This window comes from Asticcacaulis tiandongensis (assembly GCF_006475605.1).
Taxonomy (GTDB): domain Bacteria; phylum Pseudomonadota; class Alphaproteobacteria; order Caulobacterales; family Caulobacteraceae; genus Asticcacaulis; species Asticcacaulis tiandongensis.
On the sequence record NZ_ML636837.1, the window covers coordinates 500,584 to 556,696 of the forward strand.

Consider the following 56,113-nt stretch of genomic DNA (forward strand, 5'->3'; position numbering starts at 1 on the left):
ACCTGAGCATGTGTCCGAAGAGGTCAAGCAGGACCGTCTGGCGCGGTTCATGGCCGTGGCGTCGCGTATTTCGGCAAAGAAGCTGGAGCAGAAGGTCGGTCAGGTGGTTGATGTGCTGGTCGATGAGGTGCGCAGCGATGGTGTGGGTGTGGCCCGCACCAAGGGCGATGCGCCGGAAATCGACGGACATATATACCTCAAGGGCTTTAATGGTCTGAAGGCCGGTGAGTTTCAGAAGGCGCGGGTCACGCGGGCCGATGCCTATGATCTGTGGGGCGAGCCGGAGAATATGGTGCGTTTGAACCGTGTGCCGACGGCGCGTCCGGGCGGGCGGGTACACCGGATTATTTCACGAAGCTAAGGGCGTACTGAAAAGTAGGAACCGGTTTTCGGAACAGATGCGCGATAAAACGGCGCTTAAGCAGCGAAGCGGTAGCGCAATAAAGAACGTACATCCCGAAACGAAGTTCGGTGAAGCCAACCGCTGTGGTTTGCCCCCTCCGCCTCGACTGCGCTCGGCACCTCCCCCGTACGCTGCGCTACAGGGGAGGATGTTAGGGGGCGATCCAGAAGCCGAAGCGGGTCAGGGGTTTGGAAATGTCCTTCAGCGGCCAGTTATGGGTTTCGGCCAGCGCCGTGAGTTCGCGGCGGGGGAGCAGTACCCAGCAGCGCTGGGACAGATGCCAGCCCGGCTGGGCGTGATGCTTCGGGATGAACCAGATGTCGCGTGTATCAATTTCGATGCTGGCAAGCTGATCCAGCGGCATTTCGGCACCATTGGGCGCTATAAACAGTTTGCGCTCAGGGTCATAGCTGAACAGGGGCTTATGGATGAGCGACAGGGCAATCAGGCCCGCCAGAAGTAACCACACCAGCCAGGCTGCAACGCCTTCGCCGCGCCAGATAGCTGACGCCGCCCAGAAGGGGGCGAGCAGCAGAAGGGCTACGGTATAGACGTTCAGCACGGTACCGCTCCAGTTCAGGCGGATAAGGCGGTCGGTATCGGCGTCTGGGGTTGTCATTACGCTGTTCTGAAGATTTAAAAATTTGAGCCTAAAGCGCATCCCGAAAAGTGTGAAGCACTTTTCGGACAAGATGCGCGACAAAGCATAAATTATGCATCCCGAAACGAAGTTCGGCGAAGCCAAAAGTGTGAAGCACTTTTCGGACAAGATGCGCGACAAAGCAAAGATTGCATCCCGGAACGCCGTTCGGCGAATAGTGGAGAGACCGTTTTTCCAAGTATGAAATGATTTTTAATTTTCAGCCGTATGGTCAGAAGCGTCTGCTTATTATCTTATGTATGATGAAAATCAATGGTTTAACCTTACCGTGTAACCATAAAATAAACCAAATATGCTTTATCGTTCAATATGATATGCGCGTGAAGCAGTGTGATCACGTTAAGCATATTAAGGATTTAATTACCAAACGGGTATACACCGCATGCTTGTGTGGCGCGGCTTTCCAATTTTCGCGGCGGGGACATGAAGTCAGTTTTGACGACAGGCCGATGCAAGTGAAGAGCGTGTTCTCTTTCGGATTTATGCAGGATTTGGCTACAGTAAAATGACTTTTGATTATCGTAGTATGAGTGGGTTTTGTAAGCGTCTGGCTCTGGCGGGTGCCGGATGTCTGCTGGCTATACCGCTGGCGACTCAGGCGCAGGAGGGGAATAATTTCCGCCTGACCGGACAGATATCGGCGCTTAGTGACGGGGTTTTTCGTGGCGTGAGCCAGACCGAGGGTGTGGCGCAGTTTACGGCGGGTGCGCAAGTGGCGCATACCAGCGGAGTCTATGCCGGTACGCTGTATAAGACCATGCGCGACCGGGCGACGGGTCTGGATGGCCAGTATCAGGTGTTTGTCGGCTATCGCACGAGCCTTGCCGGAACCGACATCAACGGCCGCGTCAATTTCAAGAACTATCTGGGTCTGGCCAAAGGTACGGACGATGATCTGGTGGAATATGAGGTCACGCTGGGGCGCAAGTTGTCGGAGCGTTTTTCGGGTCGCCTGAACATGGCCTATACGCCCGATCATTACGGCAATCGCGCCAAGGCGGCGAGCTTTGCCGAGATCGGACTGAGCTTTAAGGCGACGCCGAAACTGACGCTTCAGGCGGCAAATGGTTTCCGCCATATCGAAAACAGCACCGACTATGCCAGCTATCTGGCTAGTGCACAGTATGCCGTCACCCCAAGCTTTAATGCGGCCCTGAGCTTCACGACCACAAGTGAGCGTGAACGCGGCGGTAAATTCGACGACACGGTATTCCTCACCCTTCAGAAGCGTTTCTGAGCAGGAGCTCTTTCATGACTATCAAAACACGAATTCTGGCTCTGGTGGCAGCGTTTGCGCTGATGGCCGCAGCGATCACCGGTCTGGGTCTTGTGACTATCGGTGACTATAACAAGATTGTCGATGACTATGGCCACGCTTATGAAAACGCCTATAAGGGTGAACGCCTGAACCGGATTGTCACGGCCGTAGTGATGGATTCCCGTGGCGTCTATATGGCTCAGGATACGACGGCAGCGACCGCTTTTGCCGACCGCATGGACGCAAGCCTTGATGAGATGCTGACGCTGCTGGCGGACTGGAAAAAGGAAGTTCGTCCGGGTGAGTTGCCGGAACTGGCCAAGGTAGAGGCACGTGCGCTGGAGTTTAACACCTTCCGTCGTGAAGTTGCTGATCTTGGCCGTGATGTGTCGCCGCTTGAGGCCAGCCTTAAGGGGAACAACGACGACAACCGCAACAACCGTCAGGCCTTCCAGGGTGAAATTGATACCATGGTCGACATCATTCGTAACGAACTTGAGACGACTCAGGCTTCGGTTGAGGACTATAGCTCAACGCGCAGCGTTTTGTTCCTCGGGCTGGCGCTTTCGGGCATTGTGCTTCTGGTGGTTCTGGCGCTGTGGATAGCTATCAAGACAATTTCGCGTCCATTGCAGAATGTCAGCCACATTGTGACGAAGCTGTCCGAAGGGGCGCTGGATACGGTTATTCCGGAAGGCAAGGGCAAGGATGAAGTGTCAGTGCTGCAACGCGCCATCCGTGTCTTGCGTGACCGGGCCAAGGAGGCTGAGGTTCTGCGGGCTGATGCGGCGCGTCAGAAAGAACAGTCTGAAGCCGAACGCAAGGCTATGATGTTGTCGATGGCCAATGACTTCGAGGCGGCTGTCGGCGGGATCGTGGACAGCGTGTCCACGGCGGCGACCAATATGCAGGCCACCGCCCAGCAGCTGAGCGCTTCGGCGCAGGAAACCTCGGCGCAGTCACTGACGGTATCGGCAGCGGCAGAGCAGGCCTCGGCCAATGTCGGATCTGTGGCCAGCGCTGCGGAGGAGCTGGGGGCTTCGGTGAACGAGATCAGCCGTCAGGTTGAGCGTTCAAGCGAAATGTCTCAGGCAGCGGTCAACGAGGCCGGTTCAGCCATGACGGTTGTGAGCGAACTGAGTGAGGCGGCGGAAAAGATCGAGGGCATTATTTCGATCATCTCTGATATTGCCAGCCAGACTAACCTGCTGGCGCTCAATGCAACCATTGAATCGGCACGGGCCGGTGAGGCCGGTAAGGGCTTTGCGGTTGTGGCCGCCGAGGTCAAGCAACTGGCCGGTCAGACATCAAAAGCGACGGCTGAGATCGGTGACCAGATCAAGGCTATTCAGTCAACGACCGAAAAGACGGTCGCTGCCATCAGCGGGATTACCGGTGCTATCCGCGATATCGATCAGGTAGCGGCGGCTATTTCAACGGCTGTCAGCCAGCAAGGGGCAGCCACCAGCGAGATCGTGGTGGCGGTGACGGAAGCCTCTGCGGGCACGGGTGAAGTTACGGCCAATATTACCGGCGTGGCGCAGGCGGCTGAAGAAACCGGTCAGGGGGCTACCTATGTGCTTGAGGCCGCTTCGGGTCTGGCGCAGCAGTCGGAACATCTGAAGGCGGAAATGCAAAATTTCCTGGGAACCATACGCGCCGCGTAAGATGCGGCTTCGTACGAAAGAAGCAAAGAAAACGGGAGACGGTCTGACCATCTCCCGTTTTTTGTTCTTTATCAGGCGGCGTCGGAGTGTGCGGTTTCGCTTAAGAGAGCGAACAGGGCGTCAGCTGTTTCGACCTTACGCAGGGATTCGCGCAAATCCTTTTGACGCAGCAGGCGCGACACCTTGGCCAGTGCGCGCAGGTGCTCGGTGCCGGCATCTTCGGGGGCAAAAAGGGCGAACAGCAGGTCGACCGGCATGTCGTCTATGGCGTCATATTCAACCGGCGTTTCAAGGCGCACGAAGACGCCGCGCATCCGGTCAAGCCCTTTGAGGGCGGCGTGGGGCACAGCAACCCCAAGACCGACGCCGGTAGAGCCGAGCTTTTCACGGTCAACCAGCCCCTGAAGAATGGTGTCAGACTCTATTTCCAGCACGCGCTCGGCCAGATCGGCGACGATCTGAAGGGCGTGACGTTTGGAATTGGCACCAATCGGGCCAATGACCGCATTACGCTCAAGCAACTGACTTAGAAACATAAAGGCTATCCACTCAGACTTACGGCAGGCTTTTGCAGCCGTATCAAAAAAGCAATGCAGACAGAGAGGTGCGCCCTGTTGCGCCCGCCCTTAGCGGGGCGGTGACCGTAAGTCAACCGTCCAGTTAGAGCGCGTCGCCCTCAGGGGGGACGCGCTCAGACTTTTAGTATGCTTGCAGGGTGTGGCATTTACGCGGCGGGACGCGCGCGGGTGCGCTCAGGGTCGATCCAGCCAATATTACCATCGGGGCGACGATAAATGACCGACAAACCCCCATGGGCCGCATTGCGGAACATGATCACCGGATAGTTGGACAGATCAAGCTCGTCCACGGCCTGTGAGACGCTCAAGGTGCGGATCGGGGCCTCGGTTTCGGCAATGATCAGCGGTTGCGGCGGGCTGTCGTGATCGAGGCCATCATCAATCTCTTCGGGTTCGTCCTCATAGTCTGCGCCCTGAATGACGGTGAGCGGCACCATTTCCTGCTTTTGCGGGGCATTGGTGGGGTAATGGCTCTTGAGACGGCGTTTATACCGGCGGATACGGGTTTCCATGCGGGTCAGCATGGCATCAAGGGCTGAATGAGCGTCACCGCCGAAATTATGCGCTACGAGCGTTTGACCCGAGGCCAGCCTGACCCAGCAGTCTATACGGAACAGATGGCCTTCCTTGGAGAGGGTAACGTCGGCATTGGCACCGCCGCGCTCGAAATATTTGTCAATGCGTTGGGTAAGTTCCTCCTCGATACGCTCCTTAAGGGCACTACCGACTTCGACTTGTTTGCCACTGACTTGTATCTGCATAATTCACATGCTCCGTTCTTGGGACGTCTGTCAGGTTTCGAACCGGACGCTGACGTCCAGAGTCTGCGCGCCGGAGGGTGGCGCGTCCCTTCAGACTAGACCTTTCCGGAGAAGTGTTAAGTCACTTAAATGTGTAGATTAATAAACAAGGTGCAAATAAGCCTTTGATAAGCTTATTTTATCAGTCTCTTACGCTCGACCGATGAGGGAATGCGCAGGGCTTCGCGGTATTTTGCCACAGTACGGCGGGCTATATCCACACCGGCTTCCTTGAGGATTTCCACGATCCGGTCATCCGACAGGATTTCGCCCGACATCTTTTCGCCGTCGATTAAGGTCTTAATCTTGTGACGCACGGACTCGGCAGAATGGGCGGCAGTGCCGTCCGAGGAAGATATGGATGAGGTGAAGAAGAATTTCAGCTCAAACACGCCGCGCGGCGTCGAGACATATTTATTGGTGGTCACCCGCGAGACGGTTGATTCATGCATGCCAATGGCATCGGCCACGGTTTTCAGGTTCAATGGGCGCAGGCTTTCGACGCCGTGCACAAAAAAGCCGTCCTGCTGACGCACGATTTCCGCTGACACCTTAAGGATGGTGCGGGCGCGCTGATCGAGGCTCTTGATCAGCCAGTTGGCTTGATTCAAACATTCGCTGAGATAGGTTTTTTCGTTATCCGAGCGGGCCGAACCTGAGACGCGGGCATGGTATTTCTGATCGACCAGTACGCGGGGCAGGGTGTCGGTATTCAGGTCCACCCGCCAGCCACCGGTAGCGTCCTGACGGACAAAGACATCGGGCACGACGGTTTGCGATGGTTCTGCGCCGAAGGCGGCCCCCGGACGCGGGGTCAGAGCCTTCAATTCACTGATCATGTCGCTCAGGTCTTCGTCATCGACGCCGCAGAGCTTTTTCAGGCCATTGAGATCACGGCGGGCCAGAAGTTCCAGATTATCAATCAGGGCTTCCATAGCCGGATCGAAGCGGTTGCGCTCAATCAGTTGTAGCTTAAGGCATTCGGGCACCGAACGGGCAAAGACGCCGGTCGGTTCAAAGCCCTGACAGGTGGTGAGCACCGTTTCAATCAGGTCTGTGCTACAGCCCATGCGTTCGCTGATCTCGGTGAGGTCGGCGCGTAAGTAACCGCCATCATCGACCTCATCAATCAGGATCTGGGCAATGGCCATTTCAGGGGGGGTAAAACCGGCGATCAGGGCCTGGTCGGTCAGGTGTTCGCTTAAGGATTTTTCGCGGTTGTGGCGGCTTTCAAGGCCTTCGTCGTCGCCGTCGAAGCTGCCGCCCTTACCGGCGCGGCTCCAGTCGATCATCGGGCCGTCGCCCGCATCGGCGCTGTGGTTTTCGGCTTCACGCAAGGTGGGGGCGTCATCGCCGTAAAGATCGGTATTAGAGGCGTCGAGATCGGTATTGGCGCGTAAAGAATCCTGATCGGACAGTTCCAGTTCGCGGTGATCGGAAGGGGTGTCAGACTCGCGACTGTCCGTGTCGCCTGAATCGTTATCTGTTAAGGGGTCGCCGTCTTCGCGTTGTAATAAGGGGTTGCGTTCCAGTTCGGCTTCGACCACGGCCTCAAGCTCAAGGTTAGACAATTGCAGAAGCTTGATAGCCTGCTGCAACTGGGGCGTAATAACCAGCCCCTGCCCTTGTCTAAGTTCTAATCTTTGCCCCAGTGACATACGCGAAGCCTAAACCTTAACCCCTTATATTGCGTTAAGGCGGTTCGTGTGGCTTGGGAAGGTCTATTCGTCGAAGGTGTTGCCGAGATAAACGCGGCGAACTTCGGGGTCGTTACGCACGTCATCGGCAGAGCCTTCAAACAGCACCGTGCCGGAATGGATGATATAGGCGCGGTCGATGATATCGAGGGTTTCGCGGACATTGTGATCGGTGATCAGAATGCCGATGCCCTGCTGCTTGAGGTAGGAGACGACATCGCGGATATCGGCAATGGCCAGAGGATCGATACCGGCGAAAGGCTCATCGAGCAGGATAAAGGAGGGCTTGCCGGCCAGCGCACGGGCAATTTCCACACGACGGCGCTCACCGCCTGACAGGGCGGTGGCCGGTGAGGTGCGGATATGGGTGATGCGCAGTTCTTCGAGCAGGCGGGTGACTTCGGCGGCCACCTGCGCCTTATCTTTGGTGTGCAGTTCGAGCACGGCCAGAAGGTTTTGTTCGACGGTCATGCCGCGAAAGATCGAGGCTTCCTGCGGCAGGTAGCCCAGTCCCATGCGCGCGCGCTGATACATCGGCTGATGGGTGATGTCGTAACCGTCAAAGGTGATCTTGCCGTAATCGGCTTCGACCAGACCGGTGATCATATAGAAACAGGTGGTCTTACCGGCACCATTGGGGCCGAGAAGGCCTACGACCTCACCACGGTGCAGGGACAGGCTGACTTCCTTGACGACAACCCGTTCTTTGTAGGCCTTGCCAATGCCGGTGACGAGCAGACCGTCCGACGCATTATCGGCGGGGGCTTGAGGCTCGGGACGGGAGGCGGTCACGGGGGCGTTCACGGTCGGATAAGTCCTGTGGCTTCAGTCTTAGGGACGGGCAGGCGTGGGGGCGGTGGTGCCATCAGGGTAGAAGACGCCTCTGACGCGTCCGCCCTGACCCGAAGGGGCACCATCGATGGTACTTTTCTTTATGCCGACGACATAGGTCAGGCGTTGGCCGGTCAGGACGTTCTGACCCTGCTTGAGGATCACATCGCCGGTGACGACCATGGTGTCATTGGACTGGGTATAGACGGCCTTATCACCGCGCATCACCTGATCATCGACGACGTAATAGATCCTGCCGGTGGCTTCGATGCGCGACAGCTGATCCCAGTTGCCTGAGGCGGATTGCGTGTAGGTAATCCTGACATTGTCGGCCTGAAGGCTGGCGGTGTCCTGAAGCAACTGAACGCGGCCGGTCAGGACGACACTATGGTCGGTGTTGTCGGCCTGCATATTATCGGCACTGTACATGATCGGGCCGCCATTACTGCTGGTGCCGGCCAGTTGCGCCACGGCAAAAGGTGCGGTGAGACCGGTCACCGCCATCAAAAGAGCGGTAAGGAGTGCCTTCTTATTCATTCTGCCAGACCTTGTGTTGCGCACCGATGTCAGTTTCCGTTCCTGAGGGTTCCGGTGACCTTTTGTTCACCCTTACCATTAAAATGTACCCGATTGCCATTGTCTTCTATGCGGAAGCTCTGGGCCTTGATGTCGCCATTGGCCCATTCGCCTTCGACATAGCTGTTGCCGACAACTGTGGAATTTTTAAGATCAATCCGCGCATCCTGCGTTTTCAGGACAAATTCCTGAGAGGAGTTAACCACCACGTCTTTTTTGAAGGTGATGGTGCGGTTATCATTATTGTAGATGCCGGTCGCGGCCTCAAGTTGCGAGGTGCTGGCGTTTTCCGAGCGGATATCGACGCGTGGCGCGGTGAGGGTAATCACCGGCGTATTGCCGCGCCGTATCGCCTCGACGCCGCGCAGGGTGTAGCGGCTGCCGTCGTCACCGCGATCGGTATAGAGCGGATTCAACATGCGGATGTCGGTGGTATTGGCCCCGTAGACATTGAGAGAATTCAGCACGCTCTGGACGATGACCCAGACCACAAGCAACAAAACGATGCCGATAATCAGTCCGGGCAGCAGAACGCGCAGACGATGAATGCGCCGCGCCCGCTTTTTCCACGCCCGTGCCTGAACCTGACGGCGATGGATGTCGGCGTCGATGGATTCAGGTGTGGCGACCGGATGGATATCGTCTAAAAGCTGGGCCATTGAAGGTGCCGGTAAACTTCCCGCTTAATTCCATGAATGGGCAAAGATATCGCAATCTTCCCAGCCTGCCAAATCGAGTTTGACGCGCTGCGGCAGAAAATCGAAACAGGCCTGCGCCAGGGCATTGCGGCCTTCGCGTTCCAGCATAGTATCGAGCTTTGTTTTCAGGGCGTGCAGATGCAGCACATCGGAGGCAGCATAGGCCAGTTGTTCCGGCGACAGGGTGGCAGCACCCCAGTCGGAGCTTTGTTGTGCCTTGGAGATATCGACGCTTAAAAGTTCGCGCACCAGATCCTTGAGGCCGTGGCGGTCGGTATAGGTACGCGCCAGTTTCGAGGCGATCTTGGTGCAATAGACCGGCGCGGTGGTGACGCCTAAGTGCAGCTCAAACATGCCGATATCGAAGCGGCCAAAGTGAAACAGTTTTAAGACCTCAGGGTCGGCCAGCAGGCGTTTCAGGTTCGGGCAGTCATAGGCCGGACGGTTCAGGCGCACGACATGGGCGTCGCCGTCACCGGCGGACAACTGAACCACGCAGAGATCATCACGACGAAAGCGCAGGCCCATGGTTTCGGAATCGATGGCCACGCTGGCTCCCAGATCGAGACCGTCAGGGAGGTCACCTTCGTGATAATGAATAGCCACGCACTTTATCCTTGATCAACTTAAGTTCCAGAACACAGGGCCTAAGCCAAATGGCCTTAGAGGTCAATTCAGATAAGACTTACCAGCCGCAGTTCTGACCCTTGTTTTCCTGCGTCAGCCAGTCATTGAGCGGGGCGAAATAGGCGGCTATGGCCGCGGCATCAGTTTCGCGGGTGCCGGTAAAGGCCTCAAGGGCGTCCGGCCAGGGCTGTGACGCGCCCATCTCCATCATGGCGTTGAATTTCTGCCCGACATCGCGGCGGCCATAGATGGAGCAGCGGTGCAGCGGCCCTTGCCAGCCCATCTGGTCGCAGGCGGCCTTATGGAACTGAAACTGATAGATGTGGGCCAGGAAATAGCGGGTATAGGGCACATTGGCGGGGACGTGATATTTGGCACCGGGGTCGAAGGCGTCACGCGGGCGCACGCCCGGCGGGGTCAGGCCCTGATAGTCATTCACCAGCTGCCACCAGCGCTCATTGTAGCGGTTCGGTGTGATCTGGCCGGAATAGACCTCCCAGCGCCAGCGATCGACGACGACGCTGAAGGGCAGGAAGGCGATCTTTCCGAGCGCCATTTTCAGCAGATAGGGGATGTCTTCGGAGGCGTCAGGCACCTTATCGAGCAGGCCGATCTGATTGAGATAGACGGGGGTGACGGAGCTTAAGCCGATAAAGTCGCCAATAGCTTCGTGGAAGCCGTCATTGGCGCCGTTCTTGAACAGGAACGGCTGATCCTTATAGGCGCGCTGATAGTAGTTATGTCCCAGTTCGTGGTGGATGGTGTAGAAGTCTTCGGCATTGACCTGTGTGCACATTTTGACGCGCACATCGTCGCGGTTATCGAGGTCCCACGCCGAGGCATGGCAGACGACTTCGCGGTCACGCGGGCGGGTGATCATCGACCTTTGCCAGAAGCTTTCGGGCAGAGGGGCGAGGCCTAGGGATGTATAGAAGGCCTCACCGGTGCGCATCATCTTTTCCGGCGTGTATTTCTTTTGGGTCAGCAGGCGGTCGAGGCTGTAGGCGGATTTGGGCAGGGATTTCGGGGCGACTATGTCATAGATATTGGCCCAGTCCTGCGCCCACATATTGCCGAGCAGATCCGCACGGATCGGGCCATGCTTGGGTTGCACCGCATCGCCGTAATGGGCGTTCAGTTGACGGCGCACATAGCAGTGCAGGTTTTTATAGAACGGATTGACCTGTGCCCACAGGCGGTCGGTTTCCGAGGCAAAGGCGTCGGGCGACATGTCATAACCGGAACGCCACAAGGCCCCTGTGTCGGCAAAGCCGAGCCCCTGTGCGCCTTCGTTGGTCAGGCCAACAAGGCGGGCATAGTCGGCCTTCATGGGCACAGACACGGTGCGCCAGCCTTCGAACATGGCACGCAACAGGGCCGGATCACGTGAGGTGGCGAGAATCTGCGAGGCCTCATCAAGGGTGTAGGTCTTGCCCTTATGGGTGAACCTGCCGGTGGCATAGGTGGAATCAAGGCGGGTGGAGATGTCGGCGATTTCGGCGGCGGCACCGGCACGGTCGGCGGCAGGCACGACGAGGGATAATTTCAGCAGGTTCAGCTTGCGGCGGGTTTCGGGATCGGTATTTACGTCATTAAAGCGTGCCGCGCCGGTGGCCAGTCGGACACTTTCTTCGGTGAAGGCGGCGGTGGCCTTTGATTCCAGCCACATGGTGTCATGGGTAATATAGGTGTTGCGCACCCACGCGACGCGGGCGGCATATTCGCTTAGGTCGCCGAGCTTGGCTTCGGCGGCCTCAACGTAGGCTTTGGCGTCAGCCGCGGTGGGGGCGGTCTCAGAGACAGGTCTTTCAGGGGGTGGGGTGACGGTGGCGGTGGTGGCGCAACCGGTGATTAAGGCGATACAGGCACAGGACAGCAGCAGACGCTTGATCATCACACCCTCCCTCTTATGACAAGGCAGAGGGTGCCTTCATTTAGGCTTTGGCGTCAAGGCATAGAAAAAGCCGCCCCGTGATGGAGCGGCTTCGTTCTTTATGATCTGAGGCGTATGCCCCCGCCGTCGCGGACTTACGCCGCGACACCTCCCCCGATAAATCAGGGGAGGATGTATTCGTTTAGGCCAGTGACGGTTCGATGCCCTTACAGGCTTCGATCAGGCCCTGAACGCTGGCGACCGACTTGGCGAACATTTCTTTTTCGGCGTCGTTGGTCGAGAATTCGATGACCTTTTCCACGCCGTCTTTACCGATTACCGCCGGTACGCCGACATAGAGGTCGCTCAGGCCATATTCACCGCTGAGGAAGGCAGCAACCGGCAGAACGCGCTTCTTGTCCTTCAGGTAGGACTTGGCCATGGCGATGCCGGATTCGGCAGGGGCGTAGAAGGCCGAACCGGTCTTCAGCAGGGCAACGATTTCGCCGCCACCGCCACGGGTGCGCTTAACGATGGCGTCAAGCTCTTCCTGAGAAAGGAAGCCCTGAGCCACCAGTTCCGGCAGAGGCAGGCCGCCAACGGTCGAGTGACGTACCATCGGCACCATGTCATCGCCGTGGCCGCCGAGCGTCCACGCATGGATGTCTTCAACCGAAATGCCGGTCTTTTCAGCGAGGAAGTAGGCGAAGCGTGCGGAGTCAAGGACGCCTGCCATGCCGACAACCTTGTTGGTTGGAAGACCGGAGAACTTTTGCAGCGCCCAGACCATGGCGTCGAGCGGGTTGGTGATGCAGATAACAAAGGCGTTAGGGGCGTGGGCCTTGATGCCTTCGCCGACGGCTTTCATGACCTTGAGGTTGATGCCCAGAAGGTCATCGCGGCTCATGCCCGGCTTGCGCGGCACGCCGGCGGTCACGATGCAGACGTCGGCACCGGCGATGTCGGCATAGTCGTTGGCACCCTTAAGGGCAACGTCCGAACCGAAAACGGCTGAGGCTTCGGCGATATCCAGCGCCTTGCCCTGAGGTACACCTTCGGTGATGTCGAACAGTACGACGTCACCCAGTTCTTCGCGGGCGGCGATGTGGGCCAGAGTCCCGCCGATCATACCTGCACCGATCAATGCAATTTTTGCACGTGCCATGAGCTATCCCTTTTTTCGTGAGTTTACATCCCCGCGCGGCGAGGCTGTTTAAAGATTAACGGGTGCCCATAATCCTGTTGATGAAACCGCGCAAGACCTTGCGCCGCAACATGGCGATAATGTGATAGGTTTTTTGTTTCCCTTGCGCGTTATGCTCACCCTCATGGCAAGGTTTTGCCCCTCACCCTAACCCTCTCCCCCGTGGGGAGAGGGGATTTCAGGGCGGCTCCTGCCTATTGGGCGGTCATGGTGACGGCGGTGCGGCCACCGGAGGAATCGGTCAGTATACCTTTCCAGCGCCGATCCGTTTCTTTTTGCAGATCAAGCTGATAGGTCTTGCCAGCCCCTTTGTAATCAATGCGCAGGGTATCGGTGCCGGTCACAATGCGCTCCACAAGGCCCGAGCGGTTATAGGCGGCCGTGTTTTCCAGCGAGCGCCAGGCCCCCTCAGGGCTTGCGCCGCCGCGCAGTTGCAGGGCCACCAGCCCCTGACCGGTGGCATTGGTGACCACCCACCCACCTTCGAGTGCACCGGCGCGGGCATTGCGGCTGACGTGGCCGGACAGGACGCGGTTATCATACTGATGTTCGCTGGCTGATTTTTCACCTTCGTAGTCACGGCTGTAGACATCGACGGTCACAGCCCCTTCGGGCACCGATGGCGTGGTGGTGTTGGGAACCGTCGGGGCGTTGCCGCGTATCGACTGATAGGGAACAGGATTTGACGGCAGGGTTTGCGCCAGAAGCGGGGTTGAGGCCAGAAGCATAAGGGTCGGGGCCACGAGGGCGGCAGCGGGCAACCGGACTGATGTGCGCATAATTCTGAAAATCCTGAAATCCTGTGGCGACCGTGGGGAATGATACTTGTGACGCCAAATGTCCTAATTGCCTGCTAATTTTGGCAAAGCTTGGGCCATATGAGGCTATCCGCGGCAAAAAACCGCGCCCGCTTGTTGACAGGTTTGTCTTAAGGACTAAAAGACAGCACAAAACAGATGAAGGCTAACGCTTTCATCACACAAAATCTCTATGCACCGAGTATGCCCTTTGCTCTGAAAAAAAGGGCGATGAACACAAGGCCAGAGTACTTATGTCAAAGCCGCCTACCGCGTCCGCACCGCCCAGAGCCCTGCATCGGCCCCTGTCGCCGCATTTGCAAATCTGGCGTTATCACATCACCATGTTCACCTCGATCCTGCACCGCATCACCGGTGTGGCGACGATTGCCGGGCTTTTGCTCGGGGCCGGATGGCTGGTGGCGCTCGGGGCCACGGCGTCGGGCATTTGCCCCGAAGCCTATACGGTCTATCTGACCTTTGCCGCTTCGCCGTTCGGACTTCTGGTCTGGGTGGGGGTGACACTGGCGGGGTTCCTGCACCTGACCGGCGGCCTGCGTCACCTGATCTGGGACATGGGGCTGGGCTTTGACCTTAAGACATCGAACCTGATGGCCTGGTCGGGACTTCTGACCGCTGTGCTGGCGACCATCGCCGTGTGGTTTTATCTGTTTGCGACGGGCAAGGTGGTGCTATGAGCGACTCTTATCTGACCGAGCGGTCTGCGAAAGACTGGAAAAAGTCTGTAAAGCACGGGGCTGGCGAATGGCTGGCCGAGCGCGGTACGTCTGTGGCGCTTATTCCGCTGGTATTGTGGGCGGTGTTCAGCGGTATCGGGCTGGCTAATCAGGGCTATGAGGCGTCGCTGGCTTTTGTACGGGTTCCCCTCAATGCCGGACTGATTGCGCTGTTGTTCCTCATCAGCGGCTGGCACATGTTCATGGGCCTGAAAGTGATCATTGACGACTATATCGGCAAGCCCGGCACACGCGGCCTGCTCAATCTCGTCAATCTGTTGTTCTGTCTGGCGGTGGTGGTTGCCGTGCTGGGCGGGCTTTACTTCGTTTTCAAGGCGTAACCTGACATGACCAAAGCCTATACAGTTATCGAACACGAATATGATGTCGTGGTGGTGGGTGCCGGTGGTTCGGGTCTGCGCGCCGCGCTTGGGGCCGGTCAGGCGGGTCTGAAGACCGCCTGTGTCACCAAGGTTTTCCCGACACGCTCGCACACGGTTGCCGCGCAAGGTGGTGTGGCCGCTTCGCTTGGGAATATGGGTGAAGACAAGTGGGAATGGCACATGTACGACACCGTCAAGGGGTCGGACTGGCTGGGGGATCAGGACGCCATTGAATATCTTGTGCGTAACGCCCCTGAGGCGGTTTACGAGCTGGAACACTGGGGTGTGCCCTTCTCGCGTACCGAAGACGGCAAGATCTATCAGCGTCCGTTCGGCGGTATGACCAAGAACTTCGGCGAAGGCCCTGTGCAGCGTACCTGCGCCGCGGCTGACCGTACCGGTCACGCCATGCTGCATACGCTTTATGGCCAGTCCCTGCGCGAAGATGTTGAGTTCTTCATTGAATATTTCGCCCTTGATCTGATCATGGATGACGGCGTGTGTCGTGGGGTGACCTGCCTGAAGCTCGATGACGGTACGATCCACGTGTTCCGGGCGCATCTGGTTATTCTGGCGACCGGCGGTTATGGCCGCGCCTACTTCTCGGCGACTTCGGCGCACACTTGTACGGGTGACGGTAACGCCATGGTGCTGCGGGCCGGTCTGCCGCTTCAGGACCTTGAGTTCATTCAGTTCCACCCGACCGGCATCTATGGCTCGGGCTGTCTGATTACTGAGGGGGCGCGTGGTGAAGGCGGTTACCTGACCAACTCCGAGGGTGAGCGCTTCATGGAGCGTTATGCGCCGTCGGCCAAGGATCTGGCGTCGCGTGACGTGGTGTCGCGTTCGATGACCATGGAAATCCGTGAAGGGCGCGGTGTCGGCCCGAACAAGGACCACATCTTCCTGCATCTGGATCACCTGCCGCCTGATTTGCTGCACAAGCGTCTGCCAGGGATTTCGGAATCGGCGAAAATCTTTGCCGGTGTTGATGTGACCAAGGAGCCGATTCCGGTTATCCCGACTGTCCATTACAACATGGGTGGTATTCCGACTAACTATCACGGCGAAGTCCTGACCAAGGTCGGTGACAATGCCGACACCGTGGTGCCCGGCCTGATGGCCGTCGGTGAAGCGGCCTGTGTGTCGGTTCACGGCGCGAACCGTCTGGGGTCCAATTCGCTGATCGACCTTGTGGTGTTTGGCCGTGCCTGTGGTCTCAGGGCCAAGGAAATCGTCAAGCCGAACGTCCCGCACAAGGATATCGGCAAGTCGGCGGTCGATGCGCATCTGGCGCGTCTTGAGAAATTCCGCACGGCATCGGGGTCTACCCCTACGGCGGAATTACGTATGAAGATGCAGCGCGCCATGCAGGAAGATGCCGCCGTGTTCCGTACCGAAGAGACACTGCGTTCGGGCGTTGAGCGTCTGGCGGAAATCTTTGCGGCGTCTGCGGATATCGGTATCAAGGATCGCGGTCTGGTCTGGAATACCGATCTGATCGAGGCGCTTGAGTATGACAACCTGCTCGGTCAGGCAGTGGTGTCGGTTAATTCGGCGCTCAACCGTCAGGAATCGCGCGGTGCCCATGCCCGTGAGGACTTCCCGAACCGGAATGACGAGGAGTGGATGAAGCACACCCTGTCATGGATCGATCTCAATACGGGTAAGGTCAGCATCGATTATCGTCCGGTGCATACCTACACGCTGACCAACGACATTGCCTATATCGCGCCTAAGGCGCGGGTCTATTAAGGGGAGCATGGAACATGGTTGAACTGACACTCCCTAAGCATTCGCAGATCAGGAACGGCAAGCGTTTCAAGGCCGCTTCCGGCACGAAGAACGTCCGCGTCTACAAGATCTATCGCTTTGATCCGGAAAGCGGTGAAAATCCGCGCTGGGACAAGTATGAGGTGGATTCCAAGGCCCACGGCCCGATGCTGCTCGATGCCCTGATCCATATCAAGAATTCGATCGACTCGACGCTGTCGTTCCGTCGTTCGTGCCGCGAAGGTATCTGTGGCTCATGCGCCATGAATATCGGTGGACGTAACACACTGGCCTGTACCAAGGGCTGGGACGAGTTTTCCGGCGAGATCACCATTGCACCCCTGCCGCACATGCCGGTGGTTAAGGACCTTGTGCCTGACCTCAGCGGTTTCTATGCGCAATATGCGTCGGTGGAGCCTTACCTGCAATCGACGACGCCCGATCCACAGAAAGAGCGTCTGCAAAGCCCGCAGAACCGTGACAAGCTTGATGGGCTTTATGAGTGCATCCTGTGCGCCTGCTGCTCGACGTCTTGCCCAAGCTACTGGTGGAATCAGGACAAATATCTTGGCCCTGCGGCCCTGCTTCAGGCCTATCGCTGGATAGCCGATTCACGTGATGATCAGACCAAGGCGCGTCTTGAGGCCCTCGAAGACCCGTTCAAGCTCTATCGTTGCCATACGATCATGAACTGTGCGCAGGTTTGTCCGAAGGGCCTTAATCCGGCCAAGGCGATTGCGGAAATCAAGAAGATGATGCCGGGTAAATAAGCCCCTGTGCATCGATGATTATGAAATCCCCGTAGTGGCCCTTAGGTGATCTGCGGGGATTTTGCTTTTTTCGGATAAGGTTGGTATAGGCCCGTCATGCCCACAATCATCTATATTGAACATAATGGCACCAAACATGAGATCGATGTCCGTTCGGGTAATTCGGTCATGGAAGGCGCTATCAAGCACAACATCCCCGGCATTGACGCCGATTGCGGCGGGGCCTGCGCTTGCGCGACCTGTCACGTCTATGTCGATCCTGAGTGGTTTGAAAAAACCGGCGGACCTTCGGTAATGGAAGAGTCGATGCTCGATTTCGCGCAGGACGTGGAGCCGACCTCGCGTCTGTCGTGCCAGATACGGGTGAGCGACGATCTGGATGGGCTGATTGTGCGTTTGCCGGAAAATCAGCACTAACATATATAAGAAGCGCCCTATATAACAGTGCTATAGATTGGGGTGGGGTAGTCACAGACCATGTCCGTCACATTGAACGCATGGCTTGAGGCATTAAAACCCAAGCCCCTGCCGGTGTCATTTGCCGAGCGTGTCAAAAGCGCTGGCGGTGCGATGATCGGTATCGGCCTGACGGCACTTCTCAGCATATTCATTGCCCGTTTTTACGGCCTGTCGCTTTGGCTGGTGGCCCCGCTCGGGGCTTCGGCGGTGCTGGTGTTTGCGGTGCCGGCCTCCCCTCTGGCGCAACCCTGGTCAGTTGTCGGGGGCAATACGCTTTCGGCCATAGTCGGTGTCATCTGCGTCTGGCTCATTCCCGAACAGGCGCTGGCGGCGGCGGTGGCTGTCGGATTGGCGATTGCCGTCATGTTCGCCAGCCGCAGCTTGCATCCGCCGGGGGGCGCTATGGCGCTTCTGGTGGTGATGAGTGATGTGCATAGCCTTAGCTATGCCCTGTTTCCCGCCTTTACCAATTCGTTGCTGCTGGTGCTGGCGGGGATTGTGTTCAATACGCTGGCGGGGCGCAGCTATCCGCATGTGACGCCGGTTTCGGTGGCCGATAGCAACACCCTGCACCGTGTCAGCGAAGTGGATATCGAGGCGGCGCTCAAGCAGTTTAATACGGTGCTGGATATCAGCACGGACGATGTCGAAAAGCTGCTGGTTTTGAGTGAGCGCCATGCCTATCAGCGGCTGATGGATCATGTGCGGGCCGCCGATATCATGACGCCCGAGCCGATCAGCGTCAGTCCGCGCACGCCCCTTGAGAAGGTGCACGCCCTGATGAACCGGCAGGACCTTTGGATATTACCGGTGATCGATTCCGAGAAGCAGATTCTGGGGGTCATTACCGCCGATAATTTCCTCAATCTGTCGATGAGTGAGCCGGCAGGGCTGGCGGGCGGTTTTCGCAACCTGATCCGCAAACCGACCAAGAGCGCGGCCCATATGGCGGCGCATATCATGTCGGATGATTTCAACACCGCCCATGTGCAGGCTGAGGTGGCCAGTCTGGTGCCGATGTTTGCCGATCGCGGCCGTCACCACATGTTGATTGTTGATGACGAGCAGAAGCTGTGCGGCATCATCAGCGCTTCGGACGTCATGCGGGCAGTGTATCATGTGACGCGCAAGGCGTCGTAAAACCTTCATCTGAGCGGCAAGTCTCCGCCCTAGATTAGACACAATTCTTCGTGAAATGAACATTGTTCAATTTTCATTGAGGGGACGGGTATGAACCAGTCTGTGTCTAAACCGATGCGGCTTACGGGTCGGTCAAAAGGAAATAAGCTGCTGATCGTTTGCGCTCTGGCGGTGCTGATGGTCATACCGGCGCTGCTGGTCTTTGGCTTGCTGACGGAGCGCACCCATCGCGCCGAGCAGGTGGCCACCGAAGTCGGGGGCCTGATGGGGGGGCCGCAAGTCTTTATGGGGCCGGTCATTCAGGTGCCCTATGTCATCTTACCGGTGACGCGCACCGATGAGAACGGTGTCGCAACGCGGTTGGTGGGGGAGCGCGGGCATCTGATTGTCTTTCCCGAAACCGGTGAAGCGCGGGCGGTGACCCACAGCGAGGTTCGCTCACGCTCTATATTCCGTGTACCGGTCTATACGTCCGATCTGCATTTCGAGGCGCAATTTGACCTGAAGAACGTGGCGGCGCCCAAACCCGGTGCGCTGATCATGTGGGACAAGGCGAGCCTGATTACCGGTGCGTCGGATTCGCGCGGCGCGAGACGCGATATTCTGGCGAAGGTCGGTGACAAGACCCTGACGGTGGCACCTTCGGGAAAGAACGATGTCAATGGTACGGCGTTTGATCTGTTTGCCGCGCCCATGGCGATTGAGGATGCCAATCTGCCGGTCAAGGTCGATGTGCGCATGAACTTCACCGGTGCGCAGAAGCTCGGGATACTCGCCTATGGTAAGTCGTCAAAGGCCACCATTACCGGTGACTGGAAGCATCCGTCCTTTGGCGGTGGCTTCCTGCCCGAAACGCGTGAGACAGATCGGGCGACTAATAAGGGGTTCAGCGCCACCTGGTCGGTGCCGTTCATTGCACGCGGGCTTCCGGCGGTGATCGATGCGGGCCAGCTTAGTAGCCTCAATGCGTCGGAGTTGTCGGTGACCTTTGTGGAGCCAACAAACCCATATCAGAGTGTCGGGCGCTCGTTGAAATACGCCATGCTGTTTGTCGGGCTGGTGTTTCTGACCTATTTCCTGTTTGAGAGCACCTCAAAGAAGGAACTGCATCCGGCGCAATATATTCTGGTCGGTCTGGCGCAGATTACCTTTTATCTGTTGCTGCTGTCCTTTGCTGAACATATCGGATTTGATGCGGCTTTTGCCATCGCGGCGACGGCGACCATTTTGCTGATTGCCGGATATGCGGGACTGATTTTTGCCAGCAAACTGAGGTTTGTGGCGGCTTTGGGGGTATTCAGTGCGCTCTATGGCCTGATCTATCTGCTGATGCGTATGGAAGACTATGCCCTGATGGTCGGGGCGGTGTCAGCCTTCCTTGTGATCGCAGCGGTGATGATCCTGACACGGAATATAAACTGGTTCGGAAAGGATCGGGCAGAGCCTTAGAGCATGAGTGAGGGGTATTTGTGAAAGAATCCCCCTCCGTCATTTCGCTTCGCTCAATGCTACCTCCCCCAACAAGTTAGGGGAGTATGAAGGAAGTCTTATCCATTAGAGCATACCCAGTATGCGGCGGGCTTCGGCGAGGGTTTCGGCGTTGAGGCCCAAAGGGTTTGATTGGGGGTTTTGCTCCGGTTTGCTTTGCGCAGGCACGGGAGCCGGTTCCGGAGTGGGTTTCGGGGCCGGTTCCTGCGGTTTGGCCTCAGGCACGGATTGAGGCCGGGGCTTTGCGATAACCGCCACCGGTTCAGGTGTCAGTACCGGCATATCGGCATCCATGCCGGTGCCGGTCTGGTGCGGCAGGTGCAGGGTAAAGGTGGCACCTGTCTGCGGATCGGACTCAAGCGTAATCCAGCCGTCATGCAGTTCGACCAGCGCCTTGACGAGCGCCAGCCCAAGGCCCGGCCCGCCGCGTTCGCGTCCGACATAGCGGTCGAAAATATGCGCCTGTGTATGATAGGGAATGCCGCGACCGGTATAGCCGATCTCAAGGGCCAGGGTGTCGGCGTCCTTGCGGCTGCGGATAAAGATTTGGCCCTCGGTTTGGGTGTTGATCAGGGCGTAGTCGAGCAGGTGCTCAATGACCTGTGTCAGGCGGCGGGCATCGACCTTGACGCGGGCGCGGGTGTCGAGGCCTTCGTAGGTGAAGCGAATGGCCTTGGCGGTCAGGGCAGCTTCGCGGTGAGTGCGTGACCGGGCCACCAGTTGCGCCAGATTGACCTCGGTAAGGCTGACGTCCATCTCACCGGCATCGATCTGGGCCATATCCAGCACGTCATCGATCGAACGGGCCAGTGCTGTGGCGGCGGACTGGATGGAGTCAAGATAGTCGCGATTGCGGTCGTCCAGCGCATCTGCCTGACGTTGCAGCATCTCGGCATAGCCGACAATGGTCGTCAGGGGCGTGCGCAGTTCATAGGAGACATTGCCGACAAATTCACGTTTGAGGCGCACGGAATCGGTCAGCGCGGTGTCGCGGGCCTCGATGGCCTGTTCGAGGGCGCGGCGACTGGTGATATCGGCAAAGGCTACCAGCGTCGCCCCGTCCGGCAAGGGCTGGGTGCGCCATTGCGCCAGCCGGTCATCCGAGGTTTTGACCTCACCGGTTTGCGGGGCGCGGGCAACCGGGTCGGTGTCGGTGATACGCGCCTTAAGCTCTGACCAGAAGCCGCGATCATGTACCAGCGGCAGGCACATGCCTGACAGGTGGCTGAATTCGGCATCCGGCGTAATCTCGTCGCTGTTCAGGTGCCAGAAATCGTCAAACGCCTTGTTGCGCAGGCGCAGGCGACCATCCGAGCCAAACACGCTGACGGCATCGGTCAGTTGATCGAGCGTGGCGCGTTGCACCTGAATGAGCGAGTTGAACTGCGATTTCAGCGCCAGCTCACCGGTCTTGTCGGAATAGAGCAGAAGAAGGCCGCCGAGCGGGTGCGGCTGGCGTACAACGCGTAAGGCGCGGCCATTGGGCAGCGACCATATCTCATCGGGGGCGGTATCGGTCAGGCCGTAAAAGTCAAGCTCCTGCGCCTTCCATTTGCTGAAGTCGCTGGTTTCAGGCAGCTTGCGTTTCTGCCTGAGGCGTTCAAGGATTTCGCCATGAGTCGGGCGTTCGGCCAGCCAGGGGGTGTCAAGGCCCCACAGGGTTTCAAAGGCGCGGTTATGGAAGGTCAGGCGCTTTTCCGGCCCGAAAATAGCCACCGCGTCTTCGAGGCGATCAAGGGTTTCATCATGGGCCTTGGCGTGGCGTCTTAAGGCCTCGCGGCTTTCCTCGCCTTCGGTGACGTCAATGGCATAGGCGGCGACATGGCCCTCGGTCAGGGGCTCGACAATGACCTGAAAGGCGCGTCTCTGGCCGTCTATGGTCAGCCAGCGGAAGCCTTCGCGGCGCATGTTCTGGGCAAGCGCTTCGGAGACCAGAATGTCAGCGGAACGGTCAAGCCCGAGATGATCGTCCTGCGCCTGTTCAAGGCTTTGGGCATCGACAGCCTTGAGCCATGCCGCATTGGCCCAGATCATCTGGTTGCTGCCTTCGGTGGGACCGCGCGTGGCGACCCAGCACGGATAGGGCAGGAGATTGGCCATCTGGGCGAACGGGCCCGACGACAGGGATTTTCGGGCACCGGCAATGGCCAGCCTGATCCAGGCGGTGGCCCCTGAGACGCGGCCTTCGACGAGCAGGGTAATGCCGGACGGCCTGAGCGCATTAATGGCGCTTCCGGCCTCGGCAAAGACTTCGAAATGACAGGACTTGCCCTGAGTGATCAGGGCCGTCAGGGCGGCGGCGGCTTCGGGGGAGGTATTACCTATGGCCTCAATGACCTGAGGGGCGGTAACGGTATCGCTTTTTAGGCCCAGCGCCTGAGCGCAGGTTTGCAGGGTTTCGTCGCCCCAGACTAGCCGCACCAGATTGTCTTCGACGGCGACAAAGGCCTCATCAAAGGCCGAGGTGGCGGCATCAAGCTCACCGAGAACTGTCTGGCCGCCTGAAAGCTCGGACTTAAGGGTGTCACGCTCACCGATCAGCTTCGAGCGCACGCGCCACGACAGAACCGTGGTGGAGAGCGCCAGAGCCATAGCCCCTGCCGCCGCCGCAAAGGCTATTGTGGTGACAGTCATTATACCGCTCAAAACGAATCAGTTAAAATGCCATATTAACCATAAGTTCCCCTGTCGCCATAGGTTTTAACCCTATAATCACTGTGTCTTGAGCTGTCGGGCATAGAAATAGGAGACAATGACGCTGCTCAGGGCAGCCGCAAGGATGGCGCTTAACATCAGGCCGGTGAAATAGGGGGCGGGTGCCCACAGGCCTGCGCCGGTAATGATCAGACCGGCAACTATGAACAGAAGACCGGAAAGGCGATGGGTTTTGTCCCATACGCGCTCATCGGCCAGCGTCCAGGCCGTGCGTATGCCCATGAAGTAGTTGTAGCGTATCTTGGGCAGGAAATTGCCGATGACGATAAACATCAGGCCGGGGGACAGGCGTACCCATTCGGCATCGGGTGCGCGGCCAAAGGCATGGCCTATGATATAGAAATGCGCAAAGCTTAAGATCACAATCAGGCTGATCCAGATGGCGCTATAGGCCTTTTCGGAGCGTTCAAGGCGGGCATTGGCGGGGGAAAGGGCCGGTAACACCCAGAACAGGGCGGTCATGAATATCAGCATGGCGGGGCCGAAGCTGAGCGCGGCATCACGCGACATAAACCCATCAGGCACACCTTCGGCATTGAAGTGTGTGGCTATGGGGGTGTCGGGAAGCTGCGTGCGGGCATAGAGGCTCAGGCCCACGCTAAAGGCAATGCCAAACAGGCTTAAGATTTTAGCGACGGGCCATTTCATAGCTTGCTGCCTTTCAGGATGGCGGCGGTTGGCGTGGGGGCCTGATCGGGCTGGCCGATACGGAAGGTGCGCATCAGTGACATCAGGGCGTCTTCGAGTACGGAGACGTTGAGGCGGTAGATCATGCGGGTGCCGTCGCGGGTGACATCGACAAGGCCTGCGTTTTTGAGGACGTTCAGGTGGCCTGACAGGGTGGGTTTGGAGACAGGCACATGGGTCGACAGATCTCCGGCGGTTAGTTCGCCGTCTCTTAATAGCTCAAGTATCTGCCGTCGCGTCGGGTCGCTTAAGGCCTTATAGATTTCAGACATGAGGTGTTTCCATTATTTTGTTAATTTGCAAATTAACGAAATAAAGGGCGCCGTCAAGTGGTCTGTGTAATAGTGTGTTTTGCGTGCTGAGCGGCGGTGTTGTAAACCAGAGCTTAACACCGAAGCTATTATGCAAGACTTCCATGTCCGCCATCTCTCACCCTGTTGCCCATAATGCGCTTGAAGTCCTGCAAAAGCCGGACCTGCCCCGGGCTGTGCGTGAACGGGAGGCCAGCGACCTCAGCGGCAAGACGGTGGCCTTCGTCAATGAGACGGTCGAGCCGGGCTTTGCCAGTGAGGCGGAGGCGCAGGGCGTCTATAAGGCATTGCTTGATGCAGGTGTCGGGCGTCTGGCCTGTACCTTTGAGCGCACCCGCAAAGCGCCGAAGCCTCTGAAGCCCATTATGAAAGATGGCAAGCGCTGGGGCGAACCGCTTTCGCCGCCCGATGTGCGCTGGAAGCTGGTCTTAAGTTACTGGAAGATTATTCCCCGCGCACGCAAGGCGGCCCCGCCGTCTATTGAGCCACATCTTCAGGCCCGTGCGGTGCGCAAAAAAGCGCTGGATGTTGCCCTGACGCCAGAGGAGGTGCGGGCGCTGGCCCATGCGCCGCTTATGGCCTATCGCCCGCAAAAGGCGCTCGATCACGGCCTGTTTGAGGTCGTGCTGCCGGAAAATCCGGATATTATTATTCCTGACGAATAAAGCTTTTAGTGCTGCGTCGGGCGGATCAGGGCCGTGTCATAGCCCAGCGCCTTGACGCGGGTCATCAGACCCTGTCGCGTGCTTTCGGACGGGTTAGGGTCGCGGGTCAGTATCCAGAGATATTTACCGCGCGGTTCACCGACGATCGACCAGGAATAGTCGTCGGCGCGGTCCAGCACCCAATAGTCCCCGACGAAAAACGGCCCGAAGAACGAGACCTTGAGCTTGGCGTTCTGGCTGTTTTCGACGATTTTGGCCTTGCCCTGTGAGACCTTCACCGGCCCGTCAGTCGCGCCCTGACGGCAGCTGTTCACGACCTGAACCAGTCCGTCATCGCGCAGGCTGTATTGGGCGGTAACGGCTTCGCAGCCTTTTTCAAAGCGGTTTTCATAACGCCCGATTTCGTACCACAGGCCCGCATAGGCTTTGAGGTCAACGGGTTTTGACGGTTGCGGTACGGTCGGATTGCCGACAGGCATGTGCATGCACGCACTCAGAAGCAGGGCGGTTCCGCCGAGCAATACCAGAGGCACGAGGGCTTTTCTCATCTCATTTGTCCTGAAAGACGGCGCTTAAGATGAGGGGAGCCTGCCTGTAATATTGTAAGGGCGCAATTACGGTCTGGGGCAATTACGGTCTGGGGCTGCGGAAATTCAGTTCCAGCAGGACATTGTTCGGGTCATTGACGAACAGTTGTCTGAGGCCGATGGCGGGAATATCGTTACAGGCATAGTGAAGGCCCCGCGCCTCGATCTTGGCTATGGTGTCGTCATAGCCGTCGCATTCAAAGGCCACATGATGGATGGCCCCGGTCGGATCGCCCGGAATCACGTCGCGCGGGATTGTATTGTCTGTGCCGAACAGGTTGAGGTGGATCACCGCCCGCTCGCCGACATAGAGCCATTGACGCTCACTGGGGTCACGCTGCGGGGCGGTGCGCGCCTCAAGGCCCAGAAACTCGGCATAGAAGGCGATGGTGCCTGCCATGTCGTGGGTCTGGATATTGATGTGGTCGAGGTGTCTGGCGGTCATCTATTTGAGTACCCAATGATCGGAAAGTTCTGGCCCGCCGCCGCGATCACCGCTTCCGGCGATGACATGGATGTTGCCGTCAATCACCAGTGCCTGAAAGCCGTGGCGACCGACCGGCATGGGCGGCAGGGTTTGCCATGTGCCGGTTTGCGGGTCAAAGGCTTCAACCTCTGAGTGGGCGGGCACTTGAACGGCGCTTTCGCCGCCAAGGATGATGATTGTGTTGTTTGCGGTGATTGCCGAGGCACCGGCGCGCGGGGTCGGAATGGGCGCGGTGGTCGTTGACCAGCTTTGGGTGGCGATATCATAGACATCAACTTCGGGGATGGTCAGGCTCAGGCTGTCGCCGGTGTCGGCGGCACTCAGGCGGCCACCGGCAGCGTAGATTTTTCCGTCAAGTACGGCGGCATAGACGTGGTCGCGCGGGCGCGGGGCATCGGGCAGGGTCGTCCACTGACCGGTGGCGGGATCATAGGCATCGAGATAAGGCACGAAGCCTGAATTATGGCCGCGTTTATTGCCGCCGACAAAATAGATCAGACCATCAGACACCACCAAACCGGCCCCGCCGCGACGGCGGTCGGCTGGGATTTCGTGGGATTGAGACCAGACATCTGTTTTGGGGTCATAGATCCAGACGTGGGAGATGATCTCTTCTTCGGGATAAGGGCCGTGCAAGGCCCCGATAATATAGATCTTATCCTCATGCACGATCGCCTGCATGTGGTTCATTTCGGACGGTGGGGCGGCTCCCACTGACCATGTGTTGGTCGCGTGATCCAAGATATCCAGTGGTCGGTCACCGCGTCCGCCAATGACAAAGGTGCGCCCGTCAACATGGGCGGCAGCGCTTTCGTGACGGGCGGTCGGCTTGCCCGTGGCCTCAAGCTTGTGCCAGCTCTGGGCCAGTGCCGAAAGCGGCAGACCTCCGGCTAAAATCCCTGCCGCAAAGGCAGCGGTAAACAGATGGCGCAAGGTCATGGGTTTAACTCCTTGGGTCAGCAGAGGGCCTATTGAGGCCACACAATGCTTTTGCTCGCAAGCTTAAACCCTGCGTTTCTCCATTCAAAAGTACACTGAGGCGCAGCCGAAGGACTTTTGAATGAAGCTAGTGGGCCTCATCCCAGTTGCTGGCGGCCTTGGCTTCGACCTCAAGCGGTACGGAAATGTCCTGAGCGGGCAGGGCAGCGTGTTTCATGACGTCCGTAATGATCGGAATGGCGCGGGCGATTTCGGTTTCGGGGGCCTCGAAGATCAGTTCGTCGTGCACCTGAAGCAGCATGGTCGTCTCAAGACCGGCCTGTTTCAAAGCGTCGGGCATACGGATCATGGCGCGGCGGATGATGTCTGCGGCGGTGCCCTGAATGGGGGCATTGATGGCGGCGCGTTCGGCAAAGGCGCGTTGTCCGGCGGCCTTGGCATGGATATCCGGAATATGGATGCGCCGACCGAAGATGGTTTCAACGTAGCCTGTTTCCTTCACCTGTGCCTTGGTGGTGTCCATATAGGCCTTGATGCCGGGGAAGCGTTCGAAATAGGTTTTGATGTAGCGTGCGGCCTCGGCATTATCGATGCCCAGCTGATTGCCGAGACCAAAGGCCGAGATGCCATAGATAATGCCGAAGTTAATCGCCTTGGCGCGGCGGCGCACGTCCGAGGGCATACCTTCGACCGGCACGCCGAACATTTCAGAGGCCGTCATGGCGTGAATGTCGATGCCGTCACGGAAGGCTTTTTTCAGTGGCTCGATATTTCCGATATGGGCTAGCAGGCGCAGTTCGATCTGGCTGTAGTCGGCGGAGATCAGCTTATGGCCGTCTTTGGCGATAAAGGCGGTTCTGATCTTGCGGCCTTCGGCGGTGCGGATCGGGATATTTTGCAGGTTGGGTTCATTGGACGACAGACGCCCCGTGGTCGTCGCCGCCAGATGATAGCTGGTGTGGATGCGCTGGGCCGGATTATTGGCGTGTTCAACCAGTGCGTCCGTATAGGTGCCTTTAAGCTTGGCCAGTTGCCGGTAATCGAGCAGCAGATTGGCCAGTGGCTCACCGCGCTCGGCCAGTTCCTCAAGCACCTTGACGTCGGTCGCCCATGTACCTGAGGCGGTGCGCTTGCCGCCCGCAAGTTTTAGTTCATCAAAGAAGATTTCGCCCAGTTGTTTGGGCGAGTTCAGGTTGAACGGTCGGCCAACGATCTCCTGTGCTTTGGCTTCGAGCTCACCCATGCGCCCGCCGAAATCCTGTGAGAGCTGGCGCAGCACCTGAGGGTCAACGCGCACGCCTTCAAGTTCCATGTCCGACAGCACCTGCGGCATGGCGCGTTCAAGGGTCTCATAGACGGTCAGCTTGCCGGCCTTTTGCAGGCGGGCTTTGAGGACGTGCCACAGGCGCAAGGTGACATCGGCATCTTCGGCGGCATAGGCGGTCGCTTCTTTTAAGGCCACGTCCTTAAAGGATTTTTGCGCCTTGCCGGAACCGGCGACCTGCTTGAAGGGGATCGGGGTGTGGCCGAGATGCAGTTCGGACAGTTCATCCATGCCGTGGCCGTGCTGACCGGCCTCAAGGACATAGGAAATGAGCATGGTGTCATCATAGGGGGCGACACGGATGCCGTAACGCGACAGCACGCTGAGGTCATATTTCAGGTTCTGGCCGACCTTGAGGACGCCTTCGTCCTCCAAAAGCGGTTTGAGGGCGGCCAGAGCTTCGCCCAGCGGAATCTGTTTCAGGTCTTCGCCGGACAGGGCCAGACCGCCATCATCGGCCCTGTGGCCAAGGGGAATATAGGCGGCGGTGTTGACATCATAGCTTAGGGACACGCCGACAAGGTTGGAATGGGTGGAACTCAAGGAATCAGTTTCGGTATCGACAGCGACCACGCCTGCGGCCTGACATTGCGCCACAAAGGCCGTCAGGGCATCGATGTCCTGAAGGCAGAGATAGCCGTCATAGTTGACGGGCGCGAGCAGGGCTTCGGAGGTGACGGCCTTGGGGGCCGAAGCCGCGCCATTGGTGCCGAACAGGGGCTTGCTAACGGGAGCGGCCATCGAGCGGTTATGCGTCACCGCGCCTTCCATAGCGCTTAAGGTGCCGCCGACACGGCGGGCGAGGGTGGCAAATTCCATTTCGGCGAGGAAGGCCGTCAGTTCTTCGGTATCGGGGTCGCGAAGGACGAAATCTTCGATCGGATAGGGCGGGGTGACGTGGGCATCGAGTGTCACCAGCTGGCGTGACATCAGAATCTGGTCACGGAAATCGATCAGGGTTTCACGACGTTTGGGCTGTTTGATCTCACCGGCACGTTCCAGAAGCGTATCCAGATCGCCGTATTCCAGCAGCAATTGCGCGGCGGTTTTTACGCCGATGCCCGGTGCACCCGGAACATTATCGACCGCGTCGCCGATCAGGGATTGCGCATCGACCACCAGTTCGGGGGGCACGCCGAATTTTTCAATAACCTGTTCGCGGCGCATGGGGATGGATTTAACCGGCTCAAGCATCGATACCTGATCGGTGATCAGCTGCATCAGGTCTTTGTCGGAGGAGATGATTGTCACCTCAAAGCCCTGTTCGGCCGCAAGCCGCGCATAGGTGGCGATCAGGTCGTCGGCCTCAAAACCGGCCAGTTCGACGCAAGGCGCGCCGAAAGCCTTGGTTGCCTTACGGATCAGGGGGAACTGCGGGATCAGGTCTTCGGGAGCAGGGGGGCGGTTGGCCTTATAGCCGGCATAGATTTCGTTGCGGAAGGTCTTTGAACCGGCATCAAAAATGACCGCCAGATGCGAGGGCGCGTCGTCGCCACGGTTTTCTTTGATGAGCTTATAGAGCATGTTGCAGAAGCCCGCCACAGCACCCACCGGCAGGCCGTCGGATTTGCGCGTCAGGGGCGGCAGGCCATGATAGGCGCGGAAAATATAGCCGGAACCGTCAATGAGGACGAGGCGTTTTGCAGACATATTGGCTCACTTGGGAAACTGAGGGTTTCTTCATAGAGCGATATGGGAGGGATGCCAAGGTGGGGTGGCTATAAGTGACCCCTCCGTCACGGCCTTTCAGGCCGCGCCACCTCCCCGCTAAGCAGGGAGGAGAGTATGGGTAAGGTCGGTGACGTCTGCCTCGGGGCTAAGGGGTGCAGGGCCTGAGGCCCTGCGGTTACCATTCGCCGATATTGGGGGCGCTGGCCCACGGTTCCTGTGGCGGCAGGGCGTCGCCTTTTTGCAGGAACTCGATGCTGATATTGTCCGGTGAGCGGACAAAGGCCATGTGGCCGTCGCGTGGCGGGCGGTTGATGACCACACCCATGTCAGACAGGTGCTGGCAGAGGGCATAGATGTCATCGACCTGATAGGCCAGATGGCCGAAATTGCGTCCGCCGCTATAGGTTTCGGCGTTTCCGTCGGCGTCCGGCCAGTTATAGGTCAGTTCAAGCTCTGGCGCACGATTGGCGCGGGCGTCGGCCTCATCGTGCGGGGCGCTAAGATAGACCAGCGTGAAGCGGCCCTTTTCGGAGTCCATGCGGTGGGTTTCAATCAGGCCCAGACCATCGCGGTAGAATTTCAGCGACGCCTCAAGGTCATGGACACGCACCATAGTGTGCAGATAACGCGAACTCATGCGGCGACCCTAGTGCGCTTCGTGACGCGGGGAGGGATCGGCATAGTCTTGTGCGTGATCCTTATGGACGAATTTGCGGTCGCAATAGCCGCATTCGGCTTCGCCATCGCCGCCGAGTTCAAGATAAACCAGCGGATGGCCAAGCGCCCCACCGCCGCCGTTACAGGCAACCTTATGGGTATCGACATAGATGACTTCGGGCGGGGGTACGGTGCTCATATTTTTATCAGCCACATTAACGGGGATATTGCCCAAAGCCTTACTGTAAAACGCCTCATGTCGTCAAATACGAAAAACCCCTCTGCCGTTGCCGGAGAGGGGTTTCGAAAAGGTCAGGCTCTAACCATGACTTAGAGCTGGATGACCTTCGAGTCTTTTTCGGCGTCGGTTTTCAGCGGGTTTTCCAGACCGTGTACAAAGGGTTTGGCACCGATTTCAAACACGTCACCATCCTTGGTCTGAATGCCGTCAGCAAACGACGCTGTGGCGGTGCCGAAGCAATGGACATGAACTTCGCCAGGTTGGCGGAACAGGTCGTATTTGAAGTGGTGATGCTCAAGATTGGCGATGGTGTGAGACATATTGTCTTCGCCGGAGATGAACGGCTTTTCCCAGATGATTTCATTGCCGCGACGGATGCGGGCATAACCTTCGACGTGTGACGGCAGTTCACCGGTCAGGATTTCCGCGCCAATCGAGGCGACGCGCAGCTTTGAGTGGGCCAGCCACAGATAGTTTTGTTTCTCGGTGACGTGGTCAGAGAACTCGTTGGCCAGCGCAAAACCGATGCGATAGGCCTTGTGGTCGTCACCGATGATATAGATGCCGGCCATTTCAGGCTCTTCGCCACCGTCTTCAGCAAAGGAGGGTGAGGTGAGGGGATCGCGTGGCCCGACCAGTGTGTTGCCGTTGCCCTTATAGAACCATTCCGGTTGCGCGCCGACTTCACCTTCGGCGGGCTTGCCGCCCTTGACGCCCATCAGGAACATGCGCATCGAATCGGTGAGGTTTTCTTCGCCTGCGGTGGCGGCCTTATGCATCTTGTCACGGCCTTCGGCGGAACCAAGGTGGGTCAGGCCGGTGCCGGTGACGTGCAGGTGGGCGGGATCGGGATGATCGATCGGGGCCAGAACACGGCCTTCGGATAGGGCCAGTGCCACGTCAACCGCTTCGCCCAGACCCTGCTGCGCGACCTGATCAGCCAGTGAGCGTTTGGCGGCAATGGCGGCACGCGCCAGTTCATAGGTCGAGGTCACGCCCTCAATGCGACGGGCAGAGCCATCATCTTCGCCGGCCGCAACACCGCGCGCACCATCTTTGCCGACATACTGGATCAGACGTAAGGTCATGGGGTTTCCTCAGGATTATAACTCAGACAATTAAAAGGGAAATAGGCTGCCATTTCCAATTTGTCAAATCCTGTTTATGCTATGACTATTGCCCTGATTTAAACAGGGCCATTCGGGAATAATAATAAAGCTCATGACGACTTCCACGCCACGCACACCCCTGAGACGGCAGTCTAAATCCATGTCTCCGGCGGGGGCTCAAAGCTTTGGGTTAAATTTTCAGGGCCGACTGCATGGCGCGCTGGCGCATCGATTGGGGGTGGATATCCTTAAAGGGGTGTATCAGCCCGGTCAGGTCTTACCGAACGAAATTGATTCGTCGGCCAATCTGGATATTTCGCGCTCTGCTTATCGCGAGGCTATCCGTATTCTGGCGGCCAAGGGTATGGTCGAAAGCCGACCCAAGGCCGGTACACGCGTTACCGACCGTAAACGCTGGAACCTGCTTGATCCCGAAGTTCTGGGCTGGATGTTTGAGACCGAGCCTTCGGATGATTTCGTCAAGGGTTTGTTTGAGCTGCGTCTGATCACCGAACCTGCGGCGGCGGAACTGGCGGCGTTGCGGCGGACAGATGCGCATCTGAAGATCATGGGCAAGGCGCTCGATGATATGGATACCTATACGCTGGCGACCGAAGCGGGGCGCAAGGCGGATCTGGATTTCCATGATGCTTTGATGAATGCGACGAATAATGAGGCGCTGGCCAGCCTGTCGCATTCGATTGGTGCGGCGGTGGCCTGGTCGACCCGGTTTAAACAGCGTCATCAGGCTTTGACGCGTGATCCGGTGCCGGATCACCGGCGGGTGTTCGACGCCATTGCGCGTCAGGATTCAAGTGCGGCGCGGTGGTGCATGGAATCGCTGATCCGTATGGCGCTTGAGGACACACAGAAGTCGATGAATATCCAGTATTTAGATTAGGGCTCTAAAAGTTCCGGCTTTCCCAATACCATTGGCTGGGGAGGGATTCGAGCGCCTTAACCTGATGCTCGGGCGATTGGCGTTCCATGTGCGGACCACTATCGGGCACGTAAAGTAAGGATATGCTTCTTCCGGAAACGCCAAGGCCTTGAGTATACAGGACGAACTCAACGCGGTCGCTTCTGTTCTCAAGGTTCAGGCTGAAGTTCACTATGGGGATCTCTAACGCCCGCATCTGCGTCCTGATATCGGATATGGATATATTCGTATTGGCCTGACAAACAGTAGCATCATTCGCTGCGGCGTTCAGGGTTGTAACCGCCTGCTCTCTGTCCCGTGAATGGGCGGGCCTGCATTCTTCCAGACTTTCAACAAGGTGCAGGAGGGGGGCTTTGTTCGTATTCAGAAAAGTACGCGTGTGTGCCGCCGTGAGGTCCCTGCCTTCACCGCAGCTTGATAAGGCTGCAAAGCTTCCTGCTAAAACAAATAATTTGTGAGCCTTCATGCCCCGTCCCCCCGTTTCAGGCAGCATCAGGTGTACAGCTTAGTGAGTCAAGCGGGTCGGAGGCTGTTATGGGCGGAGATAGATACGGGTGTCGTTGCGGAGCAGGGCTCTGGGGCTGCGCCGTCACTGAGACGGCCTTTACATCTTGCGACACAACCCGTTAATTACACCATTATTTAAGTCGAACTTCATTTGTTCTAACGGTAGCACCAAGCATACTACCGCCACGGCCATACATGCAAAGCGAACGATTATTTAGCAAAATTTCACTCGACACATAAACACTCGCTTTTGTTCCACCAGATATATTCTCGTTAGAAATACTTCCACCGTTTCTAATGGAATCCATAGACAAAGAATTCACATAAAATTCGTCGGTAGAAATATTATTTTCTGCACAGTTTGTTATCTCAGCTCTAAATGTCGATGTGCTGCTCCTTAGATAATTTACGATATCACCTTTAATCAAGACGTCGTATTTTTTCCATTTCTTGTCGGCTTCATTTTCTTCTTCAGGCCCTATGGTTGAAACAGGCCTTTCGGAAACAACTTCTGAAGATAACACGCTAAGTTTGTATGATTTGGAACAAGCGCTTAGCGATATGAGAAAAGCCAAGCATAAGAGCAGTCTATTGATCATTGCTTTTTCCTTATCTGGCGACTCCAGCCGGAGCTACCTTATATATTTTTTCTACATGCAGTGAAGAATAAGGGGGGGATTGCAATTCCCCCCTCCGTCGCGGACTGGCGCCGCGACACCTCCCCCGTAAACAGGGGAGGATGGAAGATGTCACCCACCTCGGGGCAAACGGGTGCAGGGCCTGAGGCCCTGCTTAGGGGCGGAGGTAGAGGCGGGTGTCGTTGCGGAACAGGGCGCGCAGAGCGTCGGCGTCGTTCAGAGCGATGATTGGTTTATTGCCGTCGAACATTTCTTCGGCCACCAGACCGAGCGCTTCGCAGTAATCAAGAGTCTGGGTCAGGAAATCGGCCTTGTACTGACCGGCGGCGATGCCAAAGGTCTTAAGGCGCGCACCATAGTCCTCAGGATTTTTGCCCAGAACATGCTCAATCAGCTTTTTACGTCCGCGCGGGCCATTGAAACGATAAAGAGCCGACATCAGCATCTGGGCGGCTTCGGTGGCGTCAGAAGGTTCGCCACGGGCCAGACAGTTGTCACAACTGCCGCAGGCCTGACCGGTGGTATCGCCGAAATAGCGGCGCACGCCCTGACGGCGGCAGGTGGCCCCGAGCATGAACTGAAAGAAGTCGCGGGCCTTTTGTTTCTGGATGCCGAGGTCTGCGCCGGTTTCGTTTTCCCGCATGGTCAGACGACGCAAGGCCCAACCAAGATCGGTCGAGGAATAAAGACAGACACCTGAAGCCGGTTTGCCGTCACGACCGGCGCGGCCTACCTCCTGCCAGTAGGCTTCGATAGAGGACGGCGGATCGGCGTGGATGACAAAGCGCACATCGGGTTTGTTGATGCCCATACCAAAGGCAATCGTGGCGACCATGACGCGGGTCTTGTCGGCCATGAAGTCTTTGAGGCGCTGTTCGCGGGTATGGGCAGGCAGGCCTGCGTGATAGGCATCGGCCTTGAAACCTTCGGCACTCAGGAGGCGGGCCAGTTTCTCGGAACCGTCGCGTGATCCGCAATAGATGATGCCGGACGCCTGTTTCTGACGACGCAGCATCTCAACGATGGTTTTGGCGGCGCTGCCCTGACGGCGCATCAGACGTAAGGACAGGTTCGGGCGGTCGAAGCTGTCTATGGCCTCACGGGCGTTATCGATATGCAGAGCGCGTTTGATGTCGGCGCGGGTGTGCGGGTCAGCGGTCGCCGTCAGGGCCAGGGTCGGCACATCAGGAAACAGGCCCTTGAGTTGACCAAGCGCGCGATATTCGGGCCTGAAATCATGGCCCCATTGCGAGACACAGTGGGCTTCGTCGATAGCCACCAGATTGACCGGCAGGCGCGATAGTTTATCGAGAACGAAGGGTTGCAGCAGGGCTTCGGGCGACAGATAGAGAAGGTCAAACTGCCCGTCGCGCGCCTGATCCCACAGGTCATAACGCGCGTCCATCGACAGGGAGGAATCGAGTCTGGCGGCGCGCACGCCTTTGTCCTGAAGGGCCTGCACCTGATCGCTCATCAGGGCAATCAGCGGCGAGATAACAAGGCCAAAGCCGCGCTGCATCAGGGCCGGTATCTGATAGCACAGACTTTTGCCGCCGCCGGTCGGCATGACCGCCAGCACGTCTTCGCCGTTCAGGATGGCGCTGATGACCTCGGCCTGTCGTCCGCGAAAATCACTGTAGCCAAAGACCGTTTTCAGGACGTCACGTGCCGCATCCACGCCGGTTTCGGCAGGCGCGGGACGTTCGGTAGTGCGGTCAAGAAACATTGGCGGTCCAGAGATTACGTAACAGGGCCTGACCTAATAGGCTGCTTCGGGGGGCAGGCAAAGCAAAGAAAGATACCCCACCCGTCATCGCCAAGGCGATGCCACCCCCCCCCATCGAGATGGGGAGGTACGAAGATGGAATTGAACGTAGTTCATTTATATATTGAACGATGTTCAATTTCGTGATAAGGCTACAGCGACAGGCAAAATTTTGCCGAAATTAACTGGCTATGTATCCGTTCAGGGGTCGAGGATGAAAATCGGTGCAGACAGGACTGCACAAAATCTTTGGGGGTGATATATGCTTAACCTGAAATTGACACACGTGCCCCTTAAGCTGACCGATGGGTGGATTAAGGGGACATAAGGACATCTGATGGCAAACGGCACCAAGGCAAAGCGCCCGCTTTTCAAGTCGCTGATCTATTGGGGATCGGTGCTGGCCATATGGGCCGTGATCTTCTGTATCGGCTTTCTGGCGATCTTTGCCATTGGTCTGCCGGATACCTCGTCGCTCGATAAGGTCGATCGTAATCCGTCGATCACCTATCTTGACCGTTCGGGGGCCCTGATTGCGGTGCGCGGTTCTCAGTTTGCGCCGCCGGTGACCATTGATGAACTGCCCGACTATGTGCCGGCGGCCTTTATTGCCATCGAAGATCGCCGTTTTTATCATCATTTTGGTTTTGACCCGATTGGTATTTCCCGCGCTCTGGTGCGTAACCTGACGAAAAAGGGCGGTAATCTGGCCGGTGGCTCGACCATCACCCAGCAGCTGGCGCGGAATCTGTTTTTGTCAGCCGATCAGAACATGAAGCGCAAGGTGCAGGAGCTTATTCTCGCCGTCTGGCTTGAGATCAAATATTCCAAGAAGGAAATCCTCGCGCTCTATATGAACCGCGTCTATTTCGGAGCCGGGGCCTATGGCATCGAGGCGGCTTCGCAACGCTATTTCAACAAACAGGCCAAGGATCTGAGCATTGGCGAAGCGGCTATGCTGGCGGGGATGATGAAGGGGCCTTCGCGTTATTCGCCTCTGTCGGATCAGGAACGCGCCGTCAACCGCACGACTGTGGTGCTCAACGAGATGGTGCGCGCCAAGGTTATTACGGTCGAGCAGCGCGATGAGGTCTTCAAGCAGGGCGTGAAGGTGACGCGCACGCTGGCGACCGAACACGCGCAGTATTTCGTCGACTGGCTGGATGTCGAAATTCGCCGCGTCATTGACCTGTCGACGCTTGAGGACGATCTGATTGTCGAAACGACGCTTGATCTGCCGATCCAGACCGATGCCGAACGCGCCGTCAAAGCGATGATGGCGCGGGATGCCGGTAAAAAGGTTGAGCAGGCGGCCCTTGTGGCAGTGGATGGCGAGGGACGTATACGCGCCTTGATCGGTGGGGTGTCCTATACCGAAAGCCAGTTTAACCGCGCCACCGAAGCGCGTCGTCAGGCCGGTTCTGCCTTTAAGCCCTTTGTGTATCTGGCGGCGATGGAGGCGGGCTATACGCCCCAGACGCCGGTGGTGGATGAGCCCTATTCGATAGGGAGTTGGGCGCCGGAGAACTACACGAAGAAATATATGGGCGATATCACCATCCAGACGGCCTTAAGCCAGTCGATCAACACGGTGGCGGCGAAGCTTGCCAATGATGTCGGGCGTAACAATGTCGCCGCCGTGGCCAGACGGCTGGGGATTGAGTCCAAGATCAATACTGATCCGGCCATGGCGCTGGGGACGGCGGATGTGACGCCGATTGAAATGGCGCAGGCCTATGTGCCGTTCTCCAACGGCGGCTATAAGGCCAATGCCCACGGCATCATCCGTATCCGCACCACCAAGGGCAAGATTCTTTATCAGTACCGGATGCGCGAAGACGGCAAGCGGGTTCAGGTCATTAATAACCCGTCCTTGACCTATATGAACGATATGATGCGCGATGTGGTGCGTTCAGGCACCGGTTCCGGCGTGCGTCTGACCAACTATGATATTGCGGGCAAGACCGGCACGACCTCTGATTACCGTGATGCCTGGTTTGTCGGCTATACGGGTGGCTTTACGACGGCGGTGTGGGTCGGGCGCGATAACAATAGCCAGATGAGCCGAGTGACCGGTGGCGGGACTCCGGCGGCGATCTGGCGCGAATTTATGACCAAGGCCCTGACGCGTATCAAGGTCAGTCCGATTCCGGCGGGGGCGGCGGGCGAGATGCCCATGGTTGATCCGGTGACGGAGCTTCTGGGGGTTGATGCCAGTGCCGGTGCGGGGGAGCCGGTGCCGGTGACGGTAGAGCCTGCGCCCCAGGTTGAAGCACCGAACGCAGTCGATGATCTGTTCTCGGAAGCGCAGCAGAACGCGGAATAGGGTTTATCGCGTCAGGTGCAGGATGGGAAACGGGCGACCCTGATCGTCCATTTCCGAACGGCCTGTGATGCGGAACCCCATGTGTTGATAAAAGCCAGTGGCCTCCGGGTTCTGTTCATTGACATCGGTGCTCAGGCCACTGCCCAGGACAAGGGCGTGTTCGACCAGTTTCCGGCCTGTGCCTTGTCCTCGCACCTCTGGATCAAGGAACAGGCTGTCGATATGAGAACCGCTCAGGCCCATGAAACCTAAGATCCGGCCATCGCGTTCGGCGAGCCAGAATTCGGCCTGAGGCAGATAGGCTTCGGTCATCTGCTGTTCGATTTCGGTGAAGGCGGTGTCATCTAGAAAGTGATGTGTCGCCTTGACCGAGCGTCGCCAGATGTCGGCCAGAGTGTGTATATCGGCAGGCGTCGATAGGCGCAGATGGATCATGCGCCGATCTGGTTCAGCCGGAAAGGATCAGCGGCATAGACGCCCAGAATCTCGACCTCGTCGGCGAAGAAGGCCAGTTCTTCAAAGGCCAGTCTCAGGGCCGGATCGGACGGTTGGCCGGTGACTTCGGCATAGAAGAAGCTTGAGGCAAAAATGCCGTCGCGGATGTAGGATTCCAGTCGCACCATATTGATGCCGTTGGTGGCGAAACCGCCCAGCGCCTTATAGAGGGCGGCGGGAATATTACGCACGGCAAAGACGAAGCTGGTCATCATGTGGTCGGTGGCCGGTTCATTGTCATGGCCCTGTGTCGTCAGCACCAAAAAACGCGTGGTGTTGTTATGCGCGTCCTCAAGATTGCGGCGCAGGATTTTCAGGCCATAAAGCTCGGCGGCGATTTCCGGCGCAATGGCGGCGCGTTCAGGGTCAGGGTTTTGGCTTAAGGCGCGCGCGGCACCGGCGGTGTCGTGAAACTGTTCAGAGCGGATACCAAGGGCCGACAGGGTTTTGCGGCACTGCATCAGAGCCATGGTGTGCGAAAAGGCCACCTTGATGTTGCCCAGTTCGCTGTCCGGATTGCCCATCAGGGTCATTTCGATGGGCAGGAAACGTTCGCCAATGATCTTCAGGCCCGAATGCGGCAGGAGGTGGTGGACATCGGCCACCCGACCGGCCAGCGCATTTTCTACGGGAATCATACCAAGCGCACATTCCCCAGAGGCGATGGCGTCAAAGGCGGCTTCGAACGACGGGAAGGGGGTTGGCTCATAATCGGGGAACCAGCGGCGGCAGGATTGATGACTGAAGGCACCGGCCTCACCCTGATAGGCAATTTTTTTCGGGTTTGGGCTGGCGGGCGTCGTCATGAGGGTTTCCGGTCACTGATATAACGGCTTCGTGCATGCGCCAGTTTTGCCGCTTTTTCAAGTGCGGGGCGGTTTTGCACAGGTGATCAGGTGTGACGATTTGACACGGCGGGGCTGATTTTAAGCCGGATTTTGGGTCTCGGTCGGAAAACGACCTTGCGTCTTTGGCGGGCACGTGTCAGAGAGCCGCATATAAAAGCTTTAATTCGCGGCGAAAACCGCGTGGTGACGTCACCCTATCTGTTGACAGGGCCGCCATCCGCTTTAAGTTTCGCCGCACCACCGAAATTGAGTCAGGACGTCTGAGCGGCATGAGCGGAGACCTTCAGTTAAACAAAATTTTCGGCGCTGGCCTTGCGGCGGCGCTGGTGATCGTAGGCGTGCGTGTAGGCGTTGACGCGCTCTATCACACCGACGCGCCTGAAAAGCCCGGCTATTTCGTCGATGTGCCCGAAGAGGCCGCTGGCGGTGGCGCGACGGCTGAGGTTGAGCTTCTGCCCGATTGGGGTACGGTTCTGCCGGCCGCTGATCAGGCTGCCGGTCAAAAGGCCTTTGCCAAGTGCGTCTCGTGCCACAATGTGGCGTCGGGTGGTGCGGACATGACCGGCCCCGGTCTTTGGGGCATTGTGGGTCGTCCTTTGGCCGCACATGCAGGCTTTGCCTATTCGGACGCCATGGTCGCTCATAAGGCCGAGGCACCGAACTGGACCTATGATGAGCTTTATGGCTTCCTGTCGTCGCCATCCAAGCACATCAAGGGCACCAAGATGGCCTTTGCCGGTATCAAGAACAAGGATGAGAAGATCAACCTGATCGCTTATCTGCACGCGCAGGGTTCTGCGGGTTACGCTATTCCGGCACCGGACGCTTCGCGTCAGCCGGGTGCGGCCCCTGCGGCTGATGCCCCTGCCGAAGGCGCTGCGGACGTTGCACCGGTATCGACGCCGCCGTCCAATCCGGCGACGACCCCTGCAGGTGATCCGGCTCCGGCTAACTAAGCGGTTTGTCAGTTAAAATAAGAAACCTCCGTCGGTTATCCGGCGGAGGTTTCTTATTGTCTGTGCGTCGTGGGTTAGGTGGGCGGCTTAAAAAGTAAGAATCCCCATCCGTCTTTGAGGTCTTTCAGACCTCAAATCCACCTTCCCCATCAGAGATGGGGAAGTATGTTAGTCCTTGGCCCCATCAGAGATGGGGAAGTATGTTAGTTTTGGCCCTTATGTTCAGTCTAGGCGTTAATGCCCTTGGTGGCTTCGGTACGCTTTTTTAGAAGCGTGTCAAACGCATCCCAGACGCCTTCCTGACCGGTCCACTGACCCTTGGTGGCGGCCTTTGAATATTCCGTGGCGCGGGCTTCGAAGAAGTTGGCGTGTTCCACACCCGACAGAAGCACCTGAAGCCAGGGCAGCGGGTTTTCCTTGACGCCGAACACTTCGGGCAGTTCCAGCTGGCGCAGACGCCAGTCGGCGATGTAGCGGATATATTGCTTGATATCGTCCGGCGTCATACCTTCGACCGGCCCCATTTCAAAGGACAGGTCGATGAACTTGTCTTCAAGGCTGACCACGGTCTTGCAGCAATCAACGATATCGTCGGCCACCGCCTTGGTGACCGCACCGGTTTCCTTGTTGAAGGCGTGGTAGAGCTTGATGATGCCTTCGCAGTGCAGGCTTTCGTCACGCACTGACCATGAGACGATCTGGCCCATGCCCTTCATCTTGTTGAAGCGGGGGAAGTTCATCAGCATGGCGAAAGACGCAAACAATTGCAGGCCTTCGGTGAAGCCGCCGAACATAGCAAGCGTACGGCAGATATCGGCATCGGTATCGACGCCGAATTTCTGCATGAAGTCGTGCTTGTCGCGCATGGCTTCATATTCCATGAACGCGCCAAATTCCGATTCGGGCATACCAATGGTTTCAAGCAGGAGCGCATAGGCGGCGATATGGACGGTTTCCATATTGCCGAAAGCGGCCAGCATCATCTTGATTTCGGTCGGTTTGAAGACGCGACCGTATTTTTCCATGTAGTTGTCCTGCACCTCAATGTCGGATTGGGTGAAGAAGCGGAAAATCTGCGTCAGAAGATTGCGTTCGCTGTCGTTGAGCTTTGAGGCCCAGTCCTTACAGTCCTCACCCAGCGGCACTTCTTCGGGGAGCCAGTGAACCTGTTGCTGCTTTTGCCAGAAGTCAAAAGCCCACGGATAGCGGAAAGGCTTATAGGCCGCGGAGGGCGTCAGAAGACCGGCTCTGGGGGCAGAGGGGATGATAAGGCTCATGGTGAAAATTCCCGAATCGTACGGCAAGGTTACTTTAGCTCATATCACCACATATTGTGTCTGCGCGGCAAGAACTAGCTAAATGTGCGACAATTTAACCTGTGAGTTGTCTTAAAAAGTCGTTAACCGGAACATAGCACATAGTGCGGCTGAGGCCCATAAGAGTCTGAAACTATCCGCTGTTTAAGCTATCCCCCGCCGAGGCTATCCCATGTTCGGTTTTGCGGGGTCGCGGGCTTGAGGGCGGTTTGTAGCCACACAAGGTTGGCGTCGGCGATATCCGGTGGCAGGTCCTGACGCAGCAGGCGTTCGGCTTCGGGCAGCTTGCCTTGCAGGCCTAGCACCAGTGCCAGATTTTGCCTTACCTGAATAGTGGCGGCGGGTTGTGTCAGGGCGCGTCTCAGGAGTTGCTCAGCCTGAGCCAGATCGCCGCGCGTTGACAGGAACATGGCCTGATTGGTCAGGACAGCAGGGTTGTCGGGCGACAGGGTCAGGGCCTTGGCCCACATGCCCCACGCTTCGTCACTGCGTTTCACCTGATCAAGGGCGACGCCCAAAAGCGACCAGGCGCGCCAGTCCTTGGGCCGCAGTTCCGTGGCCCGTTGCAGGGAATCGATGCCATAGAAGCCGTTATTGCCACCGATATGGCCTTTGGCGGCGCTCAGGAGGGCGTCGTAATTATCCGGCGCGAACAAAAGCACCCTGTGGGCGGCGTCGGCAGCTTCGTTATAGCGGCCGAGTGCGCGCAGGGCGTCGGACAGGGCCAGCCCCGCCTCGGCATCAGTGGGGTTACGGTCAAATTCACGGTTAAAGAAAGCGGCGCGGGCCAATGGCTCCATGCGCAGGGCGGCGGCGCGTTCTTCAGGCGTAGCAATGCGCGGGGCTTCGGCAGGCGCGGGGGCTGTCGTTTGGGCCAGCACCTGAAGCGGCGCAAGAGCGAGCAGGGCAAAACAACACAAGGGGCGGAGCGTCAGGCGAGGCATAGGGGAACCCTGAAAAAACAGAAACCGGAGGCGTTCTGACCCCGTGCCATATGGTTAATTTAAGTTTTGGTTGATACTCTTAAACATAAGGTTAAGGCTCGCATTACCGGTTGAAGGTTCGCATTCATGTTGTCACAAAACGCCTCATCGTCAGATCACAAGGTTTTCGCTGTCTTTGAGGAAGGGCTGGAGCAAGCTTTTGCGGCGCTTGGGCCGGTCGAAGCCGCGTTTTTAAAGGCGCAGGGTTTCAAGGCCAAGGCGCGGTCGCTGGTGGTACTGCCGGACGGGGACACAGGTCAGCTCAGGGCCTGGTACGGGTTGGGGACGCGAAAGGACTATAGTCCGGCGCTGTTTCGGGCGCTGACCAAGCAATTGCCGGACGGCGTGTGGGCGCTTGAGGCGGAGGCGTCGCTTGCGAGGGCCGCGATCCATGTCGCCTTTGCGCAGGGGCGGTATAGCTTTGATCGTTATAAGGCGTCGCCCGTGACTGCCGATGCCGTGCGGCTGACGGATCATGACCTTACGGATGAGGCGCGTACCGAGGTTGAAATCGAGGTCGCTGCGGACAGGTGGGTGCGGGATCTGGTCAATACGCCTGCCAATGACATGGGCCCTGCCGAGATCGAGGCAGCGGCGCGTCAGCTGGCGGACGCGCATCAGGCGCGGATTACCGTCATTACCGGGGATGAACTGCTGACCGAGAATTTTCCGGCGGTGCATGCTGTGGGGCGGGCCGCAGAGGCGCATCGGGCCCCGCGCTTTATTGAGATCGACTGGGAGCCGCCGGTCGAAGACATATCGTCCGCACCCAAGCCGGTGGTGGTGCTGGTGGGTAAGGGGGTGGCCTTTGATACGGGCGGGCTGAATATCAAGCTCGGAGCCGGTATGGGGTTGATGAAAAAAGATATGGGCGGGGCGGCCCATGTGCTCGGGCTGGCGCAATGGATCATGGCGTCCAATCTCAGGGTCAGGCTGCATGTCCTGATCAGTGCGGTGGAAAACGCTATTTCCGGTGATGCCTTCCGTCCGGGTGATGTGATTGGCTCACGCGCCGGGGTTTCGATCGAGGTGGGTAATACCGATGCCGAGGGGCGGCTGATACTGGCCGATGCCCTGACGCGGGCGGCGGAGCTTACGCCTGATCTTACCATAGATTTTGCCACCCTGACCGGTGCGGCGCGCATAGCGCTGGGGCCTGAGGTGGTGCCCTTCTATACCGATGACGAGAGCGTGGCGCGGCGTCTTACGCAGGCGGCGGAAGAGGTGCACGATCCTTTGTGGCGTATGCCGCTGTGGGCGGGCTATGCGGCGGCACTGGAGTCTGACATTGCCGATATCCGTAATGATGCAGCGGGTTGGGCGCAGGCAGGCTCAGTGACGGCGGCGCTGTTCCTGCAACGCTTTGCGCCGAAAACCGGTGCCTGGGTGCATTTCGACCTCTATGCCTGGAACCCGCGCAGTCAGTCGGGCAAGCCGGTCGGGGCCGAGGTGCAGGCGATCCGCGCCGTTTATCGTCTGATCGACGAACTGTAGGCGTTGTGCGAAGCGGCCAACAGCGTTAACAGGGTGCTAATATAAAAGACTATATTACAGGGTATCATGACAATAACGGCACGAATCGACATCATTAACGACAAGGGACTGCACGCCCGCGCCTCGGCCAAGTTTGTAAAAACTGCCGCGCTTTATGATGCGCAGGTGACCGTCATCAAGGACGACAGCCGCGTCGATGCGCAGTCGATCATGGGCCTTTTGATGCTGGCGGCTTCAAAAGGCACGTCAATTGAGCTTGAGGCCGAGGGCAAACAGGCCGAGGCTGCGGTTCAGGCGCTGGTGACGCTGGTGGGTGATCGTTTCGGTGAGGAGTCCTGAAGATGAAGCAATGGGCGCGGTGTGGATTGATGGTTCTGCTTCTGGCCGTTTCCGCACCTGTGGCCATGGCCGAGGACGAGGACGGTTCCGAATATGATGAAATCGTCGCCAAACCCGTAGCTGCGGCCAAGCCGCGCCCCAGAGCGCGGGTCGCGCCGGTTAAAAAGGCGGAACCGGCCCCGAAGTTGCCGGACGCGCCGATCCCTTATCAGACTCTGCCGGGGGCTGTGTCGGCACCGGCGGGGGTGACGGGGGCTATGGAACACAAGGTGGTGCCAAGCTTGCCGACACCGGCAAAGGTGCATAACCTGCCTGAAGCCATCACAGCGCCGGACGCATTGAGGCCGCTGCCCGCGCCAATGCGGTCATTTGAATCTGAGCCTTTGCCGCCACCCCCTGCGCCACCGGCATTTGTTTCAGGCGATGTGCTGAACCTTAAGTGTGAGACGCAAGTGATATCGGCCAATCGGGTGGTGACAAACGGCGCGTTCTTTATTGAGGTCAAACCGTCCGAGGTCTTTGGTGACAGTGCACGCTTCAAGGTAATGTTTGCCGATCCACGGCATGAAAGCCTGATCAAGGAGACCCTGTGCGAGACGGTCAGCTGTAATATCCGTATCAGTGCCAATTTCTATGAGCTGTTCAATCAGCGCACAAAAAAGGGCAAGAGCCTCAAGGTGACGCTTGATCGGCGTAACGGGGCCTATCTGGCGCAAAACCGCGACGGGGAAACCGATACGGGGGACTACGAGCAGGGCTATTGCCTGCCGCAGGTCGAAGGCCGCAAGCTGTTTTAAGAGTTTGCGCTCACCGCTTAGGCGGTGGCTGAGCCATAGGCGGACATGAGTACCTCCGATACGGCCCCCATGGTGTCACGTGCGGCGTCATTGGCGCAAGCTGCGCAGACGACGCCGGTATTCGGGTCAATGAGAACTTCTGCGTACCACATGGTGTTTGAGCCGTTATGGAACAGGGCACCGTCTTCGCGTTTCATCCAGCCTAAGGCATAGTTGCCGCCGAAATGGGGTATATGCAACATGGCCCAGTTTTGCGCCTTCAGGAATTTGGCGGGCTGGTCGCGGTGCGCCGTCAGATAGGTGATCATGTCGGCTAATGGCATATGCACGCGTCCGGCCGGGCCAATGGCGACGACATTGTCGCTGCCGGGCACACCTGCCGGATCGGGAACGCGTATGCCGTCCTTAACCGTGTGGCCCAGTGGCTGGTCGATCTGGCCTTTACGGCCCGGTGCGCCCTGTCCGGCATGTCTGATGCCCAGCGGTTTGAACACTTCGGTCTGGATCAGGGTTTCCCATGACGTGCCGGTCAGCTTTTCCAGCATGGCACCGGCAACCGCATAGCCGTTATTGCTGTAGACCATCTGTTTGCCGATAGCGTCAGCGGGGGGAAAGGCCAGTGCCGTTCGGGCGAATCTCAGGCGTTCTTTGCGTGCGTCGTCAAGTTCGTGGCTGAATTCGACGCCGTTGACATTGGGCTGTAGACCTGAGCGGTGGCTCAGGAGATGCAGGAGCGTGGCGTCACGATAGGCCTCAGGGACGCTGAAGTCGGGTGTATCGAGCACCTGACCAATCGTGGTGTCCCACTTGATGACGCCTGCCTCAACCAGACGGGCGCACAGGGTGGCGGTCATGGACTTGGTAATCGAACCCCAGTGCCATTGATCCTCAGGCTGCGCCGCGATTTCATCGTCGCTGGAGCGTGCACCACGCACGATCAGGTCTGAACCGTTGCGGCTTGCCCACGCCGCGCCGATGGCAGGTGTTTTTGCTTCGATGCGGTGTGCATTAAGGGATTCCGGGGTAAGGCGACGCCAGGCCGAAGACGGCACGATGGCCATGCCGCGCGCCAGACGCATATGGAAGACCTGTCCTTGCGTGAAGGTGCCATCGATAAAGCCATCCGGCGTCAGGTGTCCGTCGAAACTGGCATTGATGCGCTTGGATACAAGACGGATACGGTCCGCTGTGAGGGTGACCTCGTCAGGCGTGATAACGGCACCGCCCTGATCAACGCTGATCACATCGATCCGGTCATCGGCAACGACCAGCCGCACGGTCAGGCGGGTGCGGCCTGATTCCAGAAGGCCCGTCCATGTGCCCTCAAACGGTGAGGTGGCGGATGCTGAAGCGCCGGTGGCCCCGACGCCAAGGCTTGCGATAAGGCCGGTAAGGTGGGCGCGCCGTGTATGGGTAAAGGTCACAATAAGCCCCTGAGCTATGTTTATGACCCTATTTAGTCATAGCTCAATATGAATGGCGAATGAATTGCCAGCGCATTGCCAGTCAGGGGCCTCTAAGTATTTTTACAGACGGCGGAAGGCGGTAGGCTGGCCGACACCGGCGGCGGCAATGCGGTCAACCGCGTCACGCAGGGGTTCGATCACCGTCTTCATGTGGTGGCCGTTGGCGTGCACGATGTGATCTTCGTCAGCCATGATGGCGACGTGGCCCTTCCAGAATACCAGATCGCCGCGATAAAGACCTTTGAGGTCGGGGCCGATCTCTAAGGCATGGCCAAGGGCGGTCTGCATGTCCGAATCACGCGGGCAGGCGCGACCGGTGGCATAGAGGGCCTGTTGCACCAGACCTGAGCAGTCAAGGCCATCGCTTTCGCGTCCGCCCCATTGGTAGGGGGCGTTGAGATAGCTTTCGGCCACCGTGACATAGTCGCCGGAGAAATGGCTGAAGTCGCTGATGTGGCCGAGATAGATCCAGCCCATATCATTGATGCGGGCAAACTTGCCGTCCGTCTCATCGACGCTGACGAGGGCATTGAGGCTTAAGGCCGTGACAATGGCGGATTTCAGATTGGGCTGGCTGAAGACATAGGTGCGTAAGGTCGACACAAAATGCGTCGGTACGCGCCAGTCCTGCGTCAGATCGCTTTCGCGCACATAGCCGACATAGCCGTCGCGAAGGGCCTGACCCCAGACATAGTCACGTGATTTTTCGATGACGCGGAAGCGTTCGCCAAACAGAAGCTGATTAACCTGTTCGGCGGAATCGTTCGGGCCGGTACGGATCGCCGTCGCGGCGCGCGCACAGCCGAGTGTATCGCCGACAACGAAGGTTTTGGCCCGGAAAAGGCCCTGCAATGCCTGATCCGCCTTGCCGTCCTTATAGGGCGTCATACGGGGATCGAAACCTTGAAAATCGTCCTGAGCCATTCAGAATCCGCCTTGGGCTACCATCACTAAATTCGTTATGCTGCCCTTAAGGAATGTGAAAAAAGCATTAACACATAAGGGCTTATACTGCTACCATAGACCGAAGGTACGAACTTCCGGTTAATGGCGCCGGTAAATAAGAGGGCGTAATGGCACTATTGTCCAAAGACCGCGCATCAAGGTTCCGGCTGATTAATTTTTACCCGCCGATGATCGGGGCGGGGATAAGGGTGACGAAGGTTTCGCCTGATTTTACGCGTATAGATGTCGAGATGAAGTTGCGCTGGTGGAACCGCAATGTGGTTGGCACGCAGTTCGGTGGATCACTCTATATGATGTGCGATCCGTTCTTTATGGCCATACTGATGACGAATCTGGGGGTGGACTATATTGTCTGGGACAAGGCGGCGCGGATTGAGTTTGTGCGCCCCGGACGCGGGCGGGTGACGGCGCATTTTCATATTCCTCAGGCAGAGATAGAGCGCATCCGTAAGGTGGCGGACGAAAGCCACAAGATTGAGCCTGAATTTGAGATTGACGTCCTTAATGATGCCGGTGAGGTGGTCGCCAGAGTGCATAAAACCCTTTATGTGCGACGCAAGCGAGACCGTGCGACCGGCTGAAAATTATTCATTTAAAAATAACCAATTATATGGCTAACTTCTAAAAATGCTGCACTTTATTGTGCGCAATAAAAAGCATAAGGAGGATGCCTGATGACAGGTCTTATGGCGGCGGACAAACCGCTTATGGCGGCGGTGACGGGCAGGGCAGGGCTAATCCGGTTGAACCGGCCCGAAGCGCTGCATGCCCTGACGACCAACATGTGTCAGGTCTTCTCGGATGCCCTGTCGCGCTGGGAGGCGGATGATGGGGTGGCCTTGGTGATGATCGATCATGCGCCTGAGACGCGCGGCTTCTGTGCCGGTGGGGATATTCGGGCCGTGGCCGAAAGTGCGCGTCTGGCCCGCAGTGGTCTGGGGGATGCGGCGGCGGCGAGGCGTTTCTTCCGCACGGAGTACAGCCTGAATACGCGGCTTAAATATTACAGCAAGCCGCTGATCGCCTTTATGGACGGGGTCGTCATGGGCGGCGGGGTCGGTATATCGGTGCACGGGGCCTATCGCATTGCCACGGAAAATACGCTGTTTGCCATGCCTGAGACAGGGATCGGTTTGTTTCCCGATATTGGGGGCGGCTGGTTTCTGCCGCGCCTTAAAGGGGAACTGGGTATGTGGCTGGCCCTGACGGGGGAGCGCCTGAAGGGGGCCGATGTCAAGGCGGCAGGCATTGCCACCCATTATGTGGCATCAAAGGATCTGCCGGCGCTGAAGGCGGCCTTAAGTGAGTCGTCATCCGAAACCATAGAAGACATTCTGGCCCGTTATGACCGGCCCGTTAGTGCGCCGTCCTATGCGGAACATATCGAGGCGATCAATCGTATTTTTGGCAAGCCGACGCTGACTGATATTGCGCTGGCGCTCAAGCTTGAGGACAGCGACTGGGCGCAGCATCAGGGCGAAGTGCTGGCGACCCGTTCGCCTCTGTCTCTGGCCGTGACGCACCGGCAATTGCGCGTGGGGCGACAGATGCAGCGGTTTGAGGAGGTCATGCGCATGGAATATCGCATTGCCTGCCGGATGTGCCTGAGCAATGACTTTGTCGAAGGCGTGCGAGCGGTGCTTGAGGAAAAGGATATGTCCCCGCGCTGGTCGCCGGTATCCATAGGCTGTGTGCCGGAAGCGACCGTGGCCATGATGTTCGCCCCGCTTGATGTCGAGCTTTATGATTAGGCGTTGAGACGCAGCGTGTGCGACCCAGATAGCGCTTGACAGAATCGGTTGTGCGCCCCTATGTTAGCGCTAACAATAAATAGAGACTACGGGAAGAAACCTTATTTCGGACGCGCGACTTCGTGCTGCGCCGCTTGCCGAATCTTGTACTTTTATGATCCAGCCTCCCTTGCGCGTTACCCTAAGGACGCGGAGGAAACTTTGCCGGTACGCCTTCCCATGGCCGGTGCGCCTTCCTGACGGTTTCATCCGTCATCCCTGGTTAGTTTACCGTCAGGAAGGCGTGTTTTTTATCCGGCAATAATGATCTTTTCGCGGGCGTCAGGTTGGTCGGTCCTAAGTCTTATGTCGTTCAGGCTCAGGTTTTTGACATGACGTGCCCACAGGCCCCATGCGGGCGTTATGCCGAACATGGACGGCTCCGGATAGGCGCGGGGCAAATCGTCGGTAAAGGGCGCGATCTGATCTGAGGTGATGCCGCCGCGATAGGTCAGGTCGATATTGTCCAGCGTCACATCTTCAATCGGGCTTTCGGGCTGTCCCATCAAAAGCGCGCAGTAATCCGGCAATATGTCTGTGGCTGTCAGATTGCGGATGCGCACCCTGCGGATGTTACCGACCTTAGTCCCTTCCGGCCCCCTGAGGCGTGCGCCGATGCGTAAGAATATCGGCGCGGTGGTGATTTCGGTCAGGGTGAGGTTTTCGACCTCTATGTCTTCAATGGTGCCGCCATCGACGGTTTCCAGCGCCAGTCCGCGCGAGCGTTCAAAGTGGCAGTTACTGATGCGGATGCGCCGGAAATCACCGTTTGATTCGGTGCCGATCTTGATGCGTCCGGTGACGCGATCCTGATCGGGCGACAGTGCCTGCGTGCGGCCTTTGGTGTCATCGAGCATGGTGCCGAGGTCGTAACCGGATACGGTGCAGTCGGTAATGGTGATGTCTTCGCACGGATTGAGGTGCCCCAGCGCGAAGCTCGATTTCAGAACTATGGCGTCGTCATTGGGGGTGTTGACGCGGCAGCCTGTTATCGTCACGCGACGGCAGCCGTCGATATCCAGACCGTCGCGGTTGGTATCAACCGTCAGGTTTTCGATGGACATATCTTCGACGCCGGTGGCCAGAAGGGCGAAATGTCCGCCGTTTCTGATAGTGAAATCGCTTAAGGTTACATGGCGGCATTGTTTCAGGGCAATCGCCTTGTTGCCGAGGCCGCGCATGGCCTCCAGTTCCGGCACAAGTTCGGCCATGACTTCCGCCGACAGGCCGCGCATGGATAGGGGAAATTCACCGGCCTGAGCGCTCCAGCGCGAGCCGGGGCCTTCGCGGGTCATGGCCGAGCCGTCAATCACGCCCGCGCCGGTAATGGCGATATGTTCGGCGTCTTCGGCCCAGATCAGGCTGTTGCGCCAGTGCGAGTGGCCAAAGTCCTGATAGAGATCGTGCGGGTTATCCTCGAACATGTCGTAGGCCCCGTCATGTATTTCCGGGTCGGCAGCTATCAGTCCTGCGCCGTCCTCAAGGTGCAGGGTGACGCCGGACAACAGGCGGATGGAAAAGCTTAGGTAGCGTCCGGCAGGAAAGATGACCTGACCGCCTCCGGCCTGATGGGCGGCGATGATGGCGGCATTAATGGCATCGGTGTCGGGGTGCGCGCCTTCACCGGAAGCCCCGTACGCTTTTACTGAATAGGTCATAATGCGGATCGTCCCTTTTTTATCTTATAGGTCAAGCCATAGCCACGTCGGACAGACAGGTAAACCGTCCTTGCGACTTTCTGTGAATATGCGAGGAATAGGCGTAGGCAAAATAACAACAGGGAAACGATCGATGCTGAAAACCGTTCTGGCTATCTTTGCGACCGCAGCCATAGGCCTGACTACGCCGGTGCTGGCCGACACGGCACCGGTGCGTGTGCTGATTGTTTCCGGTGGCGGCTGGCATGACTATGCGGCGCAGCGCGACATTCTTGAGGCGGGCCTTAAGGCGCGGCTTAATGTGACCATCGATCACGTCTTTTATGACGTCACGCCTGAGGATGATAAGGAAAAGCCTGCCCTGCCGATTTTTGGCAATCCCGATTATGCCAAAGGCTATGATGTGGTGATCCATAATGAATGTGCGGCAGGCATTACCGATCAGGCGATTATAGACACGGTTCTGGCGCCGCACATCAAAGGTATACCCGCCGTCAACCTGCATTGCGCCATGCACTCCTATCGCTGGGGGGACTGGCGCAAACCCGTGGCCGAGGACGCGCCCAATGCCAAATGGTATGCGTTTACGGGTATGCAATCGACGGGTCACGGGCCTCAGGCGCCGATAGTGCTGTCGAAAGTATCAAATGCGCCGGTACTCAAGGGGCTTGAGATGTGGACGACGCCGGATGAGGAGCTTTATAACACCCTGACCGATTTCGGTGTGATCCCGCTTATGGTCGGGACACAGCCGGATATGTCGGATGAAAACTGGCGTAATAAAACCTTTGCCGTTGCCTGGCTGCATTATTATGGCCCCAAGCGTACCCGCGTTTTCAGCACCACTCTGGCGCATAACGAAGACAGTATGCGCGATGCACGTTATCTCGATCTGGTGGCCAGAGGTGTGGCCTGGGCAGTTGGGGGGCTGGATGAAGCCGGAAACCTAACCGATTACTTGCAGCCGGTAGGGTTGAAAGAATAGCGGGAAGAATGCAAATCATAATACCTTCAGGCATTGTCGCGAAGTGCCAATGTATCGCCACACCAAAAGCGGAGCAATTTCCCCCACCATTCCAAAGAAACCGGTAGCAACCAAGTTTCGAAAGATGGGGTTGGGGCATCTCCAAGTCTTCGGGATGCCTCAAAGTGTTGCAACCCTTGTTGAAGCGCCTCTAGCAGGCCAATTGTTGCGGCTTCCTGAACGTAGGCGTCACCGCTGGTATGCCATTGCTCTATAACAGAGAAAACCGCACTGAAATCTGCTACGTCTTCCTTGATTAGTCTATCCAATAGATGTTGAGCCAGATCACTGAGAGCCAAATATAGAGGTAAATCAGGCTCATCGCTCCACATGTCTACAAACGCCCGCCATTCAGGTTCAAATGACGGACATGCAGATAGCATGGGGTCAAACATATTTGTTCTCGTTATTGCGGCCATAAGGCATATAAGCATTAAGATGTTTCGTATTCAACTCGGATGCCTCCGCTAGTAACTATAGCCCAACTAATGCAGACAGGGCCGATCCGGTGATAATAGCACCGCTTTCTGCGATAGTTTCGTAAGTGGCCTTCCAACAATATCTATCAAAACCTAAACCCTAACAGCTTGTTAACCATAATTGCCTAGGGTCTGATCGATATTTTATGAACGACAGGCCCCATGCAAGACCTTCTCAACACCGCGCGAAATATTGACCCGCTACAGGTCTATGGACGCGTGGCGGTGGTCAATGGTTTGCTGATTGAGGCCAAGGGCGGCATGTCTTTCATGGAGGTCGGATCGCGCTGTCTGATCATGCGGCGTCATGATGCCCCGCTGCCGGTCGAGGTGGTGGGTTTTCGCGAAGATCGTGCCCTGATGATGCCGTTTGGCCCCGTCGAAGGCGTGGCACCGGGAGCGGAAATCCGTATCTCGAACGAAGGGGCCAAGGTCTATCCGACAACGGGGTGGATGGGGCGGATCATTGACGCCTTTGGTGACCCGATCGACGGGGGCGGGCCTCTGCCTAAAGGCGGGGTCGGCTATATGCTGAAGGCCGCGCCGCCGCCAGCCCATTCGCGGGCGCGGGTGGGTGAGCGGCTCGATCTGGGGGTTCGGGCGATGAACGTCTTTACCACCTGCTGTCGCGGGCAGCGGTTGGGGGTGTTTGCCGGTTCCGGTGTGGGTAAGTCAGTTCTGTTGTCCATGCTGGCGCGTGAAGCGGCCTGTGATGCGGTGGTCGTTGGCCTGATCGGTGAGCGCGGCCGTGAGGTGCGTGAATTTGTTGAGGAAACCCTGGGTGAGGCCGGTATTTCGCGGGCCATTGTCGTGGTGGCGACCTCGGACGAACCAGCGCTGAAACGTCGTCAGGCGGCCTATATGACGCTGGCCCTTTCGGAATATCTCAGGGATCAGGGGCTGGAAGTCCTGTGTCTGATGGACTCGGTGACGCGTTTTGCCATGGCCCAACGCGAGATTGGTCTGGCGACGGGCGAACCGCCGACGACCAAGGGCTATACGCCGACCTGCTTTGCCGAACTGCCGAAATTGCTGGAACGGGCAGGGCCGGGGCCTGTGCGCGAAGACGGCACCCAGACGGGGCCGATTACCGGCCTGTTTACCGTTCTGGTCGATGGTGATGATCATAATGAGCCGATTGCCGATGCCGTGCGCGGTATTCTCGATGGCCATATTGTCATGAGCCGCAATATTGCGGAACGCGGACGTTTTCCCGCCATTGATGTACTGAAATCCATCAGCCGTACCATGCCTGCCTGTCAGACGCCGCCGGAGCGCGAGGTGGTGCGCACGGCACGGGCGGTGATGTCAGCTTATAGCAATATGGAAGAACTGATCCGCATCGGGGCCTATCGCACCGGTGCTGATCCCTTGGTGGATCAGGCGATTGCGCTTAATCCGCATATTGAGCAGTTTTTAACCCAAAGCCCCGAAGAAGCCACAAGTCTTGACGAGTCGTTTACGATTTTGGCGCACATTCTGAACGGGTCGGGTGAGGATTATAACGGGGCTGACGTCTGATGGCTAAATGGGTTAAATCTCTGGTGCGTATTTCGACCTATGAGGTCGAGACCTTGCAGAAACGTCTGGCAGAGGTGGCGGCGCGGCGCACGCAGGTCGAGATGCGTATTTCTACGCTCGATGCCGAATTCGCCCTTGAAATCGCCCGTAACAACGAAGACCCGTTTATGGCCGCCCAGATACCGGCCTATCGCAAGGGCTGGGTCATGCGCCGCGAACAGGCTGTGTCCGAGCTTGAGCTGATTGCCCACGAAGAAGCCGGTATCCGTGACGAACTGGGCACCGCCTTTGAGGGCCTCAAGAAGTTTGAGCATGTCGCCGAGGTCACGCGTCTGAAGCGTATGGCGGCGGAACTGAAGCGTGAGAATGCGGCGCTGGATGAGGCGGCCCTAAGAATGAAACGCGCTGGATGATTACGCGCCGCAAGGCTCTGGTCACGTCTTTAGGGGCTGCGTTGATGACGGCCTGTGATGGGGCCGCGCAGGGCGATCCGGCTGCCGTTAAACCACTTAAGGATATTACACCGTTCCCGCTGGGGGTTTGCGCCATGACGGCGCAGCTTAACGACCCGCAGTGGAAGTCACTTGTTGCCACCCATTTCGACCGCCTGACGCCGGAATGGGAAATGAAGATGGAATATATTCTTCAGGACGACGGGTCGCTGAAATTCGATGCGCCGGATCGGCTGGTGAGCTTTGCGCGTCAAAACCGGCAACAGGTGATTGGGCATAATCTGATCTGGTATGTGCAGGATGGCCCTTATTTTCAGAAGCTGAAAGGTAATCGCGCGGCGTTTCAGAAAGCTTATGAAGCCTACGTGACCGATGTTGTGACCCATTTCAAAGGCCTACCCGCCTGGGATGTGGTCAATGAACCGATCCTCAATGATGGTTCGGCCTTACGCGATTGCCTGTGGCGGGAGGTTCTGGGGGATCACTATATCGATATCGCCTATCGCGCGGCGCATCGGGCCGATCCGGCCTGTGAGCTTATTCTCAACGACTATAATCTTGAATATACGCCCGCCAAGCGCAAGACCTTCCTCAGGTTGGTTGAGCGTTTGCAGAAAGAGAATGTACCTGTGCATGTGCTGGGCACCCAGACACATATTTCAGCCGATCTGCCCAAGGGCGCTATCCGCACGGCCATTCAGGAACTAGCGGCGACGGGGCTGAAAATCCATGTTTCAGAAGTTGATATCAGCCTGAGGGATGCCACCAAGGGACTGGTGGATTTTGCCGGTTATCGCAAGAAGCAAAGCGCGCTGATGGAAGAGATCATCGACAGCTTTCTGGCCTTGCCCAAGGCGCAGCAGTTCGGTGTCACTATCTGGGCGGCACGCGACAAGGATAACTGGATGAACCGCAAGACCAGGCCCTTGTCGGATGAACCTGTGCTGTTTGACGATCTGGGGGGGCTTAAGCCGATGGGCCAGACCCTTGTGCAGGCGGTAAAAGACCGGGGCTGAGCCTGCTCTTCAGGAAGATATGCAAGATACCCCACCCGTCATTTGGCTCAAGCCAAATGCCACCCTCCCCGCCAAAGGCAGGGAGGTATGAAGGATGAATTTAACCGCGTGGTGGGGTTGAATAGAAGGGGCTTTCAAGCACGTCTTCGGAAGCGGATTGTGTCGCGGTTTCTGTGGCGGGTGTATCGGCAACAGGCGTGGTTGCCGGTTCAGACCATTCGCTGGCTGGATGCGTATCTGTGGGCACACCCTTAGCCTGAGCGGCCTGTTCAGTGGTCACGCGCAAAAAGCGCAGATCCTCGGCAATGCGGAAAATGGCGACATAGAATTCACAGAACGAGCGCCACAGCAAAAGCGCCGCCAGGATAAACAGCGATCCACCGACCAGAAACGGCAGGGCGAGGAAAAAGCCCCACGGGGTTTCTTCGCGAATGGCGATCCCTGCCGCACCACCGACGACGCCGAACATGGCCAGTGTGATCAGCGCCAGACCGGCCCAGTAGATGATATGGATCACCGGGCGC

56 protein-coding genes (1 of these 56 cut by a window edge) are annotated in these 56,113 nt (G+C 57.8%); 23 read left to right on the forward strand and 33 right to left on the reverse strand.

The genetic code is table 11. The features are described from left to right. A partial coding sequence (locus E5201_RS02285; RefSeq protein ID WP_140984608.1) for a TRAM domain-containing protein occupies positions 1-361 on the forward strand: 361 nt, incomplete at its 5' end. Between the two features lie 193 nt (positions 362-554). On the opposite strand, the gene E5201_RS02290 is transcribed toward E5201_RS02285, so the two are convergent. Next, positions 555-1,022 (reverse strand): hypothetical protein, encoded by a 468-nt coding sequence (locus tag E5201_RS02290; protein ID WP_140984374.1) that lies wholly within the window; start codon positions 1,020-1,022, stop codon positions 555-557. 568 nt (positions 1,023-1,590) lie between these two features. Between E5201_RS02290 and E5201_RS02295 the strand changes: the two genes are divergently transcribed. Next, positions 1,591-2,301, forward strand: coding sequence for a TorF family putative porin (locus E5201_RS02295; protein WP_181404507.1), 711 nt, complete (start codon positions 1,591-1,593; stop codon positions 2,299-2,301). Positions 2,302-2,315: 14 nt separating this feature from the next. Continuing rightward, positions 2,316-3,989 (forward strand): methyl-accepting chemotaxis protein, encoded by a 1,674-nt coding sequence (locus tag E5201_RS02300; protein ID WP_140984376.1) that lies wholly within the window; start codon positions 2,316-2,318, stop codon positions 3,987-3,989. 71 nt (positions 3,990-4,060) lie between these two features. On the opposite strand, the gene ptsN is transcribed toward E5201_RS02300, so the two are convergent. The 10 genes from ptsN to E5201_RS02350 all read right to left on the reverse strand — a co-directional run bounded on the left by ptsN (position 4,061) and on the right by E5201_RS02350 (position 13,652). Then, positions 4,061-4,525: a PTS IIA-like nitrogen regulatory protein PtsN gene (gene ptsN, locus E5201_RS02305; protein WP_140984377.1), complete on the reverse strand. Its 465-nt coding sequence runs from the start codon at positions 4,523-4,525 to the stop codon at positions 4,061-4,063. Positions 4,526-4,713: 188 nt separating this feature from the next. Next, positions 4,714-5,328 carry a ribosome hibernation-promoting factor, HPF/YfiA family gene (hpf, locus tag E5201_RS02310; RefSeq protein ID WP_140984378.1) on the reverse strand — a complete coding sequence of 205 codons (615 nt, stop codon included), beginning with the start codon at positions 5,326-5,328 and terminating at the stop codon, positions 4,714-4,716. 173 nt (positions 5,329-5,501) lie between these two features. Then, positions 5,502-7,025: an RNA polymerase factor sigma-54 gene (gene rpoN, locus E5201_RS02315; RefSeq protein WP_140984379.1), complete on the reverse strand. Its 1,524-nt coding sequence runs from the start codon at positions 7,023-7,025 to the stop codon at positions 5,502-5,504. A gap of 63 nt (positions 7,026-7,088) precedes the next feature. Next, positions 7,089-7,856 (reverse strand): LPS export ABC transporter ATP-binding protein, encoded by a 768-nt coding sequence (gene lptB / locus E5201_RS02320; RefSeq protein WP_140984380.1) that lies wholly within the window; start codon positions 7,854-7,856, stop codon positions 7,089-7,091. Between the two features lie 39 nt (positions 7,857-7,895). Further along, complete coding sequence (locus E5201_RS02325) at positions 7,896-8,432, reverse strand: LptA/OstA family protein (protein WP_140984381.1); 537 nt, start codon at positions 8,430-8,432, stop codon at positions 7,896-7,898. A 29-nt stretch (positions 8,433-8,461) separates the two neighbouring features. Further along, the gene (gene lptC, locus E5201_RS02330; RefSeq protein WP_140984382.1) at positions 8,462-9,130 is read right to left on the reverse strand and encodes an LPS export ABC transporter periplasmic protein LptC; all 669 of its coding nucleotides are present in this window, start codon (positions 9,128-9,130) and stop codon (positions 8,462-8,464) included. A 24-nt stretch (positions 9,131-9,154) separates the two neighbouring features. Then, a complete protein-coding gene (locus E5201_RS02335) occupies positions 9,155-9,775 on the reverse strand; it encodes a ribonuclease D (protein WP_140984383.1) in 621 nt (206 codons plus the stop codon). Between the two features lie 79 nt (positions 9,776-9,854). Beyond that, positions 9,855-11,690, reverse strand: a complete 1,836-nt coding sequence (locus tag E5201_RS02340; protein WP_140984384.1) for a M2 family metallopeptidase — start codon at positions 11,688-11,690, stop codon at positions 9,855-9,857. A gap of 181 nt (positions 11,691-11,871) precedes the next feature. Beyond that, positions 11,872-12,834, reverse strand: a complete 963-nt coding sequence (mdh, locus tag E5201_RS02345) for a malate dehydrogenase (RefSeq protein ID WP_140984385.1) — start codon at positions 12,832-12,834, stop codon at positions 11,872-11,874. 233 nt (positions 12,835-13,067) lie between these two features. Then, a complete protein-coding gene (locus E5201_RS02350; protein WP_140984386.1) occupies positions 13,068-13,652 on the reverse strand; it encodes a hypothetical protein in 585 nt (194 codons plus the stop codon). A gap of 272 nt (positions 13,653-13,924) precedes the next feature. On the opposite strand from E5201_RS02350, the gene sdhC reads away from it, so the two are divergent. The 7 genes from sdhC to creD all read left to right on the forward strand — a co-directional run bounded on the left by sdhC (position 13,925) and on the right by creD (position 20,381). Beyond that, on the forward strand, positions 13,925-14,368 hold the full coding sequence (gene sdhC / locus E5201_RS02355) for a succinate dehydrogenase, cytochrome b556 subunit (RefSeq protein WP_140984387.1): 444 nt from the start codon (positions 13,925-13,927) through the stop codon (positions 14,366-14,368). Beyond that, positions 14,365-14,748, forward strand: coding sequence for a succinate dehydrogenase, hydrophobic membrane anchor protein (sdhD, locus tag E5201_RS02360; RefSeq protein WP_140984388.1), 384 nt, complete (start codon positions 14,365-14,367; stop codon positions 14,746-14,748). Before sdhC ends, sdhD begins: the two co-directional genes overlap by 4 nt. Positions 14,749-14,754: 6 nt before the next feature. Next, positions 14,755-16,545: a succinate dehydrogenase flavoprotein subunit gene (gene sdhA / locus E5201_RS02365; RefSeq protein ID WP_140984389.1), complete on the forward strand. Its 1,791-nt coding sequence runs from the start codon at positions 14,755-14,757 to the stop codon at positions 16,543-16,545. Between the two features lie 14 nt (positions 16,546-16,559). Then, on the forward strand, positions 16,560-17,333 hold the full coding sequence (locus tag E5201_RS02370; protein ID WP_140984390.1) for a succinate dehydrogenase iron-sulfur subunit: 774 nt from the start codon (positions 16,560-16,562) through the stop codon (positions 17,331-17,333). Between the two features lie 96 nt (positions 17,334-17,429). Then, a complete protein-coding gene (locus E5201_RS02375) occupies positions 17,430-17,750 on the forward strand; it encodes a 2Fe-2S iron-sulfur cluster-binding protein (RefSeq protein WP_140984391.1) in 321 nt (106 codons plus the stop codon). A 60-nt stretch (positions 17,751-17,810) separates the two neighbouring features. After that, positions 17,811-18,932 carry an HPP family protein gene (locus tag E5201_RS02380; RefSeq protein WP_140984392.1) on the forward strand — a complete coding sequence of 374 codons (1,122 nt, stop codon included), beginning with the start codon at positions 17,811-17,813 and terminating at the stop codon, positions 18,930-18,932. 90 nt (positions 18,933-19,022) lie between these two features. After that, positions 19,023-20,381, forward strand: a complete 1,359-nt coding sequence (gene creD / locus E5201_RS02385; RefSeq protein WP_140984393.1) for a cell envelope integrity protein CreD — start codon at positions 19,023-19,025, stop codon at positions 20,379-20,381. Between the two features lie 105 nt (positions 20,382-20,486). On the opposite strand, the gene E5201_RS02390 is transcribed toward creD, so the two are convergent. From E5201_RS02390 to E5201_RS02400, 3 genes are all read right to left on the reverse strand, one after another. Beyond that, positions 20,487-23,054 (reverse strand): sensor histidine kinase, encoded by a 2,568-nt coding sequence (locus E5201_RS02390; RefSeq protein WP_140984394.1) that lies wholly within the window; start codon positions 23,052-23,054, stop codon positions 20,487-20,489. A gap of 78 nt (positions 23,055-23,132) precedes the next feature. Continuing rightward, the gene (locus tag E5201_RS02395) at positions 23,133-23,783 is read right to left on the reverse strand and encodes an SdpI family protein (RefSeq protein WP_140984395.1); all 651 of its coding nucleotides are present in this window, start codon (positions 23,781-23,783) and stop codon (positions 23,133-23,135) included. Then, entirely contained in the window at positions 23,780-24,094 is a 315-nt protein-coding gene (locus E5201_RS02400; RefSeq protein ID WP_140984396.1) for an autorepressor SdpR family transcription factor, read from the reverse strand. Before E5201_RS02400 ends, E5201_RS02395 begins: the two co-directional genes overlap by 4 nt. A 143-nt stretch (positions 24,095-24,237) precedes the next feature. Between E5201_RS02400 and E5201_RS02405 the strand changes: the two genes are divergently transcribed. Beyond that, on the forward strand, positions 24,238-24,798 hold the full coding sequence (locus E5201_RS02405; protein WP_140984397.1) for a hypothetical protein: 561 nt from the start codon (positions 24,238-24,240) through the stop codon (positions 24,796-24,798). A 5-nt stretch (positions 24,799-24,803) separates the two neighbouring features. Here E5201_RS02405 and E5201_RS02410 read toward each other — a convergent pair whose 3' ends face one another. From E5201_RS02410 to araD1, 7 genes are all read right to left on the reverse strand, one after another. After that, the gene (locus tag E5201_RS02410) at positions 24,804-25,346 is read right to left on the reverse strand and encodes a lipocalin family protein (protein WP_140984398.1); all 543 of its coding nucleotides are present in this window, start codon (positions 25,344-25,346) and stop codon (positions 24,804-24,806) included. 82 nt (positions 25,347-25,428) lie between these two features. Further along, on the reverse strand, positions 25,429-25,830 hold the full coding sequence (locus tag E5201_RS02415; RefSeq protein ID WP_140984399.1) for a VOC family protein: 402 nt from the start codon (positions 25,828-25,830) through the stop codon (positions 25,429-25,431). Further along, complete coding sequence (locus tag E5201_RS02420) at positions 25,831-26,811, reverse strand: Kelch repeat-containing protein (RefSeq protein WP_140984400.1); 981 nt, start codon at positions 26,809-26,811, stop codon at positions 25,831-25,833. Positions 26,812-26,938: 127 nt separating this feature from the next. Beyond that, positions 26,939-29,785, reverse strand: a complete 2,847-nt coding sequence (gene polA, locus E5201_RS02425; RefSeq protein ID WP_140984401.1) for a DNA polymerase I — start codon at positions 29,783-29,785, stop codon at positions 26,939-26,941. Between the two features lie 196 nt (positions 29,786-29,981). Next, a complete protein-coding gene (locus E5201_RS02430) occupies positions 29,982-30,443 on the reverse strand; it encodes a VOC family protein (protein WP_140984402.1) in 462 nt (153 codons plus the stop codon). A gap of 9 nt (positions 30,444-30,452) precedes the next feature. Beyond that, positions 30,453-30,662 carry a zinc-finger domain-containing protein gene (locus tag E5201_RS02435; RefSeq protein ID WP_140984403.1) on the reverse strand — a complete coding sequence of 70 codons (210 nt, stop codon included), beginning with the start codon at positions 30,660-30,662 and terminating at the stop codon, positions 30,453-30,455. 131 nt (positions 30,663-30,793) lie between these two features. Continuing rightward, complete coding sequence (gene araD1 / locus E5201_RS02440; RefSeq protein ID WP_140984404.1) at positions 30,794-31,792, reverse strand: AraD1 family protein; 999 nt, start codon at positions 31,790-31,792, stop codon at positions 30,794-30,796. Positions 31,793-31,973: 181 nt separating this feature from the next. On the opposite strand from araD1, the gene E5201_RS02445 reads away from it, so the two are divergent. Then, entirely contained in the window at positions 31,974-32,714 is a 741-nt protein-coding gene (locus E5201_RS02445) for a FadR/GntR family transcriptional regulator (protein WP_140984609.1), read from the forward strand. Positions 32,715-32,718: 4 nt separating this feature from the next. Here E5201_RS02445 and E5201_RS02450 read toward each other — a convergent pair whose 3' ends face one another. From E5201_RS02450 to E5201_RS02460, 3 genes are all read right to left on the reverse strand, one after another. Next, entirely contained in the window at positions 32,719-33,219 is a 501-nt protein-coding gene (locus tag E5201_RS02450; RefSeq protein ID WP_140984405.1) for a hypothetical protein, read from the reverse strand. 172 nt (positions 33,220-33,391) lie between these two features. Then, positions 33,392-33,859, reverse strand: coding sequence for a hypothetical protein (locus tag E5201_RS02455; RefSeq protein ID WP_140984406.1), 468 nt, complete (start codon positions 33,857-33,859; stop codon positions 33,392-33,394). A gap of 193 nt (positions 33,860-34,052) precedes the next feature. After that, positions 34,053-35,624: a RecQ family ATP-dependent DNA helicase gene (locus E5201_RS02460; protein ID WP_140984407.1), complete on the reverse strand. Its 1,572-nt coding sequence runs from the start codon at positions 35,622-35,624 to the stop codon at positions 34,053-34,055. A gap of 376 nt (positions 35,625-36,000) precedes the next feature. On the opposite strand from E5201_RS02460, the gene E5201_RS02465 reads away from it, so the two are divergent. Then, a complete protein-coding gene (locus E5201_RS02465; protein WP_140984408.1) occupies positions 36,001-37,989 on the forward strand; it encodes a transglycosylase domain-containing protein in 1,989 nt (662 codons plus the stop codon). Positions 37,990-37,992: 3 nt separating this feature from the next. On the opposite strand, the gene E5201_RS02470 is transcribed toward E5201_RS02465, so the two are convergent. Both E5201_RS02470 and E5201_RS02475 read right to left on the reverse strand, forming a co-directional pair. Further along, positions 37,993-38,424: an acetyltransferase gene (locus E5201_RS02470; RefSeq protein ID WP_140984409.1), complete on the reverse strand. Its 432-nt coding sequence runs from the start codon at positions 38,422-38,424 to the stop codon at positions 37,993-37,995. Continuing rightward, positions 38,421-39,290 carry a prephenate dehydratase gene (locus tag E5201_RS02475; protein ID WP_140984410.1) on the reverse strand — a complete coding sequence of 290 codons (870 nt, stop codon included), beginning with the start codon at positions 39,288-39,290 and terminating at the stop codon, positions 38,421-38,423. Before E5201_RS02475 ends, E5201_RS02470 begins: the two co-directional genes overlap by 4 nt. A gap of 311 nt (positions 39,291-39,601) precedes the next feature. Between E5201_RS02475 and E5201_RS02480 the strand changes: the two genes are divergently transcribed. Then, positions 39,602-40,288, forward strand: a complete 687-nt coding sequence (locus E5201_RS02480; RefSeq protein ID WP_140984411.1) for a c-type cytochrome — start codon at positions 39,602-39,604, stop codon at positions 40,286-40,288. A gap of 227 nt (positions 40,289-40,515) precedes the next feature. On the opposite strand, the gene E5201_RS02485 is transcribed toward E5201_RS02480, so the two are convergent. Beyond that, positions 40,516-41,565 carry a ribonucleotide-diphosphate reductase subunit beta gene (locus E5201_RS02485; RefSeq protein ID WP_140984412.1) on the reverse strand — a complete coding sequence of 350 codons (1,050 nt, stop codon included), beginning with the start codon at positions 41,563-41,565 and terminating at the stop codon, positions 40,516-40,518. A 188-nt stretch (positions 41,566-41,753) separates the two neighbouring features. Next, positions 41,754-42,548: a tetratricopeptide repeat protein gene (locus tag E5201_RS02490; RefSeq protein ID WP_140984413.1), complete on the reverse strand. Its 795-nt coding sequence runs from the start codon at positions 42,546-42,548 to the stop codon at positions 41,754-41,756. A 126-nt stretch (positions 42,549-42,674) separates the two neighbouring features. Between E5201_RS02490 and E5201_RS02495 the strand changes: the two genes are divergently transcribed. The 3 genes from E5201_RS02495 (at position 42,675) to E5201_RS02505 (ending at position 45,217) form a co-directional block, all read left to right on the forward strand. Then, positions 42,675-44,081: a leucyl aminopeptidase family protein gene (locus tag E5201_RS02495; RefSeq protein WP_140984414.1), complete on the forward strand. Its 1,407-nt coding sequence runs from the start codon at positions 42,675-42,677 to the stop codon at positions 44,079-44,081. A 66-nt stretch (positions 44,082-44,147) separates the two neighbouring features. Further along, a complete protein-coding gene (locus E5201_RS02500) occupies positions 44,148-44,420 on the forward strand; it encodes an HPr family phosphocarrier protein (RefSeq protein ID WP_140984415.1) in 273 nt (90 codons plus the stop codon). A 2-nt stretch (positions 44,421-44,422) separates the two neighbouring features. After that, positions 44,423-45,217: a hypothetical protein gene (locus tag E5201_RS02505; RefSeq protein WP_140984416.1), complete on the forward strand. Its 795-nt coding sequence runs from the start codon at positions 44,423-44,425 to the stop codon at positions 45,215-45,217. A 17-nt stretch (positions 45,218-45,234) separates the two neighbouring features. Here the strand turns inward: E5201_RS02505 and E5201_RS02510 are convergent, their stop codons facing one another. Then, positions 45,235-46,641 carry a serine hydrolase domain-containing protein gene (locus E5201_RS02510; RefSeq protein ID WP_140984417.1) on the reverse strand — a complete coding sequence of 469 codons (1,407 nt, stop codon included), beginning with the start codon at positions 46,639-46,641 and terminating at the stop codon, positions 45,235-45,237. A gap of 102 nt (positions 46,642-46,743) precedes the next feature. Next, on the reverse strand, positions 46,744-47,607 hold the full coding sequence (locus E5201_RS02515; RefSeq protein WP_140984418.1) for a C40 family peptidase: 864 nt from the start codon (positions 47,605-47,607) through the stop codon (positions 46,744-46,746). A gap of 149 nt (positions 47,608-47,756) precedes the next feature. Between E5201_RS02515 and E5201_RS02520 the strand changes: the two genes are divergently transcribed. Together E5201_RS02520 and E5201_RS02525 are read left to right on the forward strand one after the other, a co-directional pair. Next, the gene (locus tag E5201_RS02520) at positions 47,757-48,230 is read left to right on the forward strand and encodes a DUF4442 domain-containing protein (protein WP_140984419.1); all 474 of its coding nucleotides are present in this window, start codon (positions 47,757-47,759) and stop codon (positions 48,228-48,230) included. 93 nt (positions 48,231-48,323) lie between these two features. Continuing rightward, positions 48,324-49,400 carry an enoyl-CoA hydratase/isomerase family protein gene (locus E5201_RS02525; RefSeq protein WP_246050358.1) on the forward strand — a complete coding sequence of 359 codons (1,077 nt, stop codon included), beginning with the start codon at positions 48,324-48,326 and terminating at the stop codon, positions 49,398-49,400. A gap of 290 nt (positions 49,401-49,690) precedes the next feature. Here the strand turns inward: E5201_RS02525 and E5201_RS02530 are convergent, their stop codons facing one another. After that, entirely contained in the window at positions 49,691-51,097 is a 1,407-nt protein-coding gene (locus E5201_RS02530) for a rhamnogalacturonidase (RefSeq protein WP_140984420.1), read from the reverse strand. A gap of 133 nt (positions 51,098-51,230) precedes the next feature. Between E5201_RS02530 and E5201_RS02535 the strand changes: the two genes are divergently transcribed. After that, a complete protein-coding gene (locus E5201_RS02535; protein WP_181404508.1) occupies positions 51,231-52,082 on the forward strand; it encodes a ThuA domain-containing protein in 852 nt (283 codons plus the stop codon). Positions 52,083-52,108: 26 nt separating this feature from the next. On the opposite strand, the gene E5201_RS02540 is transcribed toward E5201_RS02535, so the two are convergent. Then, a complete protein-coding gene (locus E5201_RS02540) occupies positions 52,109-52,516 on the reverse strand; it encodes a DUF7674 family protein (protein WP_219993531.1) in 408 nt (135 codons plus the stop codon). Positions 52,517-52,762: 246 nt separating this feature from the next. Between E5201_RS02540 and fliI the strand changes: the two genes are divergently transcribed. From fliI to E5201_RS02555, 3 genes are read left to right on the forward strand one after another with little or no spacing between them, the layout of a single operon-like run. Further along, on the forward strand, positions 52,763-54,121 hold the full coding sequence (gene fliI / locus E5201_RS02545) for a flagellar protein export ATPase FliI (RefSeq protein WP_140984423.1): 1,359 nt from the start codon (positions 52,763-52,765) through the stop codon (positions 54,119-54,121). Next, a complete protein-coding gene (locus E5201_RS02550; protein WP_140984424.1) occupies positions 54,121-54,534 on the forward strand; it encodes a flagellar export protein FliJ in 414 nt (137 codons plus the stop codon). Before fliI ends, E5201_RS02550 begins: the two co-directional genes overlap by 1 nt. Continuing rightward, positions 54,531-55,589 carry an endo-1,4-beta-xylanase gene (locus E5201_RS02555; RefSeq protein ID WP_140984425.1) on the forward strand — a complete coding sequence of 353 codons (1,059 nt, stop codon included), beginning with the start codon at positions 54,531-54,533 and terminating at the stop codon, positions 55,587-55,589. Before E5201_RS02550 ends, E5201_RS02555 begins: the two co-directional genes overlap by 4 nt. 100 nt (positions 55,590-55,689) lie before the next feature. Here the strand turns inward: E5201_RS02555 and E5201_RS02560 are convergent, their stop codons facing one another. Further along, positions 55,690-56,113: the 3' portion of a DUF4282 domain-containing protein gene (locus E5201_RS02560; RefSeq protein ID WP_140984426.1), read on the reverse strand. The gene runs 86 nt beyond the window's last position; the window shows 424 of its 510 coding nt (coding positions 87-510); the start codon falls outside the window, past its right edge; the stop codon is at positions 55,690-55,692.

Coding starts and splice junctions, on each gene's coding strand:
- E5201_RS02290 (WP_140984374.1), bottom strand. CDS start 1,022: ATGACAACCCCAGACGCCGATACCGACCGCCTTATCCGCCTGAACTGG.
- E5201_RS02295 (WP_181404507.1), top strand. CDS start 1,591: ATGAGTGGGTTTTGTAAGCGTCTGGCTCTGGCGGGTGCCGGATGTCTG.
- E5201_RS02300 (WP_140984376.1), top strand. CDS start 2,316: ATGACTATCAAAACACGAATTCTGGCTCTGGTGGCAGCGTTTGCGCTG.
- ptsN (WP_140984377.1), bottom strand. CDS start 4,525: ATGTTTCTAAGTCAGTTGCTTGAGCGTAATGCGGTCATTGGCCCGATT.
- hpf (WP_140984378.1), bottom strand. CDS start 5,328: ATGCAGATACAAGTCAGTGGCAAACAAGTCGAAGTCGGTAGTGCCCTT.
- rpoN (WP_140984379.1), bottom strand. CDS start 7,025: ATGTCACTGGGGCAAAGATTAGAACTTAGACAAGGGCAGGGGCTGGTT.
- E5201_RS02325 (WP_140984381.1), bottom strand. CDS start 8,432: ATGAATAAGAAGGCACTCCTTACCGCTCTTTTGATGGCGGTGACCGGT.
- lptC (WP_140984382.1), bottom strand. CDS start 9,130: ATGGCCCAGCTTTTAGACGATATCCATCCGGTCGCCACACCTGAATCC.
- E5201_RS02340 (WP_140984384.1), bottom strand. CDS start 11,690: ATGATCAAGCGTCTGCTGCTGTCCTGTGCCTGTATCGCCTTAATCACC.
- mdh (WP_140984385.1), bottom strand. CDS start 12,834: ATGGCACGTGCAAAAATTGCATTGATCGGTGCAGGTATGATCGGCGGG.
- E5201_RS02350 (WP_140984386.1), bottom strand. CDS start 13,652: ATGCGCACATCAGTCCGGTTGCCCGCTGCCGCCCTCGTGGCCCCGACC.
- sdhC (WP_140984387.1), top strand. CDS start 13,925: ATGTCAAAGCCGCCTACCGCGTCCGCACCGCCCAGAGCCCTGCATCGG.
- sdhD (WP_140984388.1), top strand. CDS start 14,365: ATGAGCGACTCTTATCTGACCGAGCGGTCTGCGAAAGACTGGAAAAAG.
- sdhA (WP_140984389.1), top strand. CDS start 14,755: ATGACCAAAGCCTATACAGTTATCGAACACGAATATGATGTCGTGGTG.
- E5201_RS02370 (WP_140984390.1), top strand. CDS start 16,560: ATGGTTGAACTGACACTCCCTAAGCATTCGCAGATCAGGAACGGCAAG.
- E5201_RS02375 (WP_140984391.1), top strand. CDS start 17,430: ATGCCCACAATCATCTATATTGAACATAATGGCACCAAACATGAGATC.
- E5201_RS02380 (WP_140984392.1), top strand. CDS start 17,811: ATGTCCGTCACATTGAACGCATGGCTTGAGGCATTAAAACCCAAGCCC.
- creD (WP_140984393.1), top strand. CDS start 19,023: ATGAACCAGTCTGTGTCTAAACCGATGCGGCTTACGGGTCGGTCAAAA.
- E5201_RS02390 (WP_140984394.1), bottom strand. CDS start 23,054: ATGACTGTCACCACAATAGCCTTTGCGGCGGCGGCAGGGGCTATGGCT.
- E5201_RS02395 (WP_140984395.1), bottom strand. CDS start 23,783: ATGAAATGGCCCGTCGCTAAAATCTTAAGCCTGTTTGGCATTGCCTTT.
- E5201_RS02400 (WP_140984396.1), bottom strand. CDS start 24,094: ATGTCTGAAATCTATAAGGCCTTAAGCGACCCGACGCGACGGCAGATA.
- E5201_RS02405 (WP_140984397.1), top strand. CDS start 24,238: ATGTCCGCCATCTCTCACCCTGTTGCCCATAATGCGCTTGAAGTCCTG.
- E5201_RS02410 (WP_140984398.1), bottom strand. CDS start 25,346: ATGAGAAAAGCCCTCGTGCCTCTGGTATTGCTCGGCGGAACCGCCCTG.
- E5201_RS02415 (WP_140984399.1), bottom strand. CDS start 25,830: ATGACCGCCAGACACCTCGACCACATCAATATCCAGACCCACGACATG.
- E5201_RS02420 (WP_140984400.1), bottom strand. CDS start 26,811: ATGACCTTGCGCCATCTGTTTACCGCTGCCTTTGCGGCAGGGATTTTA.
- polA (WP_140984401.1), bottom strand. CDS start 29,785: ATGTCTGCAAAACGCCTCGTCCTCATTGACGGTTCCGGCTATATTTTC.
- E5201_RS02430 (WP_140984402.1), bottom strand. CDS start 30,443: ATGAGTTCGCGTTATCTGCACACTATGGTGCGTGTCCATGACCTTGAG.
- E5201_RS02435 (WP_140984403.1), bottom strand. CDS start 30,662: ATGAGCACCGTACCCCCGCCCGAAGTCATCTATGTCGATACCCATAAG.
- araD1 (WP_140984404.1), bottom strand. CDS start 31,792: ATGACCTTACGTCTGATCCAGTATGTCGGCAAAGATGGTGCGCGCGGT.
- E5201_RS02445 (WP_140984609.1), top strand. CDS start 31,974: ATGTCTCCGGCGGGGGCTCAAAGCTTTGGGTTAAATTTTCAGGGCCGA.
- E5201_RS02450 (WP_140984405.1), bottom strand. CDS start 33,219: ATGAAGGCTCACAAATTATTTGTTTTAGCAGGAAGCTTTGCAGCCTTA.
- E5201_RS02455 (WP_140984406.1), bottom strand. CDS start 33,859: ATGATCAATAGACTGCTCTTATGCTTGGCTTTTCTCATATCGCTAAGC.
- E5201_RS02460 (WP_140984407.1), bottom strand. CDS start 35,624: ATGTTTCTTGACCGCACTACCGAACGTCCCGCGCCTGCCGAAACCGGC.
- E5201_RS02465 (WP_140984408.1), top strand. CDS start 36,001: ATGGCAAACGGCACCAAGGCAAAGCGCCCGCTTTTCAAGTCGCTGATC.
- E5201_RS02470 (WP_140984409.1), bottom strand. CDS start 38,424: ATGATCCATCTGCGCCTATCGACGCCTGCCGATATACACACTCTGGCC.
- E5201_RS02475 (WP_140984410.1), bottom strand. CDS start 39,290: ATGACGACGCCCGCCAGCCCAAACCCGAAAAAAATTGCCTATCAGGGT.
- E5201_RS02480 (WP_140984411.1), top strand. CDS start 39,602: ATGAGCGGAGACCTTCAGTTAAACAAAATTTTCGGCGCTGGCCTTGCG.
- E5201_RS02485 (WP_140984412.1), bottom strand. CDS start 41,565: ATGAGCCTTATCATCCCCTCTGCCCCCAGAGCCGGTCTTCTGACGCCC.
- E5201_RS02490 (WP_140984413.1), bottom strand. CDS start 42,548: ATGCCTCGCCTGACGCTCCGCCCCTTGTGTTGTTTTGCCCTGCTCGCT.
- E5201_RS02495 (WP_140984414.1), top strand. CDS start 42,675: ATGTTGTCACAAAACGCCTCATCGTCAGATCACAAGGTTTTCGCTGTC.
- E5201_RS02500 (WP_140984415.1), top strand. CDS start 44,148: ATGACAATAACGGCACGAATCGACATCATTAACGACAAGGGACTGCAC.
- E5201_RS02505 (WP_140984416.1), top strand. CDS start 44,423: ATGAAGCAATGGGCGCGGTGTGGATTGATGGTTCTGCTTCTGGCCGTT.
- E5201_RS02515 (WP_140984418.1), bottom strand. CDS start 47,607: ATGGCTCAGGACGATTTTCAAGGTTTCGATCCCCGTATGACGCCCTAT.
- E5201_RS02520 (WP_140984419.1), top strand. CDS start 47,757: ATGGCACTATTGTCCAAAGACCGCGCATCAAGGTTCCGGCTGATTAAT.
- E5201_RS02525 (WP_246050358.1), top strand. CDS start 48,324: ATGACAGGTCTTATGGCGGCGGACAAACCGCTTATGGCGGCGGTGACG.
- E5201_RS02530 (WP_140984420.1), bottom strand. CDS start 51,097: ATGACCTATTCAGTAAAAGCGTACGGGGCTTCCGGTGAAGGCGCGCAC.
- E5201_RS02535 (WP_181404508.1), top strand. CDS start 51,231: ATGCTGAAAACCGTTCTGGCTATCTTTGCGACCGCAGCCATAGGCCTG.
- E5201_RS02540 (WP_219993531.1), bottom strand. CDS start 52,516: ATGTTTGACCCCATGCTATCTGCATGTCCGTCATTTGAACCTGAATGG.
- fliI (WP_140984423.1), top strand. CDS start 52,763: ATGCAAGACCTTCTCAACACCGCGCGAAATATTGACCCGCTACAGGTC.
- E5201_RS02550 (WP_140984424.1), top strand. CDS start 54,121: ATGGCTAAATGGGTTAAATCTCTGGTGCGTATTTCGACCTATGAGGTC.
- E5201_RS02555 (WP_140984425.1), top strand. CDS start 54,531: ATGATTACGCGCCGCAAGGCTCTGGTCACGTCTTTAGGGGCTGCGTTG.